The organism is Mycobacterium sp. IDUB_36, assembly GCF_055419225.1.
Genome location: NZ_JBVAXH010000001.1, coordinates 567814 through 625484 on the forward strand (window position 1 = coordinate 567814; position 57671 = coordinate 625484).

General features: G+C 67.1%; 53 protein-coding genes (2 of these 53 only partly in view). 12 read left to right on the plus strand and 41 right to left on the minus strand.

Going from position 1 to position 57671, the window contains the following annotated elements:
- The 4 genes in view from ACZYW1_RS02715 to aldR are tightly spaced (at most 46 nt apart) and all read right to left on the minus strand, a layout consistent with a single transcriptional unit that may run on beyond the window.
- Positions 1 to 967, minus strand: the 5' portion of a protein-coding gene (locus tag ACZYW1_RS02715) for a PDR/VanB family oxidoreductase (protein WP_463783056.1). 110 nt of this gene lie to the left of the window's left edge; the window shows 967 of its 1077 coding nt (coding positions 1–967); the start codon lies at positions 965 to 967; the stop codon falls past the left edge of the window.
- 7 nt (positions 968 to 974) lie between these two features.
- The gene (locus ACZYW1_RS02720; protein ID WP_463783059.1) at positions 975 to 2768 is read right to left on the minus strand and encodes an SDR family oxidoreductase; all 1794 of its coding nucleotides are present in this window, start codon (positions 2766 to 2768) and stop codon (positions 975 to 977) included.
- A gap of 14 nt (positions 2769 to 2782) precedes the next feature.
- Positions 2783 to 3703, minus strand: coding sequence for a metal-dependent hydrolase (locus ACZYW1_RS02725; protein WP_463783061.1), 921 nt, complete (start codon positions 3701 to 3703; stop codon positions 2783 to 2785).
- A gap of 46 nt (positions 3704 to 3749) precedes the next feature.
- Positions 3750 to 4265, minus strand: coding sequence for an HTH-type transcriptional regulator AldR (aldR, locus tag ACZYW1_RS02730; protein ID WP_463783063.1), 516 nt, complete (start codon positions 4263 to 4265; stop codon positions 3750 to 3752).
- A 68-nt stretch (positions 4266 to 4333) separates the two neighbouring features.
- Here aldR and ald point away from each other — a divergent pair, with 68 nt between their 5' ends.
- Positions 4334 to 5449: an alanine dehydrogenase gene (gene ald, locus ACZYW1_RS02735; RefSeq protein ID WP_463783064.1), complete on the plus strand. Its 1116-nt coding sequence runs from the start codon at positions 4334 to 4336 to the stop codon at positions 5447 to 5449.
- Between the two features lie 49 nt (positions 5450 to 5498).
- Here ald and ACZYW1_RS02740 read toward each other — a convergent pair whose 3' ends face one another.
- The 5 genes from ACZYW1_RS02740 to ACZYW1_RS02760 form a co-directional block, all read right to left on the minus strand.
- On the minus strand, positions 5499 to 6521 hold the full coding sequence (locus tag ACZYW1_RS02740; protein WP_463783065.1) for a nitronate monooxygenase: 1023 nt from the start codon (positions 6519 to 6521) through the stop codon (positions 5499 to 5501).
- A gap of 4 nt (positions 6522 to 6525) precedes the next feature.
- Positions 6526 to 7878, minus strand: a complete 1353-nt coding sequence (locus ACZYW1_RS02745) for a M16 family metallopeptidase (RefSeq protein ID WP_463783067.1) — start codon at positions 7876 to 7878, stop codon at positions 6526 to 6528.
- The gene (locus ACZYW1_RS02750; protein WP_463783068.1) at positions 7856 to 10150 is read right to left on the minus strand and encodes a polyribonucleotide nucleotidyltransferase; all 2295 of its coding nucleotides are present in this window, start codon (positions 10148 to 10150) and stop codon (positions 7856 to 7858) included. The genes ACZYW1_RS02745 and ACZYW1_RS02750 overlap by 23 nt, the downstream gene beginning before the upstream one ends.
- A 393-nt stretch (positions 10151 to 10543) precedes the next feature.
- Positions 10544 to 10813, minus strand: coding sequence for a 30S ribosomal protein S15 (gene rpsO / locus ACZYW1_RS02755; protein ID WP_292990839.1), 270 nt, complete (start codon positions 10811 to 10813; stop codon positions 10544 to 10546).
- A 121-nt stretch (positions 10814 to 10934) separates the two neighbouring features.
- The gene (locus tag ACZYW1_RS02760) at positions 10935 to 11909 is read right to left on the minus strand and encodes a bifunctional riboflavin kinase/FAD synthetase (protein WP_463783070.1); all 975 of its coding nucleotides are present in this window, start codon (positions 11907 to 11909) and stop codon (positions 10935 to 10937) included.
- Positions 11910 to 11988: 79 nt separating this feature from the next.
- Between ACZYW1_RS02760 and mntR the strand changes: the two genes are divergently transcribed.
- On the plus strand, positions 11989 to 12684 hold the full coding sequence (gene mntR, locus ACZYW1_RS02765) for a manganese-binding transcriptional regulator MntR (RefSeq protein WP_463783072.1): 696 nt from the start codon (positions 11989 to 11991) through the stop codon (positions 12682 to 12684).
- Here mntR and hrpA read toward each other — a convergent pair.
- From hrpA to ACZYW1_RS02825, 12 genes are all read right to left on the minus strand, one after another.
- Positions 12681 to 16583: an ATP-dependent RNA helicase HrpA gene (hrpA, locus tag ACZYW1_RS02770; protein ID WP_463783073.1), complete on the minus strand. Its 3903-nt coding sequence runs from the start codon at positions 16581 to 16583 to the stop codon at positions 12681 to 12683. The genes mntR and hrpA overlap by 4 nt on opposite strands.
- Positions 16584 to 16672: 89 nt before the next feature.
- Positions 16673 to 18223 (minus strand): acyl-CoA synthetase, encoded by a 1551-nt coding sequence (locus ACZYW1_RS02775; RefSeq protein ID WP_463783075.1) that lies wholly within the window; start codon positions 18221 to 18223, stop codon positions 16673 to 16675.
- 26 nt (positions 18224 to 18249) lie between these two features.
- A complete protein-coding gene (locus tag ACZYW1_RS02780; protein WP_463783077.1) occupies positions 18250 to 19215 on the minus strand; it encodes an alpha/beta hydrolase in 966 nt (321 codons plus the stop codon).
- Positions 19212 to 20474 carry an acyl-CoA dehydrogenase family protein gene (locus ACZYW1_RS02785; protein WP_463783079.1) on the minus strand — a complete coding sequence of 421 codons (1263 nt, stop codon included), beginning with the start codon at positions 20472 to 20474 and terminating at the stop codon, positions 19212 to 19214. Before ACZYW1_RS02785 ends, ACZYW1_RS02780 begins: the two co-directional genes overlap by 4 nt.
- 14 nt (positions 20475 to 20488) lie before the next feature.
- Complete coding sequence (locus ACZYW1_RS02790; protein ID WP_463783081.1) at positions 20489 to 21358, minus strand: SDR family oxidoreductase; 870 nt, start codon at positions 21356 to 21358, stop codon at positions 20489 to 20491.
- A 20-nt stretch (positions 21359 to 21378) separates the two neighbouring features.
- Complete coding sequence (locus tag ACZYW1_RS02795) at positions 21379 to 22239, minus strand: MaoC/PaaZ C-terminal domain-containing protein (RefSeq protein WP_463783082.1); 861 nt, start codon at positions 22237 to 22239, stop codon at positions 21379 to 21381.
- Between the two features lie 3 nt (positions 22240 to 22242).
- Positions 22243 to 22683 carry a type II toxin-antitoxin system Rv0910 family toxin gene (locus ACZYW1_RS02800; protein WP_463783083.1) on the minus strand — a complete coding sequence of 147 codons (441 nt, stop codon included), beginning with the start codon at positions 22681 to 22683 and terminating at the stop codon, positions 22243 to 22245.
- 34 nt (positions 22684 to 22717) lie between these two features.
- Positions 22718 to 23908 (minus strand): lipid-transfer protein, encoded by a 1191-nt coding sequence (locus ACZYW1_RS02805; RefSeq protein WP_463783086.1) that lies wholly within the window; start codon positions 23906 to 23908, stop codon positions 22718 to 22720.
- 108 nt (positions 23909 to 24016) lie between these two features.
- Positions 24017 to 24598, minus strand: a complete 582-nt coding sequence (locus ACZYW1_RS02810) for a TetR/AcrR family transcriptional regulator (protein ID WP_463787649.1) — start codon at positions 24596 to 24598, stop codon at positions 24017 to 24019.
- 134 nt (positions 24599 to 24732) lie between these two features.
- Positions 24733 to 25611: a tRNA pseudouridine(55) synthase TruB gene (gene truB / locus ACZYW1_RS02815; protein WP_463783088.1), complete on the minus strand. Its 879-nt coding sequence runs from the start codon at positions 25609 to 25611 to the stop codon at positions 24733 to 24735.
- On the minus strand, positions 25608 to 26282 hold the full coding sequence (gene pptT, locus ACZYW1_RS02820) for a 4'-phosphopantetheinyl transferase PptT (RefSeq protein ID WP_463783090.1): 675 nt from the start codon (positions 26280 to 26282) through the stop codon (positions 25608 to 25610). Before pptT ends, truB begins: the two co-directional genes overlap by 4 nt.
- Before the next feature lie 5 nt (positions 26283 to 26287).
- Positions 26288 to 27256: a metallophosphoesterase family protein gene (locus ACZYW1_RS02825; RefSeq protein ID WP_463783091.1), complete on the minus strand. Its 969-nt coding sequence runs from the start codon at positions 27254 to 27256 to the stop codon at positions 26288 to 26290.
- Between the two features lie 201 nt (positions 27257 to 27457).
- Between ACZYW1_RS02825 and ACZYW1_RS02830 the strand changes: the two genes are divergently transcribed.
- The 3 genes from ACZYW1_RS02830 to ACZYW1_RS02840 are packed head-to-tail and all read left to right on the plus strand — an operon-like array spanning position 27458 to position 30710.
- Positions 27458 to 28039 (plus strand): DUF3558 domain-containing protein, encoded by a 582-nt coding sequence (locus tag ACZYW1_RS02830; RefSeq protein ID WP_463783093.1) that lies wholly within the window; start codon positions 27458 to 27460, stop codon positions 28037 to 28039.
- A gap of 35 nt (positions 28040 to 28074) precedes the next feature.
- A complete protein-coding gene (locus ACZYW1_RS02835; RefSeq protein WP_463783096.1) occupies positions 28075 to 29724 on the plus strand; it encodes a CocE/NonD family hydrolase in 1650 nt (549 codons plus the stop codon).
- Positions 29724 to 30710 carry an alpha/beta fold hydrolase gene (locus tag ACZYW1_RS02840; RefSeq protein WP_463783097.1) on the plus strand — a complete coding sequence of 329 codons (987 nt, stop codon included), beginning with the start codon at positions 29724 to 29726 and terminating at the stop codon, positions 30708 to 30710. The genes ACZYW1_RS02835 and ACZYW1_RS02840 overlap by 1 nt, the downstream gene beginning before the upstream one ends.
- 19 nt (positions 30711 to 30729) lie before the next feature.
- On the opposite strand, the gene ACZYW1_RS02845 is transcribed toward ACZYW1_RS02840, so the two are convergent.
- Positions 30730 to 31284, minus strand: a complete 555-nt coding sequence (locus tag ACZYW1_RS02845; protein ID WP_463787650.1) for a DUF1802 family protein — start codon at positions 31282 to 31284, stop codon at positions 30730 to 30732.
- Positions 31284 to 31532 (minus strand): DUF2277 family protein, encoded by a 249-nt coding sequence (locus tag ACZYW1_RS02850; RefSeq protein WP_463783098.1) that lies wholly within the window; start codon positions 31530 to 31532, stop codon positions 31284 to 31286. The genes ACZYW1_RS02845 and ACZYW1_RS02850 overlap by 1 nt, the downstream gene beginning before the upstream one ends.
- 96 nt (positions 31533 to 31628) lie before the next feature.
- Here ACZYW1_RS02850 and ACZYW1_RS02855 point away from each other — a divergent pair, with 96 nt between their 5' ends.
- Positions 31629 to 32378 carry an enoyl-CoA hydratase gene (locus ACZYW1_RS02855; protein WP_463783100.1) on the plus strand — a complete coding sequence of 250 codons (750 nt, stop codon included), beginning with the start codon at positions 31629 to 31631 and terminating at the stop codon, positions 32376 to 32378.
- A 28-nt stretch (positions 32379 to 32406) separates the two neighbouring features.
- On the opposite strand, the gene ACZYW1_RS02860 is transcribed toward ACZYW1_RS02855, so the two are convergent.
- The 8 genes from ACZYW1_RS02860 to rimP all read right to left on the minus strand — a co-directional run bounded on the left by ACZYW1_RS02860 (position 32407) and on the right by rimP (position 40661).
- Positions 32407 to 32952, minus strand: a complete 546-nt coding sequence (locus ACZYW1_RS02860) for a sugar O-acetyltransferase (protein ID WP_463783102.1) — start codon at positions 32950 to 32952, stop codon at positions 32407 to 32409.
- The gene (locus ACZYW1_RS02865) at positions 32949 to 34268 is read right to left on the minus strand and encodes an MATE family efflux transporter (protein WP_463783105.1); all 1320 of its coding nucleotides are present in this window, start codon (positions 34266 to 34268) and stop codon (positions 32949 to 32951) included. The genes ACZYW1_RS02860 and ACZYW1_RS02865 overlap by 4 nt, the downstream gene beginning before the upstream one ends.
- A complete protein-coding gene (locus ACZYW1_RS02870; protein ID WP_463783106.1) occupies positions 34265 to 35263 on the minus strand; it encodes a DHH family phosphoesterase in 999 nt (332 codons plus the stop codon). Before ACZYW1_RS02870 ends, ACZYW1_RS02865 begins: the two co-directional genes overlap by 4 nt.
- Positions 35238 to 35798, minus strand: coding sequence for a 30S ribosome-binding factor RbfA (gene rbfA, locus ACZYW1_RS02875; protein ID WP_463783108.1), 561 nt, complete (start codon positions 35796 to 35798; stop codon positions 35238 to 35240). Before rbfA ends, ACZYW1_RS02870 begins: the two co-directional genes overlap by 26 nt.
- Before the next feature lie 30 nt (positions 35799 to 35828).
- The gene (infB, locus tag ACZYW1_RS02880) at positions 35829 to 38522 is read right to left on the minus strand and encodes a translation initiation factor IF-2 (RefSeq protein WP_463783110.1); all 2694 of its coding nucleotides are present in this window, start codon (positions 38520 to 38522) and stop codon (positions 35829 to 35831) included.
- A 67-nt stretch (positions 38523 to 38589) separates the two neighbouring features.
- A complete protein-coding gene (locus tag ACZYW1_RS02885) occupies positions 38590 to 38970 on the minus strand; it encodes a YlxR family protein (protein WP_463783113.1) in 381 nt (126 codons plus the stop codon).
- A 58-nt stretch (positions 38971 to 39028) separates the two neighbouring features.
- Entirely contained in the window at positions 39029 to 40072 is a 1044-nt protein-coding gene (gene nusA / locus ACZYW1_RS02890; protein ID WP_463783115.1) for a transcription termination factor NusA, read from the minus strand.
- 55 nt (positions 40073 to 40127) lie between these two features.
- Entirely contained in the window at positions 40128 to 40661 is a 534-nt protein-coding gene (rimP, locus tag ACZYW1_RS02895; protein ID WP_463783116.1) for a ribosome maturation factor RimP, read from the minus strand.
- A gap of 168 nt (positions 40662 to 40829) precedes the next feature.
- Here rimP and ACZYW1_RS02900 point away from each other — a divergent pair, with 168 nt between their 5' ends.
- Both ACZYW1_RS02900 and ACZYW1_RS02905 read left to right on the plus strand, forming a co-directional pair.
- Positions 40830 to 41351: a hypothetical protein gene (locus tag ACZYW1_RS02900; RefSeq protein ID WP_463783117.1), complete on the plus strand. Its 522-nt coding sequence runs from the start codon at positions 40830 to 40832 to the stop codon at positions 41349 to 41351.
- Positions 41348 to 41806 carry a ferritin-like domain-containing protein gene (locus ACZYW1_RS02905; protein WP_463783119.1) on the plus strand — a complete coding sequence of 153 codons (459 nt, stop codon included), beginning with the start codon at positions 41348 to 41350 and terminating at the stop codon, positions 41804 to 41806. The genes ACZYW1_RS02900 and ACZYW1_RS02905 overlap by 4 nt, the downstream gene beginning before the upstream one ends.
- Here ACZYW1_RS02905 and ACZYW1_RS02910 read toward each other — a convergent pair.
- The 5 genes from ACZYW1_RS02910 to mqo form a co-directional block, all read right to left on the minus strand.
- Positions 41803 to 43551, minus strand: a complete 1749-nt coding sequence (locus ACZYW1_RS02910; RefSeq protein ID WP_463783121.1) for a proline--tRNA ligase — start codon at positions 43549 to 43551, stop codon at positions 41803 to 41805. The genes ACZYW1_RS02905 and ACZYW1_RS02910 overlap by 4 nt on opposite strands.
- A 102-nt stretch (positions 43552 to 43653) precedes the next feature.
- A complete protein-coding gene (locus ACZYW1_RS02915; RefSeq protein ID WP_463783123.1) occupies positions 43654 to 45255 on the minus strand; it encodes an MFS transporter in 1602 nt (533 codons plus the stop codon).
- 33 nt (positions 45256 to 45288) lie between these two features.
- On the minus strand, positions 45289 to 46500 hold the full coding sequence (gene cobA / locus ACZYW1_RS02920) for a uroporphyrinogen-III C-methyltransferase (protein WP_463783124.1): 1212 nt from the start codon (positions 46498 to 46500) through the stop codon (positions 45289 to 45291).
- A complete protein-coding gene (locus ACZYW1_RS02925; RefSeq protein WP_463783125.1) occupies positions 46497 to 46631 on the minus strand; it encodes a hypothetical protein in 135 nt (44 codons plus the stop codon). The genes cobA and ACZYW1_RS02925 overlap by 4 nt, the downstream gene beginning before the upstream one ends.
- Complete coding sequence (mqo, locus tag ACZYW1_RS02930; RefSeq protein WP_463783127.1) at positions 46628 to 48133, minus strand: malate dehydrogenase (quinone); 1506 nt, start codon at positions 48131 to 48133, stop codon at positions 46628 to 46630. The genes ACZYW1_RS02925 and mqo overlap by 4 nt, the downstream gene beginning before the upstream one ends.
- On the opposite strand from mqo, the gene ACZYW1_RS02935 reads away from it, so the two are divergent.
- Genes ACZYW1_RS02935 through ACZYW1_RS02950 form a run of 4 tightly spaced genes read left to right on the plus strand, consistent with a single transcriptional unit; the run spans position 48057 to position 52976 of the window.
- Positions 48057 to 49430 (plus strand): TolB-like translocation protein, encoded by a 1374-nt coding sequence (locus ACZYW1_RS02935; RefSeq protein WP_463783128.1) that lies wholly within the window; start codon positions 48057 to 48059, stop codon positions 49428 to 49430. The genes mqo and ACZYW1_RS02935 overlap by 77 nt on opposite strands.
- Positions 49431 to 49451: 21 nt before the next feature.
- Positions 49452 to 50462 (plus strand): alpha/beta hydrolase, encoded by a 1011-nt coding sequence (locus tag ACZYW1_RS02940; RefSeq protein ID WP_463783130.1) that lies wholly within the window; start codon positions 49452 to 49454, stop codon positions 50460 to 50462.
- 11 nt (positions 50463 to 50473) lie between these two features.
- Positions 50474 to 51856 (plus strand): mycothione reductase, encoded by a 1383-nt coding sequence (mtr, locus tag ACZYW1_RS02945; RefSeq protein ID WP_463783131.1) that lies wholly within the window; start codon positions 50474 to 50476, stop codon positions 51854 to 51856.
- A gap of 1 nt (position 51857) precedes the next feature.
- The gene (locus ACZYW1_RS02950; protein ID WP_463783133.1) at positions 51858 to 52976 is read left to right on the plus strand and encodes an alkaline phosphatase family protein; all 1119 of its coding nucleotides are present in this window, start codon (positions 51858 to 51860) and stop codon (positions 52974 to 52976) included.
- A gap of 3 nt (positions 52977 to 52979) precedes the next feature.
- On the opposite strand, the gene ACZYW1_RS02955 is transcribed toward ACZYW1_RS02950, so the two are convergent.
- From ACZYW1_RS02955 to ACZYW1_RS02975, 5 genes are all read right to left on the minus strand, one after another.
- On the minus strand, positions 52980 to 53753 hold the full coding sequence (locus ACZYW1_RS02955) for a 3-oxoacyl-ACP reductase (RefSeq protein ID WP_463783135.1): 774 nt from the start codon (positions 53751 to 53753) through the stop codon (positions 52980 to 52982).
- Complete coding sequence (locus ACZYW1_RS02960) at positions 53753 to 54475, minus strand: gamma-glutamyl-gamma-aminobutyrate hydrolase family protein (RefSeq protein ID WP_463787652.1); 723 nt, start codon at positions 54473 to 54475, stop codon at positions 53753 to 53755. Before ACZYW1_RS02960 ends, ACZYW1_RS02955 begins: the two co-directional genes overlap by 1 nt.
- A gap of 46 nt (positions 54476 to 54521) precedes the next feature.
- Positions 54522 to 55895 (minus strand): glutamine synthetase family protein, encoded by a 1374-nt coding sequence (locus ACZYW1_RS02965; protein ID WP_463783136.1) that lies wholly within the window; start codon positions 55893 to 55895, stop codon positions 54522 to 54524.
- Entirely contained in the window at positions 55892 to 56440 is a 549-nt protein-coding gene (locus ACZYW1_RS02970; RefSeq protein ID WP_463783138.1) for an alpha/beta hydrolase, read from the minus strand. The genes ACZYW1_RS02965 and ACZYW1_RS02970 overlap by 4 nt, the downstream gene beginning before the upstream one ends.
- Before the next feature lie 186 nt (positions 56441 to 56626).
- A protein-coding gene (locus tag ACZYW1_RS02975; protein ID WP_463783139.1) for a cobyric acid synthase crosses the window boundary here: on the minus strand, positions 56627 to 57671 show its 3' portion. It continues 461 nt past the right edge of the window; only the last 1045 of its 1506 coding nucleotides appear in the window; its start codon lies off the right edge, out of view; it ends in the stop codon at positions 56627 to 56629.

The window sequence follows — 57671 nt, forward strand, 5'->3', positions numbered from 1 at the left end:
TGACCTTGCAGGTTCCGCAGAAGCCCTGCCGACAGGAGTGCGCGGTCGTCGGGTTGTCGTCGAGCATGACGTCGAGCGCCGAGCGATTGGCCGGGATCGAGAGCAGCCGCCTGGAACGCGCGAGCTCGAGCTCGAAGGGTTTGCCGTCGACGACCGGCGCCGGGCTGAATCGCTCGTAATGCAGTGGTGCGTCGGCATGTTCGGTACGAGCGATGCGCACCGATTCCAGCATCCCGGTCGGGCCGCACACATAGACCGCGGTGACCGGGGTCGCGTCGATCAGCAGATCGTCGGCGGTGGCGAGCCGCCCACGCTCGTCGTCGGCCCATACCGTGACCCGCCCGGAATCCAGCGCCAGCACTTCGTCCAGCAGCGGCATGTATTCCCGGCTGCGACCGGCATAGACTGCGCGCCAGTTCATTCCGCGTTGCTGCGCGGCCCGCATCATGGACAGGATCGGTGTCACACCAATGCCTCCGATGACGAACAGCACGTCTCGTTCGTCGCCGCCGAGATAGAACGCGTTACGCGGGCCTTCGAACACCAACCGGTCGCCCACGGCGAAAGCGTCGTGCACTTCGATCGAGCCACCACCGCCATCGGCGATGCGGCGCACCGCGATTCGGTAGTCAGTGCGTCGGCCGGGCGGGCCACACAGCGAGTACTGACGACGTCGCCCCGATGGCAGTTGCACGTCGATATGGCTGCCGGGGGTCCACGACGGAAGCAACCCGCCGTCCGGGTCGGCGAACGTCAGCGCGACCACGTCCGGGCTGAGTCGTTCGCGTTTGGTGATCACCGCGGTGTGGGTGCGGCCCACCGCGGCCACCCGAGACGGTTTCCAACGACTCGTCACCGAGAAGCCGCTGAGCAGCACGACCAGGCCCCACACCGCCGTCGAGAACCGGTCGCGCTTCCGGCGGCCGTAGAGGTCGGCGGGCCTGCTGGCCCAAATGCTGTGCGACACAGTGACCTCAGGGCCGAAGATCGTAGCGGGCCAACAGCCGGATCAGCGAGGGGCTGATACGTCGCAGCGCGTATCCGACCCGGGATTCGGCCGCGATCGGAACCACCGGCGAGCCGCTCTTGACCGCTTTGACGATCGCCTTGGCGGTGGCTTCCGGGGTGAAGTTGCGACGCCGGTAGATGATGTCGGCCTTGTGCCGGGCGCTGTCCTGTTCGTCGGCCGTCATTCCGGCGTAGACGGTGTTCTTCGCGATGTTGCTGTTCACGAATCCCGGGCACACCGCGGTCACGGTGATGCCGTCGTCGGCTAGGTCGGCGCGCAGGGATTCGCTGAATGCCAGCACCGCGGCTTTGGTTGTGCCGTAGGCGATCATCGACTTCGACGGAAGAAACGCCGCGGCCGACGACACGTTGATGATGGTGCCGCCCTGACCACGGTCGACCATCTGCGCGGCGAACGCCCGGCTTCCGTTGAGCACGCCGTGCAGGTTGACCCCGAGGATGTTGTCCCAGTTCGCCGACGTGGTCTCCAGGAATCGGCCGGCCATGCCGATGCCGGCATTGTTGACCAGGATGTCGACCACGCCGTGGTCGTTGTGGACTTGCGCGGCAAGGGCATTGATCGCGTCCTCGTCACTGACGTCGGCCTGGTAGGCGGCGGCGCCCGCACCGGTGTCGCGGACCGCGGCGGCGGTGTCCTGCGCGGCGGCCAGGTCGCGGTCGACTATGACGACGGTGTCGGCGCCATGGCGAGCCAACTCCAGGGCGGTGGCGCGTCCGATACCGGCGCCCGCGCCGGTGACCAGCGCGAGTTTGCCCCGCACGTCGCGTGGGCCCGGCTGCACGGCACCTGCTGTCACCGGGGCGGTGCCGTCGACGTGCCGATCGATCCATTCGGCCGCCAGCCGTGCGATGACGTCCGGACGCGCGGTGACCACCCAGTGGCCCCCTTCGATGGGAATGACCCTGCTGCCCAACGGGATCGATCCGGTGAAGCGCTGCAACGCGGGCGTGACGAACAGATCCATCCGCGGCGCCAATACCTGTACCGGGACGGTGGTGTGCGGCAGTGTCGGGCCGGGCGACAAGAAGGGCCCTGGCATGTTGGCGCGGTAGAGGTTGAGTCCGTTGACGTAGTCGCCGGTCGAGCGAACCGGTCCACTGGGCCGGCTCTGGGTGCTGGAGTTGCCGATACGGCCAAAGGCCTCAACGAGTTTGACACCGACTCCGGCCCGGATCAGAAGTTCAGGCAGTCCGCGGGCCAGGAATAACCAGATATAGCCCGATGCGAAGAATTGTCGGGTCACATCGACCAGACCGCGGGGAGTGCGAGCCGACCGCAGGAACTTGCCCGCATATGTCAGATGCGGTCCGGATATCGAGGTGAACGAGGCGACCTTGCCCATCACCGTCTCATCGGTGATTGCTGCCCACGATTGAATCGAGCCCCAATCGTGCGCCAGCACGTGGACCCGACCGACATCGAGGCTGTCGATGACGGCACCGATGTCGGAAACCAGTTGAGCGAAGCGGTAATCGGACCGCGCGGCCGGGCGCGCGGACTCACCCGCTCCCCGGACGTCGTAGGCGACGACGTTGTATGTGCCGGGGTGATGCTCGAGGAGCACTTCGGCGACGCCGTCCCACAGATGATGGTTGTCGGGGTAACCGTGGATGGCGAGCACGGTCGGCCGGTTGGGATCGATATCGGTGTAGGCGTACACCGCGAGTGCGATTCCGTCGGAAGCGATCACGGTACTGCGGGTCGGCGCGTGAACAGCAGCTGCCGAAGCGATGGTCATGGGATCCTCTCGGCTCAGTGCGAGGCGCGGGCGGCGGGTGAGATCGCCAGGTAGTCGACCGCCTTCTCCACCCCGCCGAGTTGCGAGGGATGGAAGCGGGGCAGGTAGTAGGCGACGATGATTCGGATGAATCGCATCGGTCCCGGCATCAGACCGCGTCGCGCCGCCGTGACGTAGTCACGCCAGCGTGGTTTGGCCCCGGGTGGGACATGCGGGTCCACGGAGTACATGAACCGCACCCCGCGCACCCAGATCAGGAAGATCATCGGGGTCACAATTAGTTGCGTCCGAATCTGTCGCAGGTAACCGGCCCGCAGGTGCTTCATCAGGTCGAAGGCCACCGCCTTGTGTTCGACTTCTTCGGCGCCGTGCCAGCGGAGCATGTCCAGCATCACCGGGTCGGCGCCGATCGCGTCGAGTTCCGGGGTGTTGAGAATCCACTCACCGAGAATCGCGGTGTAGTGCTCGATCGCCGAGACGAGGGCGACGCGCTCGAGCAGCCAGCTGCGCTGTCGTCGGACGCTCCACCGCGGCCGGTCACCCAGGAGCTTGGCGAACAGCCAGCCGATCTGGTCGGTGAAGGGTGTCACGTCCACGCGGTTGGCCGCGAAGTACTCTTGCACACCGGTGTGAGCCTGGGCGTGCATCGCCTCCTGGCCGATGAAACCCTGCACGTCGAGGCGCAGTTCGTCGTCCTTGATCAACGGCAGCGCCTGCTTGAACAGGTCGACGAAGAATTCCTCGCCGGCAGGCAGCAGGAGGTGCAACACGTTGAGCATGTGCGTGGTGAACGGCTCGCCGGGCACGTAGTGAAACGGCAGCTTCGCCCAGTCGAAGGCGACGTCGCGCGCCTCGAGGACCAATCGCTCGTGATCGGCCAACGTGCCTCCACCTGCCAGGTGGGGGCCGACAGCCTCGTCGTTGACCGTGAACATCTGCAGCAGCATACCCGGTACCGCCGGTATCGGGAATACGGCGCGGTCAGACCGGGGCGGCCCCACGCAGGTGCTCGAAGATCAGCGACGTCTGGGTGCCGGCGACGTCGCTGTCGGCGTTGAGGTTGTCCACCACGAAAGAGCGCAGGTCGGTGATGTCACGCGCGGCAACGTGCAGGATGAAATCGTCGGTACCGGCGAGGAAGTACACGTCCATCACCTGCGGGCGGCGGCGAATCTGCTGGATGAAGTCGCGGATCTTCCCCCGCGCATGCGACTGCAGGCTGACCGAGATCATGGCTTGCAGAGGCAATCCCACGGCTGCCGGGTCGATATCGGCGTAGAAGCCGCGGATGACTCCCATCTCGAGGAGTCGACGCACGCGCCCGTGGCAGGTCGACGCCGCGATGTGCAACTCCTCGGCCAGTGCGCTGTTGGTCATCCTGGCGTCGGCATGCAGGAGACCCAGTATTTTACGGTCCAGAGCGTCGAGACCCGCAGGCCGAAGATCGTTCGGCGCCGCCTTGTCTGCGCTCGAATTTGTCGACTTTTCTTCGATCATTTGTGAATCGTATTAGTAAGTCTTCATCAGCTTTGCACTTACGCCGAAGTTTCTTCACAATTGAGGGTATGCGTGTTGGCATCCCAACCGAAGTCAAAAACAACGAGTTCCGGGTCGCGATCACCCCCTCCGGTGTCGCCGAATTGTCCCGCCGCGGGCACGAGGTCCTGATCCAGGCGGGCGCGGGCGAAGGCTCGGCGATCACCGACAGCGACTTCAAAGCGGCAGGCGCGCAACTTGTTTCCAACGTCGACAGTTTGTGGGCCGAGGCCGAGCTGGTGCTCAAGGTGAAAGAGCCCATACCGCAGGAGTATTCGCGGATGCGGCGACACCAGACGCTGTTCACCTACCTGCACCTGGCCGCGTCGCGGCCGTGTACCGAGGCGCTGCTGGCTTCGGGCACCACGTCGATCGCCTACGAGACCGTGCAGACCGCCAATGGCGCCCTGCCGCTGCTGGCCCCGATGAGCGAGGTAGCGGGCCGGCTGTCAGCACAGGTCGGCGCCTATCACTTGATGGGCACCCACGGTGGTCGCGGCGTCCTGATGGGCGGTGTGCCGGGCGTGGAGCCGGCCTCGGTGGTGGTCATCGGCGCGGGGACCGCCGGCTACAACGCCGCCCGGGTCGCGCATGGGATGGGCGCCGCGGTCACGATGTTCGACATCAACATCGACAAGCTGCGCGAGATCGACCATGCGTTCAGCGGCCAGGTGCAGACCCGCTACTCGACGGCGATGGAATTGGAGACGTCGGTCAAACGTGCCGACCTGGTCATCGGCGCGGTGCTGTTGCCCGGCGGCAAGGCCCCGACGTTGGTCTCGAATTCCCTTGTCGAGCGCATGAAGCCGGGCGCGGTCCTGGTCGACATCGCTATCGATCAAGGCGGATGCTTCGAGGCGTCGCGGCCGACCACCCACGATGACCCGACGTTCGTCGTGCACGACACGGTGTTCTACTGCGTGGCCAACATGCCTGCCGCCGTCCCCGCCACCTCGACGGTCGCACTGATCAACGCCACCATGCCGTACGTGATCGACCTCGCCGACCACGGCTGGCGAGCCGCGTGTCAGTCGAATCCCGCTCTTGCCGCCGGGCTTTCGACACACGACGGCGCGCTGCTCAGCGAGCAGGTCGCCACAGATCTCTCGTTGCCGTTCACCGATCCGGCGGCAGTGCTGGCCTAGAGATCGCCGGGCCTGGCCGCACAGTTGGTTTACCTCGTCGCGGGCGGACTCAGACGTGGCCGAGCGCGTCGACGATGTCTTTCGCCGGCCCGGTCTTCGCCTGCCGATAGCCGGTACCCGCCCAGAGATTGGTGCCGTGCGGATCCTCCAACTCGACGGCCGCTTTACGGATCGGTGAGGTCATCTGGTTGACCTCTGGATATCCCAGCGGCGCGATCTGATCCATCATCCGGGTGAAGTCATTCGCCAGACCTCGGGCATACCGCCCCGAAAACGCCCGCGTGACAACGGTGCTGTCGAACTGCGGATGTCCGAGCGCCGCTCGGTGCGCGGCGTTGGTGCCGGCTTCGTCGGACAACAGCAGCGCGGTACCGATCTGAGCGGCCGCCGCGCCCCGGCGCAGCACCGCGGCGACGTCTCCGGCACTCGCCAACCCGCCGGCCGCGATGAGCGGGACGTCATGTGCACTGCCGATGCGATCCAGCAGGTCGATCAGGGGTTCGGTGCCGGGGCTCATGTCGGGCGCGAACGTGCCGCGATGCCCACCGGCATCCGGGCCCTGAACGACCAGACCGTCGGCCCCGGCGGCGACCGCCACTCCCGCTTCGTACGCCGATGTCACGGTGATGTAGAGCAGCATGCCCAGAGCACCGAACCAGCGCAGCACGTCGGGCGACGGCGCACCAAAGGTGAACGACACCAACTCGGGACGGAGGTCCGCGACCACCTCGAGCTTCTGCTGGTAGCCGTCGTCGTCGCCGAATTCGGGAAAGCCGACTTCGACGTCGTAATGCTCGGCCAACTGGTCGAGCGCCTCGGCGTAGTGGTCGAGCGCGATGACGTCGGCGACGCTGGGCTGCGGCACGAAGAGGTTGACGCCGATCGGGCCGGTGGTCGCCGCTCGGGCACGCTCGATATCGCCGGCCAGGCGTTCGGCGCTGATGTAGCCGCCGGCCAGGAAGCCGAGACCACCTGCGTTGGACACCGCCGCAGCCAGGGCCGGTGTACCGGGGCCGCCCGCCATCGGTGCGCCCACGATCGGCACGTCGAGATCCCAGAACCCCAGTACCATCGCGCTACCTCGTCATAGTCCGAAGTTGTTGCGGCAGACTCTTCTTCGACTGGTGCGGCCCGAGAACAGCTGCGCCGTAGGGCTTGCGCAGCAGTTGGCGCGCAATCGCGTTGACCTCATCCAGGGTGACCTCATCGAGCTCCTGCAACGTCCGATCGATGCTTCGATGCTCAGCGTAGTTGAGTTCACCGCGACCGATGCGGTGCATCCGCGAACTCGAGTCCTCCAGTCCGAGCACCAGTCCCCCGCGCAGCGAGCCTTTGGCGATCCGGCATTCCGTCTCGGTGATGCCGTCGCGGCCGACTTCCTCGAGCACGTCGGCGGTCACCCGGGTCACTTCGGCGAACCGCTCGGGAAGGCACGCGGCATACACCGACAGAGCTCCGGCGTCGGAGAACGTGTCCAACGACGAGTACACCGAGTACGCCAGTCCGCGCGACTCCCGAACCTGTTGGAACAGGCGTGAACTCAGGCCACCGCCGAGCGCCGTGTTCAGCACCGACAAGGCCCAACGATGCTTCCAGTGTCGACCCGGGGTTCGCACACCGAGAAACACGTGGGTCTGCTCGGCGTCCCGGTTGGCCACCGACAGGCGCGGGCGACCGGTGACGCGGCCGGCGCCCTTGCGCGGCTCTATCGCGTGCCGGCCTCGCACCAACCGTGGCCCGAAGTGCTCGCGTACCAATGCGACGACGTCGTCGTGGTCGACGTTGCCGGCCACCGCGACGACCATCCGCTCGGGCGTGTAGCGCCGCTGGTGAAACGAATGCAGCTGAGCCCGCGTCATCGACGACACCGACTGCACGCTGCCGATCACCGGGCGCCCGACTGGATGATCGCCGAACAACGCCGCCAGGAACTGGTCGGCCAGCGCGTCCTCGGGATCGTCGTCACGCATCGCGATCTCTTCGAGGACGACAGCGCGTTCCAGCTCGACATCGCTTGCGGCGCAACGTCCATTGAGCACCACATCACTGACCAGGTCCACGGCCAGCGCGAGGTCAGTGTCGAGGACGTGCGCGTAGTAGCAGGTGTGCTCCTTGGAGGTGAACGCGTTGAGCTCCCCGCCTACCGCGTCCATCGCCTGCGCGATGTCGACGGCCGTGCGCGTCGGGGTCGACTTGAACAGCAGATGCTCCAGAAAATGCGCGGCACCAGCCACCGTGGCACCCTCGTCGCGCGACCCGACGCCGACCCACACCCCGACCGACGCCGACCGGACGCCGGGCAGGTATTCGGTGACAACCCGCAGCCCGCCGGGTAGTGACGTGCGCCGAAACGCCGCGGCAGGCTCAGAACTGCGCCGGCCGCGGCGTAACGAAGGCGTCCCCGGGCTAACTGCTGGCCGTCGCGGCATCGGCTTCCGTCGGCGACGAATCTGCCTGCGCGGACTCTGCGCTGGGGGCAGCGTCACCGTTGCCGGCGGCACCGGCAGCGTCATCGTCGACCAGCACCAGGGAGATCTTGCCCCGCTTGTCGATGTCGGCGATCTCCACGCGCAGCTTGTCACCGACGCTCACCACGTCTTCGACCTTCGCGATGCGCTTACCCCGACCGAGCTTGGAGATGTGCACCAACCCGTCGCGGCCCGGCAGCAGCGACACGAACGCACCGAAATCGGTTGTCTTGACCACGGTTCCGAGGAACCGCTCGCCGGTCTTGGGCAGCTGCGGGTTGGCGATCGCGTTGATCTTGTCGATCGCGGCCTGCGCGGCCTCGCCGTTGCTGGCGCCGACGAACACCGTGCCGTCGTCCTCGATCGAGATCTGCGCGCCGGTCTCCTCGGTGATCGAGTTGATCATCTTGCCCTTGGGCCCGATCACCTCGCCGATCTTGTCGATCGGCACCTTGATGGTGGTGATCCGCGGCGCGAACGGGCTCATCTCGTCCGGCGCGTCGATGGCCTCGGCCATCACCTCGAGGATGGTCAGCCGCGCGTCCTTGGCTTGGGAGAGCGCACCCGCCAGCACCTTCGACGGGATCCCGTCGAGCTTGGTGTCCAACTGCAGGGCCGTGACGAAGTCCTTGGTGCCCGCGCACTTGAAGTCCATGTCGCCGAAGGCATCCTCGGCGCCGAGGATGTCGGTGAGGGTGACGAAGCGACGCTCGGTCTTGCCGTCCACCTCGACGTCATCGGAGACCAGACCCATCGCGATGCCGGCCACCGGCGCCTTGAGCGGCACACCGGCGTTCAGCAGCGACAGGGTCGAGGCGCACACCGAGCCCATCGACGTGGAACCGTTGGAGCTCAACGCTTCCGACACCTGACGGATGGCGTACGGAAATTCCTCGATGCCGGGCAGCACCGGCATCAGGGCCCGCTCCGCCAGCGCGCCGTGACCGATCTCGCGCCGCTTGGGCGAGCCGACCCGGCCGGTTTCGCCGGTGGAGAAGGGCGGGAAGTTGTAGTGGTGCATGTAGCGCTTGGACGTCTCCGGCCCCAGCGAGTCGATCTGCTGGGCCATCTTGACCATGTCTAGGGTGGTGACACCCATGATCTGGGTTTCGCCACGCTCGAACAGCGCGCTGCCGTGCGCCCGCGGGATCACCGCAACCTCAGCCGACAGCGCACGGATGTCGGTGATGCCGCGACCGTCGATGCGGAAGTGGTCGGTCAGGATGCGCTGGCGCACCAGCTTTTTGGTCAACGACCGGAATGCGGCGCTGACTTCCTTCTCACGTCCCTCGTAGGTCTCGGCGAGCCGCCCGAGCACCTCGGACTTGAGCTCGTCGGTGCGCTGGTCGCGCTCGGCCTTGCCGCTGATGGTCAGCGCCTTGGCCAGCTCGTCGGTGGCCACCGAGGACACCGCGTAGAAGACGTCGTCCTGGTACTCCGGGAACAACGGGTACTCGGCAGTCTCCTTACCGGCGGCGTCGTGCAGCTCCTGCTGAGCGGTACACAACGCGGCGATGAACGGCTTGGCGGCCTCCAGGCCCTCTGCCACAACGCTTTCGGTGGGCGCACCCGCCCCGGCGGCGATGAGGTCGATCACGTTGTCGGTGGCCTCGGCCTCGACCATCATGATGGCGACGTCATTCTCGACCTTGCGGCCCGCGACCACCATGTCGAACACGGCGCTCTCGAGCTGCTCGACGGTCGGGAACGCGACCCACTGGCCGTCGATGAGCGCGACGCGCACACCACCGACCGGGCCGGCGAACGGCAGACCCGAGATCTGGGTCGACGCGGACGCGGCGTTGATCGCCAGTACGTCGTACAGGTCCTTGGGGTCCAGGCTCAAAATGGTGACGACGACCTGGATTTCGTTGCGCAATCCGGAGACGAACGTCGGCCGCAGCGGACGGTCGATCAGACGGCACGTCAGGATCGCGTCGGTGGACGGCCGGCCTTCGCGGCGGAAGAACGAACCGGGGATCCGGCCCGCGGCGTACATGCGCTCTTCGACGTCGATGGTCAGCGGGAAGAAGTCGAAGTGGTCCTTCGGCGACTTGCTGGCGGTGGTGGCCGACAGCAGCATGGTTTCGTCGTCGAGGTAGGCGACGACGGAGCCGGCGGCCTGCTTGGCCAGCCGGCCGGTCTCGAAACGGATGGTGCGGGTGCCGAAGCTCCCGTTGTCAATGGTGGCGGTCGACTCGAACACGCCTTCGTCAATTTCAGCTACAGACATATGCGTCCGCGCAGCCTCTCTGGATCTGTTCAGCTATTTCGCGCAGGCACGCACAACCCTGAGGGTTGCGGGACAGCCCTGGAGGACGCGGAGTCTGATGCGGCGACGGCCGTCGATCGAAGCGGCCGACCTGCCCCGGAACCGGGGAGCTCGGCTGCCACTACCGAAGACCGCGCGATACAGACTTGTCTTCCTTCGAAGTCCTGTTGTGCCTCGCTGGAACGGTGCGCGCGGATTGCGCACGCCGCACCTCGCTCGGGCCGATGGGCCCAAAACAGGTTTGACTCTACACGCCGACCTGGCGATTCTCACCGCCCGTCGACGATGCGGGCCGAGGGCGGCCCGCTGAGGAGCCGGGCAATCCAACTCCGCCCGTCGACGATTCGGGCCGGGTCAGCGGCGCAGACCCAACCGCTCGATCAGCGAGCGGTAACGCTCGACGTCGACCTGGGCGACGTACTTGAGCAGACGCCGGCGCCGACCCACCAGCAGCAGCAGTCCGCGCCGCGAGTGGTGGTCGTGCTTGTGCAGCTTGAGGTGCTCGGTCAGGTCAGCGATCCGCTTGGTCAGCAGCGCGACCTGCGCCTCGGGGGAACCGGTGTCGGTTGCATGCAGGCCGTAGGAGCCCAGGATTTCTTTTTTCTGCTCGGCGGTAAGCGCCACGAAATATCTCCATCAATAGGTCCGCGAACATCGAGATTGAGGCGCGGCCGCCGCGAACTGCAGCACGCGTTGTGTCGCCGGAAGTTTAGCAGTGGGCCCCGCGGGACCTTCAATGCGCTGGTCAGCCGGCAGAAAGCAGGGTGCGTGCCCGGTCGGTATCCGCGCCCATCGCGACGACCAGGTCGTCCACCGAGCCGAACTTCTCCTGCCCGCGAATCCGCGCGACGAAATCCAGCGCCACGTGCTGTCCGTAGAGGTCGGCATCGGTGTCCAGGACGAACGCCTCGACCGTGCGGGTGCGACCGGAGAACGTGGGGTTGGTGCCCACCGACACCGCTGCTTGGTAGCGCTCGCCGGGCACAACGCTCCCGGTGACCGGGCCGTGGCCCAACACGGTGAACCAGGCGGCGTACACGCCGTCGGCCGGGATGGCCGAGTGCATCGGCGGGGCCACGTTCGCAGTGGGAAAGCCCAGTTCGGTGCCCCGGCCGTCGCCACGGACCACAACACCCTCGACCCGGTGCGGACGGCCAAGCGCCTCGGCGGCCGCGACCACGTCGCCGGCATCGACGCAGGACCGGATGTACGTCGACGAGAAGGTCACCGTCTCGGTGCTGTGATGCTCCGCCACCAGTGACATCGCCTCTACTGCGAACCCGAATCGTCCGCCCGCGGTGCGCAGGGTCTCGACCGTTCCGGCGGCCTTCTTGCCGAAGGTGAAGTTCTCCCCCACCAAGACTTCCACCACGTGCAGGTCCTCGACGAGCAGCTCACGGACGTAGCGCTCCGGTGTGAGCTTCATGAAGGTCGACGTGAAGGGCATGACGAGAAAGACATCGATGCCGAATTCCTCGGCGAGCTCCGCCCGCCGGGTCAGCGTCGTCAGCTGCGCGGGGTGGCTGCCGGGGTGCACCACCTCCATGGGGTGCGGATCGAACGTCATCAACACGGTGGGCACTCCGCGCGCCCGACCCGACTTGACCGCATGCTCGATCAGCTCGGCGTGGCCGCGGTGCAGGCCGTCGAACACGCCGATGGTGAGCACGCACCGACCCCAATCCGTGGGGATTTCGTCCTGGCCACGCCACCGTTGCACGACTACAAGCGTACGGGGCAAGGTAGCGCGCGGTCGTGGGAGAGCCGCAGATCAGGTGAGGATTGCTTAAACTTCCGTTGTGCGCCCTGTCGACGAGTCCAATGAGCTCACCGCGGTTGCCCAGGACTACCTCAAAGTCATCTGGAATGCCCAGGAGTGGTCGCCGGACAAGGTCAGCACCAAGATGCTGGCCGACAAGCTCGGGGTGTCCGCCAGCACGGCCTCGGAATCCATTCGCAAGCTCGCCGAGCAGGGCCTGGTCAACCACGAGAAATACGGGGCGGTGACGCTGACCGAGTCCGGCCGCCGCGCGGCGCTGGCCATGGTTCGTCGTCACCGGCTGTTGGAGGCATTCCTGGTCAAGGAGCTCGGCTACGGGTGGGACGAGGTCCACGACGAGGCCGAGGTGCTCGAGCACGCGGTGTCCGATCGGCTCATCGCACGCATCGACGCGAAGCTGGGTTTTCCGCAGCGCGACCCGCACGGCGACCCGATTCCCGGCTCGGACGGCCAGGTCCCCACTCCGCCCGCGCGCCAGCTCTGGTCCTGCGCCGACGGCGACGCCGGCACGGTGGCGCGGATCTCCGACAAGGACCCCGAGATGCTGCGCTACTTCGACAGCATCGGCATCAGCCTCGACTCGCGGTTGCGGGTGCTCACCCGCCGCGAGTTCGCCGGGATGATCTCGGTTGCGGTGGAGTCAGCCGACGGCCTGCCCACCACGGTGGACTTGGGAAGCCCTGCTGCTCAGGCGATTTGGATGGTTGCCCGCTAGTTTCCGCCACTCGCCAGGTCGATCGCCCGGTAGATCCGCTGCTCGCTGATCGGACGCGGAGTGCCGAGCTGCTGGGCCCAGAGGCTCACCCGCAATTCCTCGATCTGCCAAGCGATCTCGACGACGTCGGTGGCCGTGCGGCGCCCCGGAGGCAACGCCTGGACAAGTTCGCCGTAAGCGTCCTGAACCGCGCGCACGCGCGCCATCCGGTCGCCGTCGGCCTTGGTGGCCTGCGGCAATTGATCCAGCCGCCGGCGGATCGCGGCCAGGTAGCGGGTCAGGTCGCCCAGGCGCGCGCCCCCGGTGACGGTCACGAACCGCGGGGGCAGCAGACGCTCCAGCTGAGCACGGATGTCGGCGATCGCGCCCGCGTGTGCCGGGGTGGGTTGAGCGGGTAGGCGCAACTGCACTTCCTGCGCGGAAGCCAGCACCGTTTCGACGCGGCGCACGATGTCGAGTGTCGCCGCCTCGAAGGACGTCCCGACTCTGCCGCGCAGCGCGACGAATGTGTCGCGCGTCCATACGGGTTCGGCAAGGAGTCCATCGACGGCAGCGTCGGCGCAGTCATCGAGCAGTGCGGCAAGCGAACCGTCGGGATTCACCTTCAGGGCCAGGCGGATTCTTGGATCAAGTTGCCGCTCAATGGCTTTGGTCGGTGACGGCATGCTGAGCCGCAACAGTCGGCGTATGCCCTGACGTACCGAATCGTGTTGTTGGCCCGACGTCGCGAACACGCGCAGAGCCACGCTGCTGCCTTCATCGACGAAGGCGGGATAACCACGCACGGTCCGTCCCCCGACGATGCGTTCAATGCTGGCGGGCAGCTCGTCGATATCGTCGGGCCACCGCCGCAACCCGGTGCGTTCCAGTTCACCGGCCACTGCGTCGGCGATCGCGCGCTGAGCCGGCGCCGCCAGTCGCTGCTGAAGCGCCGGCAGGTCTTTTCCGCGCGCGATTTCGCCGCTCTCCGGCGACTCGACAGCGAACGTCACTTGCAGATGCGGGGGAAGCTTGCCCAGATCGAAGGCGTCCACCGGCACCAGGACGCCGCTGCGGCGGCGCAGTTCGCGCTGCAACGCGGTGAGCAGCGGCTCGCGGTCGCCATCGATGTCCGCCAGTACCGCGCGGGCGGTATCCGGGGCGGGAACGAAGTTGCGGCGCAAGTCTTTCGGCAATGAGCGAATGAGTGCGGTGATCAGCTCCTCGCGCAACGCCGGTACTTGCCAGGCGAACTCGTCGCCGTCCAGCCGCGCGAGCACGTCGATCGGGATGTGGACAGTGACGCCGTCGTCGGATGCGCCGGGCTCGAAACGATAGGTCAAGGGCAGCGCGACATCGCCGGCCTGCCAAGCGTCCGGCCGCCCGACGTTGTCCGCGGCGGCCACGGGGCGCAGCAGATCCGCGCGGGTGAATGTCAGCAACTCCGGCGTCGTGTGCCGCTGCTTGCGCCACCACGCGTCGAAGTGCCGGGCAGAGACAACGTCAGCCGGGATCCGCGCGTCGTAGAACTCGTACACCTCGTCGTCACCGACGAGCAGATCTCTACGGCGGGCCCGTTCCTCGAGGTCTTCGAGCTCGCTCCGCAGCCGCGCGTTGTCACCGACGAAGTGGTGTCGGGTTTGCCAGTCACCCTCGACCAGCGCATGTCTGAGGAACAATTCCCGCGCGATCACCGGCTCGATGCGCGCGTACCCGACGCGGCGGCGCGCCACCAGCGGCAGACCGTAGAGCGTCACTCTTTCGAAGGACATCACTTCGCCGCGGTCGGCGTCCCAATGCGGCTCGCTGTAGGCGCGTTGCACGCGCTCACCCGCGACACGCTCGACGACTTCCGGCTGAATCCGTGCGGCCGTCCGCCCATACAGGCGAGCGGTCTCCACCAATTCCGCGACCACCACCCAGCGGGGCGGTCGCTTGGCCAGCGCCGAGCCGGGCGCCAGCAGAAAACGCGCGTTGCGGGCGCCCTGAAATTCCTTGGCGTCCTCTCGGCGCATACCGACGTGTGACAGCAGCCCGGCCAGCAGGGCCGCATGCACGGAGCTGACGTCGGCCGGCTCGTCGGACTCGACGATGCCGAGATCGCGGGCAATGCCGCGCAACTGGCCGACCAGGTCCTGCCACTCGCGAATCCGCAGGTAGTGCAGGAATTCCTTTCGGCACATCCGCCGAAAAGCGCTGCTTGACAGACTGTTTCGTTGTTCACGCAGATAGCGCCAGAGGTTGAGGTAGGACACGAAATCCGAGTGCTCGTCGGTGAACCGGGCGTGGCTCTGGCGGGCGGCTTCCTCGCGGTCAGTGGGCCGCTCCCGCGGATCAGGGATGGTCAATGCCGCGGTCAGCACCAGCACCTCCCGCACACATCCCTCGGTATCGGCAGCCAGGATCATCCGGCCCAATCTCGGATCAACGGGCAACCGCGCCAGGCGACGGCCGACGTCGGTGATCTTTCCGGCCTGGTCGAAAGCCCCAAGTTCCTGGAGCAGCTGTACGCCGTCGCGGATACTGCGCGGGTCCGGAGGGTCGAGGAACGGAAACTCTTCCACCGCTCCGAGTTCCAGCGCCGCCATCTGCAAGAGCACCGCGGCCAGGTTGGTCCGCAGGATCTCCGGTTCGGTGTACGGCGGTCGCGCCGCGTGGTCCGCTTCGGAGTACAGGCGGATGCAGACACCCGGCGCGACCCGGCCGCAACGCCCGGCTCGTTGCGCGGCCGATGCCACGGAGATCGGCTCGATCGGCAGCCGTTGGACTTTCAAGCGGCGGCTGTAGCGCGAAATGCGTGCGTTGCCGGGATCGACGACGTACCGGATGCCTGGCACGGTCAGCGATGTCTCGGCGACGTTTGTCGCCAGCACCACGCGTCGCCCAGTGTGAGGGGCGAAGACTTTCATCTGCTCGGCGGTCGGTAGCCGCGCATACAGCGGCAGCACCTCCGAAGCAGTCACGCCGCTCAAAGCCTCTGCGGTGTCGCGAATTTCGCGTTCACCGGACAGAAACACCAGGACATCGCCCGGTGGCTCCGCCTCGAGTTCGCGAATCGCATCGACGATCGCGTCGACCTCGTCGCGAATCTCGGTGCGCACGAGTTCGTCGTCCGGGTCGTCCGGATCATCATGCGCCCCAGCGGGAATCGGCAATTCCAATGGTCTGTATCTGATCTCGACCGGATATGCCCGCCCGGACACCTCGATGATCGGTGCGCCGCCGAAGTGCGCTGCGAAGCGCTGCGGATCGATTGTCGCCGATGTGACGACCACTTTCAGGTCGGGCCGGCGGGGCAACAATTCGTGCAGGTAACCGAGCAGGAAGTCGACATTGAGGCTGCGTTCGTGAGCTTCGTCGATGATCAGGGTGTCGTAGCGCAGCAACCGGCGATCGCGCTGTATCTCGGCGAGCAGGATTCCGTCGGTCATCAGCTTGACGAGTGTGCGGTCGCTGACCTGGTCGTTGAAACGCACGGAGTAGCCGACGGCTTCACCGAGCGGCGTGCCGACCTCGTCGGCGACGCGTTGCGCGACGGTGCGGGCGGCAAGTCGTCGGGGCTGCGTATGGCCGATCATGGCGCGGACACCGCGGCCCATCTCGAGGCAGATTTTGGGTAGCTGGGTCGTTTTGCCTGATCCGGTCTCGCCGGCCACCACGACGACCTGATGCGCACGGATCGCGTCGGCAATCTCGTGACGTCGTTCGCTGATCGGCAGGCTCGGGTAGGTGATCTCAGGGACGGCGGCTTGCCGTGCGGTGAGGAGAGTTTCCGCCGCGGCGATCTGAGCGGCGAGTTGCTGGAGCTTCTCCGGCTTGGAGCCGCGAACGTTCCTCAGCCGCCGGCCGAAGCGATCGGCGTCTCGTAACGTCACACCGTCAAGGCGCTGACGCAATTCTGCGAACGACGTGTCGACCACCCGGGCCAGGATAGGCGCGACCGGTCCGACCGGAGTCCACCGCGTCGCATCGAGCGGCGCAACCCGCCGCTGCGACCCCGCGAGCGCCCTCAGTGGCCGGTGAGCTGCCTACGCAGGACTTTGCCGGTTTCGTTGCGCGGCAACTGCTCCACGAAGACGACGTCGCGCGGAATCTTGTGCCGGGCCAGATGCGCGCGCACGTGCGATTTGACGGCGTCGGCGTCCAGGACCGAAGCCGGACGGCTGACCACATAGGCCGCCAGTCGCTTGCCGAATTCCGCATCGTCGACGCCGATGACCGAAGCCTCGACGATGTCCGGGTGGTCGGCGAGCAGATTCTCGACTTCCAGGGGGAAGACATTCTCGCCGCCGGAGACGATCATGTCGTCGTCGCGGCCATCGACGAACCACAGGCCGGTTTCGTCGAAATGCCCGGTGTCACCGGTGGACAGCAGACCGTCGACGATCTCTTTGTTGCCACCGTCGGTGTAGCCGGTGAAGCTGAGACCGCTTGACACGAACAAGGTTCCGACCTGGCCGGGTTCGGTGACCTTGCGGCGGTTCTCGTCATAGATGACCACCGTGCAACCGACGGGCGGGCGGCCCACGGTGCCGGGCGCGCGGTGCAGTTCATCGGGCGTGGCGACGGCGGCGACGGCGACCTCGGTGGAACCGTAGAGGTTGTACAGCACGGCACCGAATGCGTCGTGGGTGCGACGGCACAGGTCGGGCGACAGCGAAGATCCTGCGGCGAAAAGCACGGTCACCGAGGAGGTGTCGTACTTCGCCAACACCTCAGGTCCCAGGTCGAGGATGCGTTGCAACATGGTCGGCACCAACACCACGGCGCCGACCCGATATTCGGCGATCGCTGCCAGCGACGCCTCCGGGTCGAAGCGCCGCGCCATCACAACGCGGTTGCCCGTGATCAGACCTGTCGCGCAGGTCGCCAGGCCCGTCGCGTGAAACAGGGGCGCGGCGATGTAGTAGGCGCCGTCGCGGGGCCACGGAATCCGGTCGAGTAACTGCGCGGACTGCAACGGGTCGATTCGGTTGCGCGGCACACCCTTCGGCGTTCCGGTGGTCCCGCTGGTCAGCAGCGCCATACCGCCCGGTTGGCGCGGCGCGGGCAGCGGCGACACCGATTGATGGCTGGTCAACTCGTGTTGCCGGCTGGTGGTGAACCTCAGGATCTGCGAAGGCAGCGTGGTGAGGATGTCCTCGAACTCGTCGTCGACCACAATGGCGCTCACATTTTCGCGCGCGGACACATCGGCCAGTTGCGGGCCGGCGAAGCCGGTGTTCATCAGCACCGTCCGGACGCCGATCCGGTTGGCCGCCGCCACGGTCACCATGACGTCGCGGCTGTTGCGCTGCAGCGTCGCGATCACCGCACCGGCCCGAATTCCTTTGGCCACCAATCCACGTGCCAGCGCGTTGGCCGTCTCGTCGAGCTCGCGGAAGCTGATCGTGCCGCGGTCGTCGGTGATCGCCGGAGCGTCGCCGTACCGGGCTGCTGCGTTGCTGAGAAGTCCACCGAAAGCGCCGTAGCGACGGATGGCCAGCAGGGCCCGCACCGCCTCGTCAGGTCGACGCAGGTCGACCATCCCACGGCGGGCCAACACCCGGGCCGCAGCCATACGGTCACGAATTTCGTTGAGCGCCTTCACGATACCGGGTCGACTTGACCGACCGCCGCGCGAAGAAACTGGCCGGCGACCTGCAGGCTGGTGAGCCCTCCGTCACGCGGCCACAGCCAGTAGCCGTGCATCAGACCGGGCCACAGCTGCTCGTCGCAGCGACCGCCCAATTCGACCACCTGCTTGGCGAAAGCCTCCGCGTCGGCCCGCATGACTTCCCGCGATCCGAAGTGGATCTGGATCGGCGGCAGATCGGAAAGGTCGGCATTCAACAGATTCAGCCGGGGATCCTGATCATCGTGATCACCGACGTAGAGGGCGACGGCGCGGCGCGCGGTGCGCGGATCGAGCGGTTGACTCCGGACTCGCGGGTCGGCGATACACGCCCGATACGACGGATCGATCAATGGGCCGAACAGTGCCAGCGCGGCCGGCGACGGAAGTCCTTCGTTGCGAAGCCGCACCGCGAGCGCGACCGCGAGGTGCCCCCCGGCCGAGTCTCCGGCGACGACGATCTTTGCGGGATCGTGCCCCTGCTCCAGCAGCCAGCGATAGGCGGCGAAGGCGTCGTCTTCCGCGGCGGGGAACGGGTGCTCCGGCGCGAGGCGGTAGTCGATGGTGAACGCGGGCATGCCCGAGTACTCCGACAGATGAGAGGCGAAGCCGCGGTGGGTGCGCGACGAGCAGATCAGATACCCGCTGCCGTGCAGCACCAGGATCACTCCCGCTGAGTCGTCGTTCTCCGCTGCCCGCACCCACTCCCCGCGAACCGGCGTCGAGACCGGCGAGACCCGGACACCGGGCACCACCGGGGAGGTGCGGGCGATCAGATTGTCCGCCGCCGGCCGCAGCCCGGTGAACAACCATTGCTGCGACACCAGGACGTTGAGCAAGGTGTTCAAGGTCAACCGCGAGACCGGGACGTAGGTCAGTCGATCGACCATGGTCAGCGTTCTGCGCCGCAGCACCTTGGCCGTCGTCCGAATGCTCATCGGGCGAGTAGGCCCTTGGCGATGTGGGTCACCTGGACCTCGTTGCTTCCGGCGTAGATCATCAGCGATTTGGCGTCACGGGCAAGCTGTTCCACCCGGTACTCGGCCATGTAGCCGTTGCCCCCGAACAGCTGCACCGCGTCCATCGCGACGTCGGTGGCCGCCTCCGACGAGTACAGCTTGATGGCCGAAGCCTCGGCCAGCGACGGCATCTTGCCGGCCTGGGCTTTCTCCAGGGTTTGGAACACCATGTTCTGAACGTTAATCCGCGCGACTTCCATCTTGGCCAGCTTGAGCTGAATCAGCTGGAATTGGCCGATGTTCTTACCCCACAACGTGCGGGTTTTGGCGTAGTCGATGCAGAGCCGATGGCACTCGTTGATGATGCCCAGCGACATCAGCGCCACCCCGATCCGCTCGGCGGAGAAATTGGCCCGCGCGCTGTCCCGGCCGTCTCCCGCGGTGTGGTTCTCGGTTTCGCCGAGCAGGCGGTCGGGTGAGAGCCGGACGTTGTCGAAGAACAACTCGCCGGTGGGCGACGACATGATGCCCATCTTCTTGAACGGCTTGCCCTGGGCCAGCCCCTCCATCCCGGCGTCCAAGACGAATGTCAGCACCGGCCGGTTGCGCTTGTCGGTGGTGCCGTCGTCGAGCTTGGCGTAGACCACCATCACGTCGGCGTAGGGGCCGTTGGTGATGAACGTCTTCTGCCCGCTGAGGAGGTAGTCGGCCCCGTCCCGCTTGACCGTGGTCTTCATCCCGCCGAAAGCATCGGAGCCGGAATCAGGTTCAGTGATCGCCCAGGCCGCGATCTTTTCCAGCGTCATGAGTTCGGGCAGCCAGCGCTCTTTTTGCGCGAGCGTTCCGCGGCTCATGATCGTCGCGGCGCCGAGGCCGAGACTGACACCGACGGCGCTGAGTAGGCCCAGGCTCACCCCGGCGAGTTCGGAGACCAGCACGGCCGCCATCGACCCTTGCGCGCCCAGGCCGGCGAATCCGCGTGACGACTTCTTGCCGGCTGCAGCGTCGTGCCCAGTTGATTGTTGCGCTTCGGATTTGGCCCGCTCCTTGTCCAGCATCGTCTTGACCGCTTCGGCGGCCATCACGTCGAGGCCGAATTCGCTGAACAGCTTGCGCGCAATCGGATACGGCGAAATCTCACCGGTCTCCAGCGCGTCGAGTTGCGGCCGGATCTCTTTGTCGATGAACCCGCGGATGGTGTCCCGCATGATCAGGTCGGTGTCGGACCATTCGAACATGTTGTGCTCCTTGATTACTGCGGCAGGCGCGCGGCGATGTCGTCGATCAGCCAGGGACCGTCGGTCTCGATCGTGTCGACGTCGTGCCAACCCGACAGTGACGAAATCGCGCCGCCCTGAACTGCATACACCCTGCCGGTGATCGGACACTTCTCCGCCGCCAGGTAGGCCACCAGCGGTGAGATATTGGCCGGGCTGAACAGGTCGAGCTCGCCGTCTTCGGGTTCGGACATCAGCGAACCCATGCCCGGCGTCGCCAGCGTGAGCCGGGTCCGCGCGATCGGCGCGATCGCATTCACCCGCACGCCGTAGCGCTCGAGCTCCTCGGCGGCGATCAGCGTCAGTGCCGCGATGCCCGCTTTGGCCGAGCCGTAGTTCGCCTGGCCCGCATTCGGCAGTGTCACACCAGAGCCCGAGGCGGTGTTGATCACCGCGGCGTTGGGCTGATCACCCGCTTTCGACTGTGCCTTCCAATACGCCGCCGCGTGATGCAACATCGCGAAATGACCTTTGAGATGCACCGCGATCACCGCGTCCCACTGCGCTTCCTCCATGCCGGCGATGAATGCGTCGCGCAGGATCCCGGCGTTGTTGACCAGGATGTCGAGACCACCGAATTCGTCGATCGCCTGCTGCACAACACTTTCGGCCCCGGCCCAGGTCGAGACATTTTCGGTGTTGACGACCGCGGCACCGCCGGCCGCTGTGATCTCTTCGACCACCTCGTGCGCGGGACCGGTGTCGGCGCCCTCGCCGTCGTTGCTGCCGCCGAGGTCGTTGACGACGACTTTGGCGCCCTCTCGGGCGAACAGCAGCGCATGTTCGCGACCGATGCCGCGGCCCGCCCCGGTGATGACCGCGACGCGGCCCTCCAATGCACCCATCTTCGTGCGACTCCCTTGTGTCAGTCGGTCAGGACGGCCAGGCCGTCAGTGATGACGAGATCGTCGCCCCTGGCCGTTTCGAATGCGTAGCTCGTCGTTCCGTTGCTGCTGCCGACTCTCCAGATCCTGGTCTCCAGATCGTCACCTGGAATCACCGGTTTGGAGAAGCGGACGGCAAATCGCTTGAGTCGGTTGACATCCGACCCTGCCAACTCAGTGAGCACCGCCCACGAGGTGAACGCCATGGTGCACAACCCGTGGGCGATGATCCCGGGCAGACCGGCAGACTTGGCGATCTCCTCGTCGAGGTGGATCGGCATCGGGTCGCCGGCCGCCGGTGAGTAGCGGAAAGTCTGGTCGTTGTCGACGTGCTGGACGACCTTGGCTATCGGAGCGTGCTGCCGGACACCGTCGTCGAACTTGTGCCCGGGACTCAGGTCGCCGACCGTCTTGCCCACCGACATGCCTCGCACGAACGTGGTGACGTACTGCTCGTTGACGAGTTCGCCGTCCTCGGTGCGGCATTCGAGCAGGATCGCCGCCCGGGTGCCCTTCTCCAGGCCCTGGTACCCGATCATCTTGCCGCGGGAGACCAGCTTGTCACCCGGGTGAATCGGACGATGGAAGTGAAAGTCCTGTTCGCCGTGCACGATTCGCGGGATGGCTTCGACCGGCATGACGTCCACCGCCGGGGTGAGCAGCGCCTCGAACACCGGAACGATGGCGAAAACCGGCGGCGCAACGTCCCCTCTGCGGTGCGCTGCGATCGGGTCATTGGTGGCCGCGGCGTACTCGGCCAGCCGCTCCCGGGTGACGTCGAACCGTTCCTCGTCGGTCCATCGCCCCAGACCGGTGTCGTCGAATTCCAGTGTCTCCGCCATGGTTCAGGCCGATGCCGACGCCAGTGCGTCGAGTTGGTCGAGCGTCGTGGCGAGCTGCTTGACACCGTCCTTCTCCACGGCCTTGCCGAGCGCACCCTTGATCATGGCGCCTTCGAAGTCTCCGAAGACACTGAAGTCGGAGCCCTCGTCGGCCGGGTCGATAGTGAACGTGAATTTAGCCTTGACGCCTGCCATTCCGGTGCCCGACAGGATCAGCGAACGCGGCGCATCGACCTGTTCGATGGTCCACTGGATCTTGTTCGCCATCCCCAGCATCACGATCTTGGCCGTCAGCGTCGCACCTTCGGTCACGGTGTCGGGTGGGCCTTCGAGCCACTTCTCGTGCACGGTGAACCATTTGTCCCAGTTGGCCAGGTCAGTGACGGTCCCCCAGAGTGCCTCCGGGTCCGCCGACAGGTGGCGGGTCGCTTCGATGTGTCCCATGCTCGTTGTCCTTTTTCTACGTTGTTGTCGGGGTTCAGCGTTCGGCGCGTTGGTAGGCGGTGACGACGGCCGCGCCGCCGAGTCCGATGTTGTGTTGCAGTGCAGCGGTGACGTTGTCGACCTGGCGCTTGTCTGCCTGGCCGCGCAGTTGCCAGGTCAGCTCGGCGCACTGCGCCAATCCGGTGGCCCCCAGCGGATGCCCCTTGGAGATCAGGCCGCCGGACGGGTTGACCACCCAACGTCCCCCGTAGGTGACGTCGCCGTTGTCGATCAACTTGGGCGCCTCTCCCTCAGCGCACAGCCCCAGCGCTTCGTACAGCAGCAGCTCGTTGGCCGAGAAGCAGTCATGCAACTCGATGACCTGGAACTCCTCGGGCCCCAGACCGGACTGGTCGTAAACACGTTGGGCAGCTTGCACATTCATGTGGTAACCGATCAGCCCCTTGCAGGTACCGTCGAAACTGTTCGCGAAGTCGGTCGTCATGGCCTGCCCGACGATCTCCACCGCCTGACCCGCCAGATCGTGCTTGTCGACGAACGCCTCCGAGGCCAGGATCGCCGCGCCCGAGCCGTCCGAGGTGGGCGAGCACTGCAGCTTGGTCAGCGGGTCGTAGATCATCCGCGCATCCAGGATGTCCTCCAGCGAGTAGGACTCCTGGAACTGGGCGTACGGGTTGTTGACCGAGTGCTTGTGATTCTTGTACCCGATCTTGGCGAAATGCTCTGCGGTGCTGCCGTATTGCTGCATGTGCTCTCGACCGGCCGCGCCGAACATCCACGGCGCCGGCGGAAAGAGCACTTCCGAGATCTCGGCCATCGCGATGATGTGCTTTTCCATCGGGTTGGTGCGGTCGTCGTAAGTTGATTCCAGTGAGCCCGGTTTCATCTTCTCGAAGCCGAGCGCGATCGTGCAGTCGGCCAGACCACCGCGAATCGCTTGCGCAGCAAGGTACAAGGCGGTCGACCCGGTCGAGCAGTTGTTGTTGACGTTGACGATCGGGATGCCGCTCAGGCCCAACTCGTAGAGTGCGCGCTGACCCGAGGTCGACTCGCCGTAGACGTAGCCGACGTAGCCCTGTTCGATCACGCCGTAGTCGATGCCGGCGTCCTCGAGCGCTTTGGTGCCGGACTCCCGCGCCATGTCCGGGTAATCCCAATTCTCCCGGCGGCCCGGCTTTTCGAACTTCGTCATCCCCACTCCGATGACGTAGGCCTTCTGTGACATCGCGCTCTCCTCGACCTGGATCGGTGCACTCAGTCAAAACATACACACCTGATTGTATCTTTGCAAAGGCGCGGCGTTCGGCGCCCCGAGCTGGTGCCGGGGCGCAATTCAGTCCAGAGAATCGGCGGTCAGCAGACCGTCGACGACGATTCGCAGTTGCTCGCAGGCGCGGTCCCAACGCCGGCGCGCGCGGGCGGTGTCACGATCGACGAAGCTCGCCAGCAGGATCCCCCGCAGCGCGTCCATCGCGGTGTAGACGAAGTTGCGCAGATCTTTACGCACGGCGTGATCGGGCACCAGCTGCGCGACCGCCGACACCAGGGTGCTGTTGACCAGCGGCTCTACCCGTTCGACGTGCCGAGCCAGCACCGGATCGGTACGAGCAGCCACCCAAAGTTCCACCGTCGCAACGAACATCGGTCCCTGGTGGGCCTCCCACAGAAACTCCAGCACCGTCGACACCGGATCGCTGCTGGCTTCCACCCGGCCGAACTCACGCAGGGAAGCCTGCACCCGCTGTTGCGCCAGATGCTCGATCGCCGCGACCACCAGATCCTCCTTGGAGCGGAAGTGATGGATCTGAGCTCCCCTGGTGACGCCGGCACGCTCGGCCACCCGCGGCGTGGTCGTCCCGGCGTAACCGTAAGTGACCAGGCATTCGATGGTGGCATCGAGCAGACGGGTGCGCATGGCGGCGCTACGCTCCGCCTGGGTGCGCCGCACCCGTCGCTCGCCGACTTCTGCCACGTCGTCTACCGCCTGACCTTTCCGGTCCACTTACGTTCCGCCCAGAATGTTAGCCGATCACGTCGCCGAACGTACCGTTACAGGTTTGCCGGCCGAATGACGACAACCGACTTGGTTCTGTCGCCCTCCTCGCGCAGCAGCGCAATGACCCGGCCGTCATCGGTGTGCGCGGCGTAGATCCCGTCGATGCCGGCCGGTTTCAGCGCGCAACCGTTGGCGGCCGAGTCGGCTTCGTCATCGGTGAGGTGTCGGTGTGCGAACAGTTGCAGGCACGCCTCGTCCAACGTCAGGCTCAGCCCGGGCTGGTCGGCCAGCTCATCGAGCGTGCGAGCTTGCTCGATGCCGAACCGACCGACCGCGGTGCGCCGTAACGAAGTCAGGTGACCGCCGACTCCCAGCGACGTGCCGATGTCGCGGGCCAGCGCGCGGATGTAGGTGCCTGACGAGCAGTCCACCACGACGTCGACGTCGACGAGGTCGTCGTGGCGATGCACGTCCAGCATCTCGAACCGGTCGATGCGGACCGGTCGGGCGGCCAGTTCCACGGGACGGCCTTCACGGGCCAGCCGGTAAGCCCGCTGGCCGTCGACCTTGATCGCGCTGACCGCGGACGGCACCTGTGCGATGTCGCCGCGCAATCCGGCGATCGCCGCCTCGATCGCCTCGTCGGTCACGCCATGCGCTGAAACCTGTTGCGTGATATCACCTTCCGCGTCCTCGGTCGAGGTGGACTGGCCGAGCCGAACCGTCGCCGCATAGGACTTCGAGGTCGCGGTGACCAGGCCGAGGATTTTGGTGGCCCGCTCGACGCCGATCACCAGCACCCCGGTGGCCATCGGGTCCAGTGTCCCGGCATGGCCGACCCGCCGGGTCCCGAAGATGCGCCGGCAGCGTCCGACCACGTCGTGACTCGTCATTCCGGCCGGCTTGTCGATGATGACAAGGCCGGGGTTCATAGCGTGATCGCCGTCAACACCAAGTCGCGATCCACCGACCACCGCCCGGCCAACGAGCTGAGCGGCGGACCGGTGAGCGTTGCCCCGTCGATCAAAATCGTCGATTCGAACGCACCGGCCGAACCGGTCCCGTCGACGGTGAAGGTGATGTGTGCGTCTTCGAATCCCAACCACCGCTTGGTCAGCGGGAACCACGCCTTGTAGGTGGCTTCCTTGGCGCAGAACAAGATCCGGTCCCAATGAATGTGGGAGGGCAACGCTTTCATCTCGCTGCGCTCGGCCGGCAGACTGATCGCGTCGAGCACGCCGTCCGGCAACACGTCGTGGGGTTCGGCATCCACCCCCACCGAGCGCACCGCACCGGCCCGGCCGACCACCGCACCGCGATAACCCGCGGTGTGGGTGATGCTTCCGACCACCCCGTCGGGCCAGCAGGGTTCGCCCTTCTCCCCCTTGAGGATCGGCACGGGCGGAAAACCCAGTTCGCCCAACGCAATACGCGCGCAGTACCGCACCGTGACGAACTCGTTGCGCCGCTTGGCCACCGATCGCTCGATCAGCGGCTCTTCTTCCGCCAACGGCGCCAACCCCGGTGGATCGGAATACATTTCGGCACAGGCCAAGTCGTCGACGGTGGGCAGCACCGCGGACATCAAGGTAGTCAATGTCATCGGAACTACCGCTGACGCAGTCGGTCGCGGAACTGCTGGGCCTGTGCCTTCATCTCCGACGTGATCACGAAGTGACCGCCGAAGTCGTTGAGATACCCGGGCGCATATTGCGGGTCGGGCAGGATTTGACGAAGCCAGCTGTACGGCTTGCGGCGCCGCCACTCTCGCGGATAACCCACCGACACCTCTTCGAAGCGGACGTCGTCGTACCAGGTGGTCCGCGGAATGTGCAGGTGCCCGTAGACCGAGCAGACCGCGTTGTAGCGGGTGTGCCAGTCGGCCGTCTCGGTGGTTCCGCACCACAGCGAGAACTCCGGCAGAAACAGCGCGTCACACGGCTGGCGCACCATCGGGAAGTGGTTGACCAGCACGGTCGGATTCATCCAGTCCAGGTCGTCGAGGCGCTTGCGGGTAGCCGCCACCCGCTCGTGACACCACGCGTCTCGGGAGGGGTACGGATCCGCCGAGAGCAGAAACTCGTCGGTGCACACCACATTGCGCTCGCGGGCGATGGCCAGCCCCTCGGCTTTGGTCGTGGCACCTCGCGGCAGGAACGAATAGTCGTACAGCAGGAACAGCGGCACGATGGTCGCCGGCCCACCGCGCTCAGTCCAGACCGGGAACGGGTGCTCCGGGCTGACCACCCCGAGCTCGTCGCACATGTTGACCAGGTAGTCGTAGCGGTCGCGCCCGAAGACCTGCATCGGGTCCTTGTTGGTGGTCCACAGCTCGTGGTTGCCCGGCACCCAGATCACTTTCGCGAACCGCCGTCGCAGCAGGTCCAGGGCCCAGCGGATCTCGTCGGTGCGCTCGGCGACGTCGCCACACACGATCAGCCAGTCGTCCGGTGTGGACGGATAGAGGGATTCGGTGACGGGTTTGTTGCCCACGTGGCCGGTGTGCAGATCCGATACCGCCCACAGAGTCGGCTGCCGTGCGGTCGGGGGCTGCTGCCCATCTTCTTGCCAAGCCACGATTTCCCAGCCTAACGGCTGGTCGTGAGCCGCACTTCGGGCGCCGCCGGCGGTCGACTAGAACAGGTTCTCGTTTACCCTGTAGCGGCGCGGGTGCGGCTTGTAAACTCCCCGCAGTAGTCCAGCGACGTCCGACCATTGATGGGGCCTGCGCGCCGCGCCCGAGGCGGAGTCGACCGATCAGGCACGACAGGGGGCGTCATGCTCAGCAAGCTACGACTGCTTGCCGCCATCGGTGCCTTGATCACGGCGTGTGTCGTCGTGCTGCAGAGTGCCCCGCCCACCGTCGTCGGCGGGCCCACGGTCCAGCTGCGATCCACCGGATTCCCGATGGACACGCCGACCACGATGAAGAGCCCGATCGTGGCGACCACCGATCCGAGCCCGTTCGACCCCTGCCGCGACATCCCGTTCGACACGGTCCAGCGGCTGGGGCTGGGCTTCACCCCGCCGATACCCGAGGAGGGCCTGCGCTGCCATTTCGACGCGGGCAACTACCAGCTGGCGGTCGAGCCGGTCGTCTGGCGCACCTACGAGCAGTCGCTGCCCGCCGACGCGGTGGAGACCACCATCGCCGGGCACCGCGCCGCGCAGTGGTGGAACCTCAAGCCGACCTACCACAACAGCTACTACTACTTCTCGTGCATGGTGGCGTTCAAAACCAGCTACGGCGTGATCCAGCAGTCGCTGTTCTACTCGACGATCTACTCCAGCCCGGACGTCGACTGCCCGGCCGCCAACCTGCAGCGCGCCAACGAGCTTGCGCCGTACTACAAGTTCTAGGCCCGCACCGGTCGCCGCGCCCATAATCTGATGCCGTGACGACCACCTCCGAGCACGCCGCCGGATCGACCCTGCGCACCCTCCCCCGACGACTCGCCGGCCGCGCCGTCGCCCGGACCTTGGGCCTGGCCGCCCCGACCACGAGCTACACGGTCAGCAGCGTCAAGATCCCGATGCGCGACGGGGTCGAACTGGTCGCCGACGTCTACCAGCCCACCGGCCAGACCGTCGGGACCCTGCTGGCCCGGGGACCTTACGGCCGCCGGTTTCCGTTCTCGCTGGTGTTCGCCGACCTGCACGCGGCACGCGGCTACCGCGTCATATTGCAAAGCGTGCGAGGAACATTCGGATCGGGTGGCGAATTCTCGCCGATGGTCCACGAAGCCGCCGACGGCGCCGACACGGTGGAGTGGATGCGGCGTCAGCCGTGGTTCACGGGCCGCTTCGCCACCATCGGGATCTCGTATCTGGGCTTCACCCAGTTCGCGCTGCTGCAAGACCCGCCGCCGGAGCTGGTCACCAGCGTGATCGTGGCAGGCCCCCACGATCTCAGCCTGTCGACCTGGGGAACCGGGGCGTTCTCCGTCAACGATTTTCTCGGCTGGAGCAATCTGGTCGCCCAGCAGGAAGCCGGAGGCCTGGTACGCGCCGGCGTCCGCCAACTGCGGGCCCAGAAAAGGGTCGTGCGCGCTGCCGGTGTGGCGCCGCTCGGCGCCTCGGGCCGGGGGCTGCTCGGCGACGGGGCGCCGTGGTGGGAGTCGTGGCTGGCGCCCCCGGCGGACGACAACCCGTTCTGGGACCCGCTGAAAGTCGACTCCGCGCTCGACCGGATCCAGGTGCCGCTGCTGCTGCTCAGCGGCTGGCAGGACCTGTTCCTGCCCCAGACGCTGCACCAATTTCGGCACCTTCGCCAGCGCGGCGTCGACGTCGCGCTGACGATGGGCCCATGGACGCACACCCAGCTGCTCTTCGCCGGCCTGTCCACGGTGTCCCGGGAAACCCAGCAATGGTTGGACACCCACCTGGCCGACCGCCCCGTCACTCCGCGCACCGACCGGGTCCGGTTTTTCGTCGGGCATGAAGGCTGGCGCGGTTTACCCGACTGGCCACCGGCCACCGTGGACCGGGCGTGGTACCTGCAACCCGGCGGCGGGCTTGCCGACGCCGCACCGGCGGCGGGATCATCGGCCAGCTTCCGTTACGACCCCACCGAACCGACGCCCACCCTCGGCGGGCGGCTGCTCTCCCCGGACGGCGGCTACCGCGACGACACGGCGCTGGCGGCCCGCCGCGATGTCCTGAGCTTCACCAGTGCGGCGCTTGCCGCCGATCTGGTCGTACACGGCAGTCCGGTCGCCGAGCTGGCACACAGCTCCGACATCCCGTTCGTCGACGTGTTCGTCCGGGTCAGCGAAGTCGACGCCGAAGGGCGCTCGCGCAACGTCAGCGACGGCTTCGTGCGGCTGACCGAGGCATCCGACAACGTCAGGGTCGAGTTGGACGCCATCTCGCACCGGTTCCGTGCGGGAACCCGCATCCGCGTGCTCATCGCGGGCGGCAGCCATCCACGCTTCGACCGTAATCTCGGCAACGGCGAGGCGACGTCCACCGCACATCGCATGACACCGTCGACTCACCAGGTTTCGCTCGGCACATCCCGGATCGTGTTCCCGGTCGGCTCCTGATGGCCGGGTTCGACGAATGGCGAAGTGGCGGAACGGAATTCCACTGGAATTCGACGACGGGAGCGAACTCCGGCGCGGATGTCCCGGTCTTCGTCCGCCGGTGCGGCACACCGGGCGCACCGGCATTGGTGTGCGTTCATGGCTTTCCGACGGCAAGCATCGACTTCGACGCGCTGGCCCGGGAACTACATGCCGATTTCGACATCCACCTACTCGACTTCCCGGGCTACGGCCTGTCCGGAAAGCCACCGGCGCCCTACGTGTATTCGCTGTATGACGACGCGCGTCTGCTGGTCCACGCCATCACGCAGCTGTGGCAGCTGACCGACTACACGATGTTGACCCACGACCGCGGCACCAGCATCGGGATGATCGCGTTGTCGATGTTCGCCGACCTCGACCACGCGAACCCGCCGTCGGAGGTCATCTTCACGAACGCCAACATCTATCTGCCGCTTGCCAATCTGACCGGATTCCAGAAAGCGCTGCTGGATCCGACGGTGGCCCGCAGCACCGCGCGGGCGACGACGCCGCAGGTGCTGGCCGCGGGAATGGGAGCCACGACGTTCATGCCCCGGCGGGGCCCCGACGATCCCGAGATCGGAGCTTTGGTCGAGTGTTTCGCGTACAACGACCAGATCGCGGTGCTACCGGACACGATCCAATACCTCAACGAACGGGCCGCCGACGAAACCACCTGGCTGCAATCGCTTTCCCTCAGCGACGTCAACACCACCCTGGTGTGGGGTCTGCACGACACGGTCGCCCCGGTCCGGGTGGCCAACTACGTCTGGCAGGAGTTCCTCAGGGACAAGCCCGGATTGAACCGCTATTGGATCCTGCCGGGTGCCGACCACTACCTTCAGTGCGACGCCCCGGCCCAGCTGGCAGACATCGTCCGGCTCACTGCGGCCGGCGAGCAGACCTCATTGGGCACCGTCGGCGACTGGCCCGCAGGTGCTGTGCTGGTCGATCAGACGCCGTGAAATCAGCTCGGGCGTAACGTCATTCGACCGCGTCGCGGACACGTGCAACAACCTCGCGCAGCGTCGCGTCATCGTGTACCGGGGCGCCCAGTCCCAGTTCCGTCGGCGGCAGCGGCACCCAGCTGGTGCAACCCGAGAACTCCGGCGTTCGAAGCAACTCCCTCGGCTCCAGCAGCGGGATCGCCTGCACGACCAACACGGCAAGCCGATGCTTCGGGCGAAAATCCAACCGGTCCCGGCGCACCGACGCGGCCGTCCAGATATGCAGGTCCTCGATTGCATCGATGTTGTCGGGTCGGTTGACCGGCAGGGCCGCAACAACTTTGGCGGCAGCACGCATGACCACCCGATCGTCGTTGCTGTCGGATGCCGAGGCGGCGAGCAGATCCTGGAACTGCGGCCGCACCCGTTCAGCGTGACTGTGGGCCACGGTCGGGAACAGGACGAACTCTCGGGCGGTGACGTCGAAGCGCTTCTCCCCGATTCCACCTTTGCGCAGTAGCACCTGCTGCCGGCCGGTCAGGAGCGCGTGCACCACCGCGGCCCACTCCTTGAGCGCGGTCGCGGTCGAGATCACCTGGCCGCGAGGCGGCGCAACGGCGGATCGGTTTTGGGGGGCTGGCGGCGCTCCGGCAGTGCACGCAGCAGCCGCGTCGTTGATGCCGCGACCTCAGCCACCGCCGCCTCGAAAACCTCGGCGTTGGCCGAGGAGGGATGGGTGAAGCCGCTGACTTTGCGCACATATTGCCTGGCTGCGGCCTCGATCTCGGCGGTGGTGGCCGGCGGTTCGAGGCCGCGCAGTTCGGTGATGTTCCGGCACATGTTCTCACGATAGATCCAACGGTGACTACGGTTGGCGGGAAGACCGACCCGCGTCGCCGAGGATGCGGCGCGGAGTGATGAGGAGGAGCGGCGCCAGTGACCGAAGACATCCTGTTGATCCACACCGACGAGCGGGTGCGAACCCTGACCCTGAACCGACCGCAGTCACGCAACGCGTTGTCGGCGGCACTTCGGGACCAGTTCTTCGGCGCCCTGGCCGAGGCCGAAACCGACGACGACGTGGACGTCATCATCGTCACCGGCACCGATCCGGTGTTCTGCGCCGGTCTGGATCTCAAAGAGCTGGGCGGGCAGACTGCGCTTCCGGACATCTCGCCGCGGTGGCCGGCGTTGAGCAAGCCCGTCATCGGCGCGATCAACGGCGCCGCCGTCACCGGCGGACTCGAGGTTGTCCTGTACTGCGACATCCTGATCGCGTCCGAGCAGGCGCGCTTCGCCGACACCCACGCCCGGGTCGGACTGCTGCCGACGTGGGGGCTCAGCGTGCGTCTGCCGCAGAAGGTCGGCATCGGGCTGGCCCGACGGATGAGCCTGACCGGTGACTACCTGTCCGCGCAGGACGCGCTGAGGGCGGGCCTGGTCACCGAGGTGGTGCCGCACGGAGAGTTGCTGCCCGCCGCACGAAAGGTCGCCGACAGCATCGTCGGCAACAATCAGGACGCTGTTCGCGCGCTGCTGTCGTCGTACCACCGCATCGACGATTCGAACACCGGCGAGGGTTTGTGGCTGGAAGCGACTGCGGCACGGGCATTTCGGACCTCCGGCGACGACATCGCCGCCAACCGCGAGGCGGTGTTGCAGCGCGGTCGCGCCCAGGTGCGCTGACAGCCGATCGCTCGCGTTGGCAGTGCCGTCAGTCGTCGGCGAGTCCCCTGACGACCCGGCAGGGGTTACCGGCGGCGAAGACCCGCGTCGGGACGTCGCGGGTCACAACGCTGCCGGCCCCGATCACCGAGTGGTCGCCGATCGTCACCCCCGGACACACGATGACGCCGGCCGCCAGCCACACGTTGTCTCCGATGACGACCGGCGCCGCGGACTCGATGCCGGCTCGCCGGGCTGTGTAGTCGTCGACGGGATGCAGGGCCGTCAACAGTTGCACGCGCGGCCCGATCTGCACGTTGTCGCCGATCGTGATCGGTGCGCAGTCGAGGAAGATCGCGTCGTAGTTGACGAAGCAGCCGGCGCCGATCGTGATCTGGGTGCCGTAGTCGCATTGAAATCGCGGTAGGACTTCAGAGCCTTCGCCCAGTCGGCCGAGCAACCGCCGCAACGCTTCCGGCTCACCGGCGTTGAACATCGCGACCAGGCGCTGGCACGCCCTGCGGCCCGCAACCAGCTCGGGATCGTCAGCACGATAAGGCTCGCCGTTCAGCATCCGGTCGCGTTCGCTCGTCATCTCCCGGTCACCGCCCAGCGACCCGACATCGCCCGCCACCCGACAAACGCCAGCCGCAGCACGATGAAAAGGCTCAGCCCGGACCAGATTCCGGCCAGCCCCCAGTCGAAGTGCAGCGACAGCCAGATCGGCGGCAGAAAGCCGACGAGTGCACTGACGACCGTGGCGGTACGCATGAACGCCGCATCACCGGCACCCAGTAGCACCCCGTCAAGCGCGAAAACCACTCCAGCCAAGGGTAATTGAGCAACCATGAACCACCAGGGCACCCTGACCGCCGCCAGCACCGACGCGTCGTCGGTGAACAACCGGGGCAGGACAGCAGCACCCGACGCGAACACTGCGGCCAGGCCGCTGGCCGCAACCGCGGACCACAGCGTCACCCGCCGGGCCGTCGAGGTCGCCTGCGGCACATCGCCGGCGCCCAAGGCTGCGCCGACCAGTGCCTGGGCCGCAATAGCCAGCGAATCGAGAACGAGCGCAAGGAAATTCCACAGCTGCAGGACGATCTGGTGGGCCGCCACCGCCGCAGCACCGAACCGGGCGGCCACCGCCGCGGCCGAGACGAAGCAGGCCTGGAATGCCAGTGTCCGCACCAGCAGGTCGCGACCCAACACGATCTGGGCCCGCAGCGCGTGACGATCCACCCGGGCCGGCACATCCTCAGCGAGCAGTGCGCGCCCGAACAGCACCGCGGCCAACCATTGACCCGACAGGTTGGCGATCGCCGAACCGGCCAGACCCAACCGGGGCACGCCCAACCACCCGTAGACGAGCACAGGACACAGCAACGCCGACAAGCCGAAGCCGACCAGCACGTAACGCAGCGGACGAACGGTGTCCTGCACGCCACGTAGCCAACCGTTGCCCGCCATCGACAGCAGAATCGCCGGGGCTCCCAAGATCGCGATGCGCAGCCAGGGCAGCGCCGCGTGCGCGATGTCGTTCGATCCCGCGATCACCGACACCAGCGGAACCGCGGCAGCCTGCACCACAACGACGATCGACACGCCGAGCGCCAACGCCAGCCAGGTCGCTTGGACACCTTCGGCGACCGCCGAAACACGGTCGCCCGCACCGAAATAGCGGGCCGAGCGCGCCGTGGTGCCGTAGGAGAGGAATGTCAGCTGCGAACCGACCATCCCCAGGATCAAACCCCCGATGGCCAGGCCGGCCAGGTTCAGCGCGCCCAGCCGGCCGACGATCGCGGTGTCGAAAAGCAGGTAGAGCGGTTCAGCGGCGAGCACGCCGAGGGCCGGCACCGCCAGCTTCGCGATCTGGCGACCACCTGGCTGCGACCGAACCGGCTCGCTCACCCCAAAGCGGCGCTCAGCGCAGCCACGACCTCGTCGACGGAGCCCGTGGTCGAATAGCCAGCGGCCAGCCGGTGCCCGCCACCGCCGAAGGTCGCCGCCACAGCGGAGAGGTCGACGGCGGCCTTGGCTCGCATCGACACCGACCAATGCTGCGGATCGATCTCTTTGAACACCGCGGCCACCTCGGCCTGTTGTGTGGTGCGCACGATGTCGACGATGCTTTCGACTTCTTCGGGGCGGGCGGTCGCCCACTCCTGGTTGGTGACGACGGCGTAGACCAGGCCGCGGCCGCCGGCGGCGTCGGGCACCAACTGCGCCGAACCCAGCACCCGGGACAACATCGACAGCCACGCGAAAGGATGGGTGTCCATCAGCGACCGGGTGATCGCGGCGTTGTCGATACCCAGCTCGACCAGCCGCGCCGCCAGCCGGTACGCACCCGCACTGGCCCAGCGGAAAGACCCGGTGTCGGTGGTCAGGCCCGCGTACAGGCAGTAGGCCACATCGGTGTCGATCGGCTTGTCCCACGCGTCGAGCAGCTCGGCCACCATCATCGTGGTCGAGTCTGCCGCCGGCTCAACGAAATTCGCGGTGCCGAACATCTGGTTCGAAGCGTGATGATCGATCACCAGCACCTCGTGTCCGTTGCCGGCCATGTCACGAAGGTCACCGAGCCGATTCATGCTCGGAATATCCACTGTCACAACGAGGTCGACATCTCGGCGCATGGCACCGGGATCGACCAGCAGCCGTCCGCCGGGAAGTGACCGCAACGACTCCGGGAGCGCAGCCGGTGCCGCGAAGCTGACCTCGACGGACTTGCCGCACCGGTCGAGCACCAACGCCAATGCCAGCCCGGCGCCGATGGTGTCCGCGTCGGGATGGACGTGGCACACCACCCCGACCGATTCCGCTGCGTCCAGCACCTTGGCGGCGCCGATGGCGTCGACCCGGTCTGCCGCGTTGGATTCAATCTTCGAATTTGTCGTCGTCACCGGCGCCTCCCCCGTTATCGGCTGGTGCCCCCGTGCTCAAGTCCCCGGCTCCTCCGCCGGCCGCTGCACGGCCCGCATCGTCGCCAGGGATGTCGTCGTCTTCGTCGCCGGTGACGCGGTACGGATCCGGGTCGCCGGCCGGAGTGGCCCCTTCCCGGATTCGAGCCACATCGGCGTCCGCGGCACGCGCGCGTGCCAGTAGTTCCTCCATCCGCTGCACCGAGTCCGACACCGTGTCGCGGGTGAAGGTCAGCGTCGGCGTGAACCGGACTCCGGTACCGGCGCCGACCTTGCTGCGCAGCACACCCTTTGCGCGCTCGAGCGCGGCAGCGGCACCGGCGTAGTCGGGTTGCTCGTCCAACGACGAATTCATCACCGTGTAGTACAGCGTCGCGTCGTGCAGGTCGCCGGACAGCTTGGCGTCGATGATGGTGATTCCGACCAACCCCGGGTCTTTGATCTCGTACTCGATCGCCGTGGCGACGATCTCAGAGACCCGCTTGGCCAGCCGGCGCGCCCGCGCCGGGTCAGCCATGCCGAAGGTTCAGCTTGTCGGAGCTCATACTCAGACGCGCTCCTTCTCCACCAACTCGTAGGTCTCGATGACGTCGCCCTCTTTGAGGTCGTTGTAAGTCAGCGTCAGACCGCATTCGTAACCGTCGCGGACCTCGGTGACATCGTCTTTCTCCCGTCGCAGCGAGGACACCGTGAGGTTTTCGGCCACCACGATGTTGTCGCGGAGCAGCCGGGCCTTCGCGTTGCGGCGGACGATCCCGGACTGCACCAGGCAACCCGCGATGATGCCGACCTTGGACGACCGGAACAGCTGGCGAATCTCGGCGCGCCCCAACTGGTTCTCTTCGTAGATCGGCTTGAGCATGCCCTTGAGCGCACTCTGGATCTCGTCGATGGCCTGGTAGATCACCGAGTAGTAGCGGATGTCGACGCCCTCGCGGTTGGCCAGCTCGGTGGCCTTGCCCTCGGCGCGGACGTTGAACCCGATGATGATCGCGTCCGACGCCGACGCCAGGTTGACGTTGGTCTCGGTCACGCCACCCACACCGCGGTCGATGACCCGCAGTTCCACCTCGTCGTCGATCTCGATACCCAGCAGGGCCTCCTCCAGAGCCTCGACGGTTCCGGAGTTGTCGCCCTTCAGGATCAGGTTCAGCTGACTGGTTTCCTTCAGCGCGGCGTCCAGGTCGTCCAGGCTGATCCGCTTGCGGGAGCGAGCTGCCAGCGCGTTGCGCTTACGTGCGCTGCGCCGGTCGGCGATCTGACGGGCGATCCGGTCCTCGTCGACGACGAGCAGGTTGTCACCGGCTCCGGGCACCGACGTGAAGCCGATGACCTGGACGGGCCGCGAAGGCAACGCCTCGTGGACGTCTTCGCCGTGCTCGTCGACCATCCGGCGAACGCGGCCGTAGGCGTCGCCCGCCACGATCGAGTCACCGACCCGCAGCGTGCCGCGCTGGATCAGCACGGTCGCCACCGGGCCGCGACCACGGTCGAGGTGCGCCTCGATGGCCACACCCTGAGCTTCCATGTCGGGGTTGGCCCGCAGGTCGAGGGCGGCGTCGGCGGTCAACAGGACCGCCTCTTCCAGCGCCTCGATGTTAGTGCCGGCCTTCGCGGAGATGTCGACGAACATCGTGTCGCCACCGAAATCCTCCGCGACCAAGCCGTATTCGGTGAGCTGGGCCCGGATCTTGGCCGGGTCGGCGCCCTCCTTGTCGATCTTGTTGACCGCCACCACGATCGGCACGTCGGCCGCCTGCGCGTGGTTGATCGCCTCCACCGTCTGCGGCATTACGCCGTCGTCGGCAGCGACCACCAGGATCGCGATGTCGGTGGCCTTGGCACCGCGGGCACGCATGGCGGTGAACGCCTCGTGACCCGGGGTGTCGATGAAGGTGATCGGCCGTTCGTTTCCTTCGAAGTCGACGCTCACCTGGTAGGCACCGATGTGCTGGGTGATGCCACCGGCCTCGCCCTCGCGCACGCTGGCGTTTCGGATGGTGTCCAGCAGTCGGGTTTTACCGTGGTCGACGTGACCCATGACGGTCACCACCGGCGGGCGGATCTCGAGGTCGTCTTCGCCGCCTTCGTCTTCGCCGTAGGTCAGGTCGAAGGACTCCAGCAGTTCGCGGTCCTCGTCCTCCGGACTGACGACCTGGACCACGTAGTTCATCTCGCTGCCCAGCAGCTCGAGGGTCTCATCGCCGACCGACTGCGTGGCGGTCACCATCTCGCCGAGGTTGAACAGCGCCTGCACCAGCGAAGCCGGGTTGGCGTCGATCTTCTCGGCGAAGTCGGACAGTGAAGCGCCACGGGCCAGCCGGATCGTCTCGCCGTTGCCGTGCGGCAACCGCACGCCACCGACGACCGGAGCCTGCATGTTCTCGTATTCGGCGCGTTTCGCCCGCTTCGACTTGCGGCCGCGTCGCGGAGCACCGCCTGGACGACCGAATGCACCGGCAGCCCCGCCACGCTGGCCGGGGCGTCCGCCGCCCCCACCGCCGGGACGACCGCGGTAGCCACCGCCTCCGGGTGGGGCACCGACACCGCCGCCGCCACCACCGCCACCGCGGTAGTTACCGCCACCACCGCCGCCGGGACGACCGCCTCCGGCAGGTGCGCCGGGACGACCACCGGGTCCACCGGGACGGGGACCACCGGGACGCGGCGGGCGCCCGGCTGCGGCCGGACGTGGCGGCATGTTGCCTGGTGAAGCACCGCCCGGGCGCGGGGCACCGGGACGCGGCGCGCCTGGTCGGGGCGCCTGCGGCCGCGGCATCGCGGGCCGCTCGACGGGTTGAGCCGACGAGAACGGGTTGTTGCCGACACGCGGTGTGCGAGCCGCCGGTTTCGGGGCCGCCGGGCGCGGGCCGGGCGTGGGTCCGGGTCGCGATGGGCTGGCCGGTGGCGCAGCGGCGGCCGGCGGCTGCTCGACTGCAGGTGCGGGCGGTGCCGGCGGTTCGGGCACCGGTGGCGCGGCCGGCTTGGGGGCGGCGGGCTTTGCCGCTGGTGCCGGAGCCTTGGCGGCGGGCTTCGCCGCGGTCGCGCCGTTGCCGGATGCCTTTTCTGGGGCGGGCTTGTTGCCGCCGAACGACTCACGCAGCCGACGCGCCACGGGCGCTTCTACCGTCGACGATGCGGATTTAACGAATTCGCCCTGTTCGCCTAACCGGGCGAGAACTTCCTTGCTGGTAACACCGAGTTCCTTGGCCAACTCGTGTACGCGGGCCTTGCCTGCCACTACATCTCCTGTCTATGAGGCGACAGCGGTGGGTAGGCCGCGCCTCGGGTTTAGCTATGACGCATGGTCATCGGGACTTCACGGTGTGCTCATGTTCTTTGCTGCCTGTTCTGTTGGCGGAGTGGTCGGCGCATCTAGAGCCTCGCAGAGACTCAAGGTACTCGATCACCGCTGACGTTTCCGGCGCGCCGGCGATGCGCAGCGCTCGAGTGAAAGCTCGCCGCCGGATTGCTTCTTTGGCGCACTGTGGAACGGGATGCAGCCAAGCACCCCGCCCCGGCAGAGTACCTGCTGGGTCGACGGTCACGGCATATTCACCGGTCCCGCTCGACTCGGCCACCACTCGGAGCAGTTCGACGGCCAACTCTCGTTTTCGGCATCCGATGCAGGTCCGCACCGGTCCTTCGGTACGTCGATGCGCCGATGCTGAAGACTCGCGCTGGATCACGGCTTAGTTTACCTGCACCCAAGTGGTGCTCAGTACCGCCTGCGCGATGGCCAGCTCGCTAGAGCTCCTGAGCCGATCCCTGCGTCACGTCGTGCTCGGGGCCGTCCGATTCCTGGTCCGGCGAGTCTCCGCGAATATCGATCCGCCAGCCGGTGAGCCGCGCCGCCAGTCGGGCGTTCTGGCCCTCCTTGCCGATCGCGAGCGATAGCTGGAAGTCGGGCACCACCACCCGCGCCGCGCGGGCGTTCTGGTCGATCACCGTGACCGACACGACCTTGGCCGGCGACAGTGCGTTGGCGACGAACCGCGCCGGGTCGTCATCGAAGTCGATGATGTCGATTTTCTCGCCCGACAGTTCGCTCATCACGTTGCGCACCCGCTGACCCATCGGGCCGATGCACGCGCCCTTGGCGTTCAGGCCGGGCACTCGCGAGGCGACCGCGATCTTCGAGCGGTGGCCGGCCTCCCGCGCCACCGCCACGATCTCCACCGAGCCGTCGGCTATCTCGGGAACTTCCAGCGAGAACAGCTTGCGGACCAGGTTCGGGTGTGTGCGCGACAGCGTGATCACCGGCTCGCGAGCACCGCGACTGACCCCAACGACATAGCAGCGCACGCGGTCGCCGTGCTCGTACGTCTCGCCGGGAACCTGCTCGGCCGTCGGTATCACGCCCTCGGACCCCTTGGTCTCACTGCCCATCCGCACGACAATCAGACCTCGGGAGTTGGCGCGACTGTCGCGCTGGATCACTCCGGCGACGATCTCGCCCTCGTGCGTGGAGAACTCGCCGAATGTGCGTTCGTTCTCCGCGTCGCGGAGCCGCTGCAGCATCACCTGACGGGCCGTGGTCGCCGCGATCCGGCCGAACCCTTCGGGCGTGTCCTCCCATTCGCTGAGCACGTTGCCGTCTTCGTCCAACTCGCGGGCCAGCACCCGGACACCACCCGACTTGCGGTCGATGTCGATGTGAGCATCCGGCTGGTGGCCCTCGGTGTGCCGATACGCGCTCAGCACAGCGGCCTTGACGTCTTCGAGCAGGTCGTCGAACGAAATCCCGCGCTCCACCACGATCGCGTGCAGGGCAGCCATGTCGATGTTCATCCGGCACTCCTTCCGCTTCGGAATGGCACGAGCAGGTATGTCGGCGTCGGTGGGTTCACGTTTCGCCCTCCGTCTCCACGTCTCGATCGCGAGTCGCCAGCTCCAACTCCCGCTCCGGCGGCGGCGAAAACTCAACTTGGACAACGGCTTTGCCGACGCCTTCGAGTGGGATCGGCCGCACCGCCCAGTCCCGGCCGTCGCGAGTCACCAAATTCAGCACGCCGTCCCGGGTTTCGCCCACCCGTCCGGTGACCTGCGTGCCGTCAGCCAGGGAGAGCTCGATCTTGCGGCCCCTTGCGCGGCGGAAATGCTTCTCGGTGGTCAGCGGGCGGTCGACGCCCGGCGAGCTCACTTCCAACACGTAACTTCCGCCGATGTCGCGCGCGGCGTCCAGAAGATTCGAGGCCGACCGGGACAGCTTGGCGACGGTGTCCAGTTCGAGTGCGGTGTCGCCGTCGGCAATCACAGTGATCCGGGGTGGCCGCGCCCGTTCATCGATGACGACGTCTTCGATTTCGTAACCGGCGCGCGCGAACTCGCCATTGAGCAGCTCGATCATCTGCGTCTGTGACGGTAGCCCGGTGGCCACGGCGAGCTCCTCATCTTGAGTTGTCCGGTCAGTCAGCCCGCGGTGCCGGAATTCGGCGGTCGCTGTGGGCAGTGTTCAACGATACGCCAGGAATCCGTTGTTAGACGCGATCGTTGCGAGGTCACCTGGTGTTACAGCGCGCTCTCGCCGCAATGGCAGGATGTGGCAATGCCACGCGCCGATCCAGTTTTCGAGCCGGTGCTCAACCGGCGGCGGATGCTGACGAGTGGTGCGGCGCTCGCGGTGTTCGCCGTCGCGACGCCCGCGTGCAGTTCCCCGCCCCCGCCCCCGGCGGTTGACGAACTCGAAGCGCAACTGACTCTGGCGCGCCAAGACAGCGAGCTGGCCGTCGCGTCCGCCGCAGGCGCGCCGCCGGACGTCGCCGCCGCGCTGAAGCAGGTCGCCGCCGAGCGCACGCAGCACGCGCAGGCCCTGACCACCGAGATCAAGCGTCTGGCCCCCACCTCGACGTCGTCGGCAGCTACCAGCCCCACTCCCACCGCGTCCGCGGCCGCGACTCCCCCGCCGCCACTCGCGACCGTGATCAGCTCACTCAAGACTTCGGCGGACAGCGCGGCCACATTGGCGGGCGCGTCGTCGGGGTACCGCGCCGGGCTGCTCGGCTCGATCGCCGCGGCCTGCACCGCGTCCCACACGGTGGCGCTGGCGTTCGGGGCGTCCGCGTCGTGACCTCCACCGAACCGTCGAACCCCGGCACTCCGGCCGACAAGGCCTTGAGCGCCGCACTGGCCAACGAGCACGCCGTCGTCTACGGCTACGGGATGGTCTCGGCGCGTTGCGCACCCGACGTCAACACCCTGGTGTCATCGGCGCTCAACCAGCACCGCGAACGGCGTGACCAGACCATCTCAATGCTGGCCGGTCGCAAGGTCACCGCGCCGGTGGCCGCCGCCGGTTACCAACTGCCGATGCTGGTGGTCACCCCGACCGACGCGATGCGGCTGGCGGTCCGGATGGAATCGGACTGCGAGACCGCGTGGCGGGCATTCATCGAGCAGGCGCAGGCCAGCGAAGACCGGATCTTCGGCGTAACAGCACTGACCCGGAGCGCCGTGCTGGCCGCCCGCTGGAAGCAGCAACTCGGCGACTCGCCGATCACCACCGCCTTCCCGGGCGCCGACTAACCGGATACCGCGGCCGTGATGTCGGTGGCCAATCCGGCGCCGACGGGCACGTCGCGGGTCTCGCCGCTGAATCGGTTGCGCAGCTCGACTTTTCCGTCCGCCCAGCCGCGGCCCACCACCACGATCCACGGGACACCGAGGAGCTCGGCGTCCTTGAACTTGACGCCGGGCGACACCGTTCGATCGTCGAGCAAGACCTCGATGCCGAGCCGGTCGAGGTCGGCGGCCAAAGTGGTTGCGCCACTGCGTGCTTCGGCGTCCTTGTTGGCGATCACCAGATGCACGCCGAACGGCGACACCTCCGAGGGCCAGCGCAGCCCGAGCTCGTCGTGGTGCTGCTCGGCGATGACCGCCACCAACCGCGACACACCGACTCCGTAGGAGCCCATCGTCAGCCGTACCGGCTTACCGTCCTCGCCGAGGACGTCGACGGTGAACGCATCGGTGTATTTACGGCCGAGCTGGAAGATATGGCCGATTTCGATTCCGCGCGCGGCGACCAGTGCGCCGCGGCCATCCGGTGACGGATCGCCGTCGCGCACCTCGGCGGCTTCGATGGTGCCGTCGGCGGTGAAGTCACGGCCGGCGACGAGGCCGACAACGTGCTTCCCTTTCTCGTCCGCGCCGGTGATCCAGCTGGTGCCGTCCACCACCCGCGGGTCCACCAGGTAGCGAACACCGTTGTCCAGCAATGCCTTCGGCCCGATATATCCCTTCACCAGGAACGGATACCTGGCGAAGTCGGCGTCGTCGAGCAAGGCGTACTCGGTCGGGTCGAGCGCGGCACCCAGTCGCTTGTCGTCGACTTCGCGGTCCCCGGGCACCCCGATGCCCAGCAGCTCCCAATCACCGCCCGGCTGACGGACTTTCAGTAACACATTCTTCAGGGTGTCGGAGGCGGTGACACTGCGGCCCAGGTCTGCGCCGTTGGCCCACTCGACCAGCGTTGCGATGGTCGGGGTGTTGCCGGTCTCGTGCACCACCGCCTCGGGTTGCCCGTCGACGGGCCGGCTTTCGGGTCGTGCGGTGATGACGGCTTCGACGTTGGCGGCGTAGCCGGATTCCGGGCAGCGCACGAAAGTGTCTTCGCCGATGGGGCTTTCGGCCAGGAACTCCTCGGACGCCGAGCCGCCCATGGCGCCCGACACCGCGGACACGATGACGTAGTCGATGTCGAGTCGGCCGAAGATGCGTTGATAGGCCTCGCGGTGCGCGTGGTAGGCGTCCTTGAGTCCGCTGTCGTCGATGTCGAAGGAGTAGGAGTCCTTCATGATGAATTCCCGGCCGCGCAGGATGCCGGCCCGCGGACGCGCCTCGTCACGGTACTTGGTCTGGATTTGATAGAGCGTCAACGGAAAGTCCTTGTAGGAGCTGTACTCTCCCTTGACGGTCAGCGCGAAGAGCTCTTCGTGGGTCGGGCCGAGCATGTAGTCGCTACCGCGGCGGTCCTTGAGCCGGAACACGCCGTCGCCGTATTCGGTCCACCGGTTCGTGGTCTCGTAGGGCGCTCGCGGCAGCAGGGCCGGGAACAGGATCTCCTGCCCGCCGATCGCATTCATCTCTTCACGCACGACGCGTTCGATATTGCGCAACACCCGCAGGCCGAGCGGCAGCCAGCTGTACAGTCCCGGCGCGATCGGTCGCACGTAACCGGCACGGATCAACAACTTGTGGCTGGCTACTTCGGCTTCGGCGGGGTCGTCGCGCAGGGTGCGCACGAACAGCTCGGACATCCGGGTGATCACAGCGGGCAAGCCTAACTATCGGTGAATGGTGTCCGCCACGCAGTAACCACGGCTGCCATCCTCGGGGGATCGCAGCCGTGGTCTCTGAGCGGGGATGACGAGCTAGAGCTCGCCGGCGTCGATGGCGTCCTTGACTTCCTGCGCGTGCGCGACCTGCTCGGCGGTGTAGCCGATGAACAGCGACACCGCGCCGACGATGACGGTCACGCCCGCTACCCACAGCAACCCGTAGGTGTAGCCGTGATCGAGGGCATGCAGTTGCCCGGCGTTCATGTTCTTCACCGGGCCGTTGATACCGCCGAGATACAGCGTGCGCGACGTGATGACGGCCTGGATGATGGCGAGAATGACCGGGCCGCCGAGGTTTTGCAGCATCAGCGCGATCGCCGAGGTCGGGCCGATCTGGTCGAAGCCGACGCCCGCGATCGCCGACAGCGCCACTGGGACGACGACCATGCCGATGCCGATGCCGGCGATGACTACGGGCACGATCAGGTTCGGGAAGTACGGCATGGCGCCGTTGAACGTCGAGCCGTAGATCATCGCTCCGACCACCAGCGCGCCGCCGGCGATGACGATGGCCCGGGGCTGGAAGCGTGATACCAGCTGCGACGAGCCGCCCAGCCCGATGCCCATCGCGATGGCGAACGGGATGAAGCCGACGCCTGCACGCAGCGCGCTGTAACCCATGATGTCCTGCACATAGAGCGCGACCAGCACCGTGACGGTGAACAAGAGCCCACCGGCCAGGAAGATCGCCACGAAGGTGGCCAGCCGGTTGCGGTCGAGGAACAGCGAGAACGGTACGACGGGGTTCTCGGCGCTGCGCTCGACGAACGCGAACGCGATGAACGCCACCAGCGCCAGTCCGGCACAGCCCAGCGTGGGGAACGAAACCCAGCCGGCTTCCGGGCCCGTAGAGAAGGCGAACACGGCAGCTGTGCACGCGAGCGTGGCCAGCACTGCACCGCCGGCGTCGAGCTTCATCCGCTCACGGCTGGTCTCGCGCAGTGCGGTGCGGGCCAGGTAGATCATCGCCAGCCCGATCGGCACGTTCACCAAAAAGGCCAGGCGCCAGGACAACTCGGTGAGCGCGCCGCCGACGACAAGGCCTCCGACCGAACCGACACCGGTCATTGCGCCGAACACCGCGGTGGCGGCATTGCGGGCGGGTCCTTTGGCGAAGGTGGTGGCGACCAGCGCGAAACCGGTCGGCGAGGCGATCGCGGCGCCGACGCCCTGCAGCAGCCGGGCGATCACCAGCGTGACGTCGTCCCAGGCGATGCCGCATAACGCCGAAGCGATGGTGAACAGGGTGACGCCGACGATGAAGGTCCGCTTGCGGCCGATGGTGTCGCCGAGGCGACCGCCGAGCAGCATCAGGCCGCCGAACGTCAGCACGTAGGCGGTGATGACCCAGCTTCGGCCGGCGTCGGACAGGCTCAGCTCGTTCTGGATCTTGGGAAGGGCGACGATGGCGATGGTGCCGTCCATGGTCGCCATTAGCTGCATACCGGCGATCGCGATGACCGCGGTGAAGAATCGCCGCGTCGGCATCCACGGAGTCGTCTTCGTCGGAGTGGCTGCAGCGCCGTGTTCGGGGGCGGTCTTTTCTGGGTGCGTATCGGGCATGTGAACTGCTCGCTTCGAGGGTTCAGTAGTCCATCGTTGGACAGCCCGCTCTGCATCGTTGAGAGCCGTCATAAGAACTTACCCTACAGTAATCTTAGGGAACTTTTAAATGCCGAACGCCGCCACAGAGCCGATGACAACGATCGCGGGAGGTCGGATGCCCTCCGACCGGATCTTCTCCGGCGCGTCCGCCAGCGTGGCCCGCAACGTGTGCTCGGCGGCCGTCGTCCCCTGCTGAACCACCACTACCGGCGTATCCGCAGGTCGGCCGCCCCTTAAGAGGACCTCGGCGAAGAGTTCGATGCGCTCGACCGCCATCAGCAAAACGATGGTTCCGGTCATTGCTGCTAATGCATCCCAATTCACTAACGATTCGGGATGGTCGGGCGCCAAGTGCCCGCTGACCACCACGAACTCATGATTGATCGCGCGATGTGTGACGGGTACGCCCGCCGATGCCGGCACCGCTATGGCACTGGTCACACCCGGAACAACCGTCACTGGAATCCCAGCGTCGACGCACGCGATCACTTCTTCGTAGCCTCGGGCGAACACGAACGGGTCACCGCCCTTGAGGCGCACCACGAAATGGCCGTCCCGCGCGCGCTCGATCATCACCGCGTTGATGGCGTCCTGGGCCATCGCCCGGCCGTAGGGAATCTTGGCGGCGTCGATCACCTCGACATTGGGCGCCAACTCGGCGAGCAGTTCCGGGGGCGCCAACCGGTCGGCGACCACGACGTCGGCCTGCGCGAGCAACCGACGGCCCCGCACGGTGATCAGTTCCGGGTCGCCGGGCCCGCCGCCGATGAGTGCCACACCGCCGCGGACCACGTCGTCGCTCTCGAAGCTCTCCGGCGAGATGACGCCCTGCTGCAATGCCTCCCGGATGGCCGAACGGATGCCCGCCGACCGACGGTGCTCGCCGCCGGCCAGGACTCCCACCGACAGCCCGGCGTATTCGAAGGACGCCGGGGTCACCGCGGTGCCCTCGATCGCGATGTCGGCCCGCACGCAGAAGATCCGGTTGCGCTCGGCCTCGGCGACGATCGCCTCGTTCACCTGTGCGTCGTCGGTGGCCGCGATCGCGTACCAGGCGCCGTCGAGGTCGCCGTCCCGGTAGTCGCGCAGCGACAGAGTGATGCCGTCCATCGCCTCGACCGCGCGGGTGGCGCTGCGGCTGATGACGTGGATGTCCGCTCCGCTGGCCACCAGCAGGGGAAGCCGGCGTTGCGCGACGCTGCCGCCACCGACCATGACGACCTTCTTGCCGGTCAGCCGCAGCCCGACCAGATACGGATTCTCCGGCGTGGTCATGCGCGGCCCCCCGTGCCGCGCGGGACACCGTCGTCGGGGAATTCGTCGCGGACTCCGACGAATCCGTGCAGGGCGTACATGTCCGCTAGGTATACCGGAGTGCCGATCCCGGACGAACTGTCGACGGTCATGGCTCGAGCGCCAGCGTCTTGGTGGTCCACGATCGCAGCTCCTCGTACAGGGCGGGCTCGTCGGACAAGGTGACGCCCAGCGACGGCACCATCTCGGTGAGCGTGGACAGCCAGCGGTGATACCGGTCGGGGAAGCAGCGCTGCAACACCTCCAGCATGGCGGTCACCGCTATCGACGCTCCCGGCGAGGCGCCGAGCAGGCCGGCGATGCTGCCGTCCTCGGCGGTCAACACGGTCGTGTCGAATTCCACCCGGCCGCCGCGGCGCTTGTCCGGGCGGATCACCTGGACGCGCTGCCCCGACCTGATCAGGTTCCAGTCGGAATCGTCTGCACTGGGCGCGAATTCGCGGAGCGCGCCGACGCGCGTCGACTTCGTCGACCTCAGCTGGCCGATCAGGTAGCGGACCAGCTCCTGCTGACCGAACCCAGCCCCGGCCACGGTGATCAGGTTTCCCGGTGTGACCGATCGCGGCAGATCGCTGACATGCCCGTGCTTGAGGAACTTCGGCGACCAGCCGGCGAACGGCCCGAACATCAGCCATGGTCTGCCGTTGACGATGCGGGTGTCCAGGTGCGCGGCCGTCATCCCCGGCGCCCCGGGCGCGGGCAGCCCGTAGACCTTGGCCCGGTGCCGGCCGGTGATCGCCGGGTTACCGCTGCGCAGGAATCGTCCGCCGACCGGGAAGCCGCCAAAACCCTTGGCCTCCTTGATGCCTGACTTCTGCAACAGCGGCAGGGCCTGCCCCCCGGCACCGACGAAGACGAACGCGGCGTCGAGCTGGTGGTTCCGGCCGCTGCGCCGGTTGCGAACGTCGAGCCGCCAACCGCCGTCACGCTGTTTGGTGAGGCCGCGGACCTCGTGGCCGAACAGGGCGGTGCTGCCCTGGGCGACCCCGTAGCCGACGAGCTGCCGGGCGAGCGCACCGAAGTCGACGTCGGTGCCCTCGGCGGCCCAGTTCAGTGCGACCGGTTCGGAGAAGTCCCGTCCGGCGGCCATATAGGGCAGCCGCTGCGCGAATTCGTCGGCGCCCTCGATGAATTCGTTGCGGGCGAACAGCGGGTTGTCGGCCAGCGCCGCGCGCCGGCGGCGCAGATAGTCGACGCGCTCGGCGCCCTGTACGAAACTGACGTGCGGGACGGGATTGAGAAATGCCCGGACGTCGGACAGCATGCCGCTGTCGGCTGCGTAGGCCCAGAACTGCCGGGTGACGTGAAACTGCTCGTTGACCCGGACCGCTTTGGTGATGTCGATCGATCCGTCAGCCAGTTGCGGGGTGTAGAACAGCTCGCACAAGCCGGCGTGCCCGGTGCCGGCGTTGTGCCAGGGGTCGCTGCTTTCGGCCGCGGCGCCGTCGAGTCGTTCGATCACGGTGATGGACCAATCCGGCTCCAGCCGCCGCAACAGCGCCGACAGCGTGGCGCTCATGATTCCGGTCCCGACCAACACGGCGTCGACTTTCGGGATTGTCCTGGGCTGCGGACCTGGCACCGAGCTGTTCATCCTCTTCGTTCGTGCGGGCTTTCTCGATGGTCAGGCTATCCCGCACCGATCCGGCCCGCTGTCCTGCGCGGTCTGCCACGCTGTCGCGATGACCTGGCGAAATCGCGGGGCCGGCGCAGTGCTGGTGGCGGGCCTCGTCGTCGGCTGCGCGCCGTCGACACAGCCCGAACCCCGCGCGCCCGGCGCCGGCGCGACGTCGACGCCCGCAACGGTCGCGGCGCACGGTGTCGAGGCCGCCATCGGCTCGATCCCGTGGAGCCAGGTGGGCCCCGGCTGGTTGCTGGCCACCTGGAGCCCCGCCCCCGGCCGGGGTTCCGGCGAGCCACCGCCCGGCCAGCCCACCGCCGACAGCGTCCCCACCAGCCTGTACCTGGTCGACCCGGACGGGGGTCGCTATCCGATCGCCACCTTCCCGCCGTCGGGCGACGGCCCGACGATGACATTGGGCGACTGGTCGGGAGACGGCAGCCACGCGCTGCTGTACGCCAACACGGCTGCGGGCCTCGCGATCACGACCGTGGACCTACACAGCGGCCGGCAGGCGACATTCACCGTCGACGGCTCGAACGTCATCCCGCATTACTCCCGTCCCCGGGGGAAAGCCATCGTGCTGGCCAAAGGGCACGACACCGAACCGGCTTCGCTGCGGCGGGTCGACCTGGCCGGCAAGCCCGAATTGACCTACCCCGTGGGGCCGGAATTCCAGGGATCGTTTCTGTCCAGGCCGGACGGCACCCGGCTGGTTCTGGGTACGGCCGCCGGCCTCGCTCTGATGGGCAACGACGGCGTCGCGGGCAAGATATTGCCGGTCCCGGGCGGACACGACTGCGCACCCGCCCGGTGGTGGGACGCCGGGTCGACGGTCGTGCTGACCCGGTGCCTCGATCACTACCTGCCACGGCTGTGGCTGGTACCCGCCGACGGTGAACCCGTCACCGCGCTGACCGCGCCGCTGACCGGACATGACCAGGACCTCGGCGATGTGACCGCGTGGCAGTTGCCGGCCGGCATCTTCGTCCAGGACGAAGGCGCCTGTGGCAGCGAGTATCTCGGCAAACTCAGCCGGGTGGGCGGCACCACGACCCCGGTGTCGGTGCCGGAGGTGGCGCCGCACAGCAGTGTCCATGTGATCGGGGTGAACGGCAGCCATCTGCATCTGCAGGCGACGGTTTCGTGCGGCTCCGGGGAGTCGTTGCTCGACTACGACCCCGGCACCAATGTGTCGACGGTGCTGCTGGGGCCACCGCTCAACGGCGGCGGCGTGATCGCGGCGGTGCCCTACCCCGGCCAGGGGTAGTTGGGCTCTAAGCTGACGTGCGTGACTGGCTGGCAGCCCGACGTCCTGCCCGGCTACTGGCGGCTCACCATCCCGCTGGGTGAGGATCCCGACGGCGAGGGCTTCATCGACGCGACACTGTTGCGACGCGGAGAAGCGGCACCGGCCGCCCGCGCAGTCCTGGCGGTGCACGGGTACACCGACTACTTCTTCCACACCTCGCTGGCCGACCATTTCGCCGGTCGCGGCTTTGCCTTCTACGCCCTCGACTTACGCAAGTGCGGGCGCTCATCGCGTCGTGGGCTGACGCCGCACTTCACCACCGACCTGGCCCACTACGACCGCGAGCTCGACCGTGCGCTGGAGATCATCGGCCGCGAAACGGGTTCGCCACCGGTGCTGGTCTACGGTCATTCGGCGGGCGGCCTGATCGTGTCGCTGTGGCTGGACCGGCTCCGTCGACGCGGCGCGACGGCGCGCAACCGGGTGGCCGGACTCGTACTCAACAGCCCGTTCCTGGATCTGCCCGGTCCGGTGCCGCTGCGCTGGCCACCGACCAGGGTGCTGATCGCGGCGATCGCGCGCCTCGGCGACAAGCGGGTCGCGCGCGCCCCGAGCCAGACCGGTGGCGGCTACGGCGCCAGCTTGCATCGCGACTATCACGGCGAGTTCGACTACAACCTGCAGTGGAAACCGTTGGGCGGCTTCCCTATCACCTTCGGCTGGTTGTCCGCCGTGCGGGCGGGCCAGATCACGCTGCACCGCGGTCTCGACGTCGGGGTACCCAACCTGATCTTGCGCTCCGACCACAGCGTGATCGACGCATCCGACGCCGTCGCGCTGCAACACGGCGACGCGGTTCTCGACGTCGAGCACATCGCGCGCTGGGCCGGATGCATCGGCAATCGCTCCACGATCGTTCCGGTGATCGATGCCAAACACGATGTGTTCCTGTCGATGCCGGAACCCCGACGGGTCGCCTACCGTCAGCTGGACACCTGGCTGAACGACTACTTGGGCGCGGCCACCGGCGTCGCCTCCCAGAACGGCTGAAGGACTACGGAATGCAAAGTTACGACCTGGCGATCATCGGAACCGGTTCCGGCAACAGCATTCTCGACGACCACTACGCCAAGAAGCGCGTGGCGATCTGCGAACAGGGCACCTTCGGCGGCACCTGCCTCAACGTCGGGTGCATTCCGACCAAGATGTTCGTCTACGCCGCCGAGGTTGCCGACACCATCCGCAACTCGGCGCGCTACGGCATCGACGCGCACATCGACCGGGTCCGGTGGGACGACATCGTCTCGCGCGTATTCGGCCGTATCGACCCGATCGCCATCGGCGGCGAGGATTACCGCCGCGCCCAGCCACACGTCGACGTCTACGACACCCACACCCGGTTCGCCGGGGTGCAGGCCGACGGCCGTTACCTGCTGCGCACCGACGACGGCACCGAGTTCACCGCCGAGCAGGTGGTGATCGCCGCGGGTGCGCGCGCTGAGGTGCCGCCGGCCATCTTGGACTGCGGGGTGCACTTTTACACCAGCGACGATGTCATGCGGATAACGGAACTGCCGAAGCACATGGTGATCGTCGGCGGCGGTTTCGTGGCATGCGAATTCGCGCACATCTTCTCCGCGCTCGGGGTGCGCATCACGCTGGTCATCCGGGGCGGGTCGCTGCTCCGGCATCTCGACGACACGTTGTCACGGCGGTTCACCCGCATCGCGTCCACCAAGTGGGAAGTGCGCAGCCACCGCAATATTCTCGGCTCGCACGAGGACCGTTCCGGCATCGTGCTCGAACTCGACGACGGCTCGGAGTTGAAGGCCGACGCCGTGCTGGTGGCCACCGGGCGGCGTTCCAACGGCGATCGACTCGACGCCGAGAAGGCGGGGATCGAACTCGACGACCGCCGTGTCGTCGTCGACGAATACCAACGCACAAGCGCCCGAAACGTTTTCGCGCTCGGCGACGTCTCCTCGCCGTACGAACTCAAGCACGTCGCCAATCACGAAGCGCGCGTCGTGCAGCGCAACCTGCTGGTGGACTGGGACGACACCGCGTCGATGACCGCCACCAATCACCGTTACGTTCCGGCAGCGGTGTTCACCGATCCGCAGATCGCCTACGTCGGATTGACCGAGAACGAGGCCGTGGCACAGGGTTTCGACGTGGCCTGCAAGATCCAGGACTATGCCGACGTCGCCTACGGCTGGGCCACCGAAGACACCGCCGGCATCGTCAAACTGATCTCCGACGCCCAGAGCGGTCGCCTGCTCGGCGCACACATCATGGGACACCAGGCCTCGTCGATCATTCAACCGCTGATCCAGGCGATGACGTTCGGTTTGAGCGTCCACGACATGGCGCGGGGCCAGTACTGGATCCACCCGGCACTGCCCGAAGTCGTCGAGAACGCCCTGCTGGGGCTGTCGGACTGACGTGACGGCGTCGATCTGTGACGTGCTGCCGACCGCAGCCGCGCTGCTCGCCGTGCCGGATGCGACCGATGCACTGCACCTGACCGAATCTGTCGGTGACGTCCGGCGGGTCGTGGTGCTGTTGGTCGACGGGATGGGCTGGCACCTGCTGCCCGAAATGGCTTCCAGCGCACCCCTCCTCGCTTCCGTGCTGGCCGGCGCCGCGGGACGGCTGGACGAGTTGGTGTGTACGTTTCCCTCGACGACGCCGACCAGCCTGGCCTCGCTGGGCACCGGAGTGAGTCCGGGCCAGCACGGGTTGCTGGGTTTCACCGTCAATGTGCCCGGGACCGCTCGGGTGCTCACCCACATCTTCTGGCGTGACGACCCGCCACCGGCCGAATGGCAGCCTGTCCCAACCTGGTTCGAGCGTTTGCAGGCTTCCGGTGTGGACGCCCGCGCGGTGCTGCCCGCGCCGTTCGTCGGCAGCGGGCTGACCGAGGCCGCCTACCGCGGCGCGCAGTTCTGTCCGGTTGACCGCAACGATGACTATGCCAACGCGGTAAGCGAACAGGTCCGCGCGGCAACAGGATTGGTGTACGCCTACACCTCTGCTCTGGACACCGCCGCACACCTGTTCGGTGTCGGATCGGCCGAGTGGCACGGCGCGGCCGGCTACGTGGACGCGCTGTTGACCCGAGTCCTCGACACGCTGCCGTCCGATGCCGTGCTGCTGGTCACGGCCGACCACGGCGGCCTCGACGTCGCGGCCGACGCGCGGGTGGACGTGGACACCGATCCGCGGCTGTCCGCCGGGGTGCGGGTGGTGGCCGGCGAACCGCGGGTCCGCTACCTGCACACCGAATCCGGTGCCGCACCGGACGTGATCGCGACCTGGGCCGAAGTGCTGGAAGGCCGGGCCGATGTCCTGGGCCGCGACGACGCCGTCGCCGCGGGGTTGTTCGGGCCGGTCCGGGCCGAACACCTGGCCCGCATCGGCGATGTGGTGGTGATCTGCCACAGCGACCTCGCAGTGCTGGCAAGCCGGCGCGAGCCGCCCGAGGTCGCTCAGCTGGTGGGCATGCACGGCGGTGCGACCCCCGTCGAGATGGCAATCCCGCTGATCACCCTTCGCCGCTGAGCGCTACAGCGGAGTGGTGTAGGCCGCGCTTATTCCGCCGTCGACGAGGTAGCTCGCCGCGGTGATGAACGACGCGTCGTCGCTGGCCAAAAATGCCACCACCGCCGCGATTTCGTCGGCCTCACCGAAGCGGCCCATCGGCACGTGCACCATCCGCCGGGCCGCACGCTCGGGGTCGCTGGCGAAAAGCTCTTGCAGCAGAGGGGTGTTCACCGGGCCCGGGCACAGCGCGTTGACCCGGATGCCCTGGCGGGCGAATTGCACACCGAGTTCACGGGACATCGCCAACACTCCGCCCTTGGACGCGGTGTAGGAAATCTGCGAGGTGGCCGAACCCATCACCGCGACGAACGAGGCGATGTTGACGATCGATCCTCGACCGGCGGGCGCCATGTGCCGCAACGCCGCCCGGCAACACAGGTACACCGACTTCAGGTTGACGTCCTGCACCCGCTGCCAGGCCGGCAGTTCGGTGTTCTCGATCAGATCGTCGTCCGGCGGTGAAATGCCGGCGTTGTTGACCGCGATGTCCACCGCACCGTGCCGGTCCACGACGGTGTCGAACAAGTTGTTCACCGACACCTCGTCCGAAACATCAACGGGCACATACGAACCGCCGACCTCGTCGGCGGCCGCGACCCCGGTCTGCTCGTCGATGTCGGCGATGACGACCGTGGCACCCTCGGCATGCAGCCGCCGCGCCGATGCCAGCCCGATGCCACCACCCCCGCCGGTGACCACTGCGGTCCGGCCGGCCAGCCTCTGGGTGAGATCCATTACCGCTCCTTCGCGTATACCTGCGCCGCGTCGACGATCGCCGAGAACAGTCGCAGGTCGTCCAAACTCTCCTCCGGATGCCACTGCACCGCGAGCACGAAGCCCCGTCCCGGCAGCTCCAGTGCCTCGATCACACCGTCGGCGTCCCAGCCACTGACCACCAGGCCGTCGCCGAGTTCGGCGATCGCCTGATGGTGATAACACCGCGCATCGACGTAGTCACCGACCAACGCGGCCAGCCGTGTGCCCGGCACCGTGCGAACCGGCAGGGTGGTGAACACCGCGTTGCCGGCCCGGTGCCCATCGTGCCCGATCACGTCGGGTAGGTGTTGGTGCAACGTTCCGCCCAACGCGACGTTCAGCACCTGAGCGCCGCGGCAGATACCCAGCACCGGTAGCTTCCGCGCGAGCGCCCCGCGCAGCAGTGCGAACTCCCACGCGTCGCGCTGCTGCGCGGGCCGGTCGGTGCTCGAGTGCGGCTGCTGGCCATAGGCCGACGGATCGACGTCTGTGCCGCCGGTGATGAGCAAACCGTCCAGGCTGTCGAGGACGCGTTCGGCGACAACGGAATCCACCGGCTGTGGAGGCAGCAGCACCGCCGCTCCCCCGGCGGCCGTGACGCCCTGAAAGTACACCGCCGGAAGGAAACTCGCCGGTACGTCCCAGACCCCGGTTTGGGCTCGCTGCAGATAGGTGGTCAGACCGATGACCGGGGGTGTCACGTGATCGGCGTCTCCGCGGCCGGAACCGTCCCGCGTGGTCACCGGATCAAAAGCGCTCAAACCCGCGAACCCTCTCCCAGTCGGTCACCGCCGCGTTGAACGCGGCCACCTCGACGCGGGCATTGTTGACGTAATGGTCGACCACGTCGTCACCGAAAGCCTGCCGGGCCACCGCGGACCCGTCGAACAGCGTCGCCGCTTCGGTCAGCGTACCGGGCAACCGCAGCGCGCGGTGATCCTCAGCGAGCTGATACGCGTTGCCGGTACACGGCTCCGGCAGCGGCACTTCGTTGTCGATGCCGTGCAACCCGCCCGCGATCAACGCCGCGACCGCCAGATACTGGTTGACGTCCCCGCCGGGAACCCGGCACTCCACCCGCATGCTGTCGCCGTGACCCACAACGCGAAGCGCACAGGTCCGGTTGTCGACGCCCCATGCGGCCACGGTGGGCGCGAAGCTCTGGTCGGTAAATCGCTTGTAGGAGTTGATGTTCGGGGCGTGAAACAGCGTCAGGTCCGGCAAAGTGACCAGCAGGCCGGCGAGGAAACTGCGAAACGTCGACGAGATGCCGAGCGGTTGACCGTCGTCGCCGAATACCGGCGAGCCGTCCAGCGAGCGCAGCGACAGATGGATGTGGCAGCTATTGCCCTCGCGCTCATCATATTTCGACATGAAGGTCAGCGACTTACCGTGCTGGTCGGCGATCTCCTTCGCGCCGTTCTTGTAGACCGTGTGGTTGTCGCAGGTGATCAGGGCTTCGTCGTAGCGGAAACCGAGTTCTTGCTGGCCCCGGTTGCACTCGCCTTTGAGAGCTTCCCAACGCAGACCCGCACCCTGCATGTGTTGCCGGATGTCGCGCAACAGCGGCTCGATGCGACTGGAGGCCATCACCGCGTAGTCCATGTTGTAATCGCCGGCCGGAGTCAGGCCGCGATACCCGCTCGCCCACGCTTCCCGATACGAATCGTCGAAGACCATGAACTCCAGTTCGGTGGCGGCGTACGCCTGCAGCCCGCTGGCGTGCAGCCGATCCAGCTGCCGGCGCAGGACACGCCGCGGTGCAGGCTCGACGGCGCTACCGTCATGCCACTGCACATCGGCGAGCACCAGCGCGGTGCCGGGCAGCCACGGAATTCGCCGCAGCGTCGTCAGGTCCGGTTTCATCACCATGTCGCCGTAGCCGGTGTCCCATCCCGATACCGCGTATCCGCCGACGGTGTTCATGTCGACGTCGACGGCGAACAGGTAGTCGCAGCATTCCGCGCCCGCGTCGGCAACCTCGTCGACGAAGAAGTCCGCAGCGATGCGCTTACCCATCAGGCGGCCCTGCATGTCGCCGAACGCGACGATCACGGTGTCGACGGCACCGGATTCGACGAGTCGCCGCAGCTCGGCACGGGACAGGTCGGCCGCGGTCACCAGGTGCTGGTGCGCAGGACGATCTCGGCGGCCAGTTGCGCCGTCGACTCGTGCGCGTTCCGCCGTCCGAGCAACTCGACCACCCGGTAGTCCCCGTAGACGAACCGCTGGCTGGCCTTCGCCACCGAGTGTGAGGACGAGCTGCTGACCAGTGCGGTGGTGTCGATCTCGACCGGCGGGCAGTCTCCGTCGCGGATCACGCCCTGATCGGCGACCCGCGGGTGGCCACGGTCGATCACCACCAGACCGGTGAAGCGGTCCAACCTGGTGGCGGCCAGCTCCCAGGCGAGTTCAGCGCCGTCGCGGTCGCCGACCACCACACCCCAGCTGACATCGAGCACGTCGAGAATGCCCACCACCGACTTCGGCGTCAGGCGCGGGTCGGCCGCGACGGCGATGGTGCGCAGCGACGCGGTGTGCAGACGCTCGCATACCGCGTCGTAAGCGGGCAGCGCCCGCTGCGCCGCGCACAGCAGCACAACGACGGAGCCCTTCTCCGGACCGGTATCGCAGACCTGGATGGGAAACCCGTCGACGGTAGTCATCATCGTCAAGGGCACAGGAGCAAATTACAGTGAAATACCGCGCACGCGGGCCGTTTTCGCGCGGAACTTTGGCCGAGTGGCAATTGGAAACGTTCTCGCAACATGCCACTGCTGCAACGCGTGTGACAACCGAGGCGACACCTCGTGAGCGCTTCGACGAAAAGCGTTGATCGAGTCAGCCATTGGTCACGCCGGGTCCAGTGTCGCGACGATCGTCGGGCGGTGCGGCGGGCCGTCGCGCAGCAGTGCACTGATCGCGTCGACATCGAGGTGGGCGTCCAACAGATCGGCCATCAGATCGAGCTGGGCGTCGCGTCGGGCACTGACATCGGTGTCGTCGGCGACCACGAATCCGTCGCGTCCGGCTGCCGACGCCGCGGCTGCCAGCCAGCACCGGCGGAAGTCGTCGTTGTCGAACAAGCCGTGCCAGTGCGTGCCGTAGACCTGACCGCGCCGATACCCCTCCGGCACGCCGTCCACGTCGAACCAGGTGTCATCGCTGGAGCGTCCCACCCGGCCGTGGTGGATCTCGTAACCGTGCAGCGACCCCTGCCGGCGACGCAGCACCTTGTCGCGCTCGAATGTGATCTCGGCGTCCAGCATCCCCAACCCCTCGACCCGACCGGATCGACTCTCCACCGGGTCGTCGATGGATCGGCAGAGCATCTGGAAGCCGCCGCAGATGCCCAGCACCGCCCGGCCGGAAGCGGCGTGCGACCGGAGCGCGGACTCGAGCCCGCGTTCGCGCAACCAGGCCAGATCGGCGACGGTGGCTTTGGTGCCCGGTAGCACGATGACGTCGGTGTCGGCCAGGTCGGCGGGCTCTCGGACCCAGCGGACCAACACTCCGGGTTCGCAGGCCAGGGCTTCGACGTCGGTGGAATTGGAGATCCGCGGCAGCCGCAGCACCGCAACCCGGAGCCACTGCGAGCCACGTGGAGGCCGGGGTGTGCCGAGCACGCGGTGGGCCAACACCGGGACCGCGTCTTCGGTATCGAGCCACAGGTCGTCGGTGTACGGCAGGACCCCATAGGTTGGCCGGCCGCTGAGCTCGGCGAGCTGGCGCAGCCCGGGCTCCAGCAGCGACACGTCGCCGCGGAATTTGTTCACGATGAATCCAGCGATCAGCGCCTGATCCGGTGGGTCGAGTACCGCCACCGTGCCGAACAGGTGCGCGAGCAGGCCGCCGCGGTCGATGTCGCCGACGATCACGACGGGAAGGTTCGCCGCG

Bases quoted from the DNA above. Each gene is read 5' to 3' on its own strand.
- ACZYW1_RS02720 (WP_463783059.1), bottom strand. From the start codon at position 2,768: ATGACCATCGCTTCGGCAGCTGCTGTTCACGCGCCGACCCGCAGTACC.
- ACZYW1_RS02725 (WP_463783061.1), bottom strand. From the start codon at position 3,703: ATGTTCACGGTCAACGACGAGGCTGTCGGCCCCCACCTGGCAGGTGGA.
- aldR (WP_463783063.1), bottom strand. From the start codon at position 4,265: ATGATCGAAGAAAAGTCGACAAATTCGAGCGCAGACAAGGCGGCGCCG.
- ald (WP_463783064.1), top strand. From the start codon at position 4,334: ATGCGTGTTGGCATCCCAACCGAAGTCAAAAACAACGAGTTCCGGGTC.
- ACZYW1_RS02740 (WP_463783065.1), bottom strand. From the start codon at position 6,521: ATGGTACTGGGGTTCTGGGATCTCGACGTGCCGATCGTGGGCGCACCG.
- ACZYW1_RS02745 (WP_463783067.1), bottom strand. From the start codon at position 7,878: ATGCCGCGACGGCCAGCAGTTAGCCCGGGGACGCCTTCGTTACGCCGC.
- ACZYW1_RS02750 (WP_463783068.1), bottom strand. From the start codon at position 10,150: ATGTCTGTAGCTGAAATTGACGAAGGCGTGTTCGAGTCGACCGCCACC.
- ACZYW1_RS02775 (WP_463783075.1), bottom strand. From the start codon at position 18,223: ATGGCTGCGGCCCGGGTGTTGGCCCGCCGTGGGATGGTCGACCTGCGT.
- ACZYW1_RS02780 (WP_463783077.1), bottom strand. From the start codon at position 19,215: ATGAGCATTCGGACGACGGCCAAGGTGCTGCGGCGCAGAACGCTGACC.
- ACZYW1_RS02785 (WP_463783079.1), bottom strand. From the start codon at position 20,474: ATGTTCGAATGGTCCGACACCGACCTGATCATGCGGGACACCATCCGC.
- ACZYW1_RS02790 (WP_463783081.1), bottom strand. From the start codon at position 21,358: ATGGGTGCATTGGAGGGCCGCGTCGCGGTCATCACCGGGGCGGGCCGC.
- ACZYW1_RS02795 (WP_463783082.1), bottom strand. From the start codon at position 22,239: ATGGCGGAGACACTGGAATTCGACGACACCGGTCTGGGGCGATGGACC.
- ACZYW1_RS02800 (WP_463783083.1), bottom strand. From the start codon at position 22,683: ATGGGACACATCGAAGCGACCCGCCACCTGTCGGCGGACCCGGAGGCA.
- ACZYW1_RS02805 (WP_463783086.1), bottom strand. From the start codon at position 23,908: ATGTCACAGAAGGCCTACGTCATCGGAGTGGGGATGACGAAGTTCGAA.
- ACZYW1_RS02810 (WP_463787649.1), bottom strand. From the start codon at position 24,598: ATGCGCACCCGTCTGCTCGATGCCACCATCGAATGCCTGGTCACTTAC.
- truB (WP_463783088.1), bottom strand. From the start codon at position 25,611: ATGAACCCCGGCCTTGTCATCATCGACAAGCCGGCCGGAATGACGAGT.
- pptT (WP_463783090.1), bottom strand. From the start codon at position 26,282: ATGACATTGACTACCTTGATGTCCGCGGTGCTGCCCACCGTCGACGAC.
- ACZYW1_RS02830 (WP_463783093.1), top strand. From the start codon at position 27,458: ATGCTCAGCAAGCTACGACTGCTTGCCGCCATCGGTGCCTTGATCACG.
- ACZYW1_RS02840 (WP_463783097.1), top strand. From the start codon at position 29,724: ATGGCCGGGTTCGACGAATGGCGAAGTGGCGGAACGGAATTCCACTGG.
- ACZYW1_RS02850 (WP_463783098.1), bottom strand. From the start codon at position 31,532: ATGTGCCGGAACATCACCGAACTGCGCGGCCTCGAACCGCCGGCCACC.
- ACZYW1_RS02860 (WP_463783102.1), bottom strand. From the start codon at position 32,952: ATGACGAGCGAACGCGACCGGATGCTGAACGGCGAGCCTTATCGTGCT.
- rbfA (WP_463783108.1), bottom strand. From the start codon at position 35,798: ATGGCTGACCCGGCGCGGGCGCGCCGGCTGGCCAAGCGGGTCTCTGAG.
- nusA (WP_463783115.1), bottom strand. From the start codon at position 40,072: ATGAACATCGACATGGCTGCCCTGCACGCGATCGTGGTGGAGCGCGGG.
- ACZYW1_RS02900 (WP_463783117.1), top strand. From the start codon at position 40,830: ATGCCACGCGCCGATCCAGTTTTCGAGCCGGTGCTCAACCGGCGGCGG.
- ACZYW1_RS02915 (WP_463783123.1), bottom strand. From the start codon at position 45,255: ATGACGGCTCTCAACGATGCAGAGCGGGCTGTCCAACGATGGACTACT.
- cobA (WP_463783124.1), bottom strand. From the start codon at position 46,500: ATGACCACGCCGGAGAATCCGTATCTGGTCGGGCTGCGGCTGACCGGC.
- ACZYW1_RS02925 (WP_463783125.1), bottom strand. From the start codon at position 46,631: ATGACCGTCGACAGTTCGTCCGGGATCGGCACTCCGGTATACCTAGCG.
- ACZYW1_RS02935 (WP_463783128.1), top strand. From the start codon at position 48,057: ATGATTCCGGTCCCGACCAACACGGCGTCGACTTTCGGGATTGTCCTG.
- mqo (WP_463783127.1), bottom strand. From the start codon at position 48,133: ATGAACAGCTCGGTGCCAGGTCCGCAGCCCAGGACAATCCCGAAAGTC.
- mtr (WP_463783131.1), top strand. From the start codon at position 50,474: ATGCAAAGTTACGACCTGGCGATCATCGGAACCGGTTCCGGCAACAGC.
- ACZYW1_RS02955 (WP_463783135.1), bottom strand. From the start codon at position 53,753: ATGGATCTCACCCAGAGGCTGGCCGGCCGGACCGCAGTGGTCACCGGC.
- ACZYW1_RS02970 (WP_463783138.1), bottom strand. From the start codon at position 56,440: ATGACTACCGTCGACGGGTTTCCCATCCAGGTCTGCGATACCGGTCCG.